The organism is Segniliparus rotundus DSM 44985, assembly GCF_000092825.1.
GTDB classification, from domain to species: Bacteria; Actinomycetota; Actinomycetes; order Mycobacteriales; family Mycobacteriaceae; genus Segniliparus; species Segniliparus rotundus.
On record NC_014168.1, the window covers coordinates 2,932,279 to 2,986,908 of the forward strand.

At 67.0% G+C, this 54,630-nt stretch carries 58 protein-coding genes and 1 pseudogene (2 of these 59 cut by a window edge); 19 read left to right on the plus strand and 40 right to left on the minus strand.

The genetic code is table 11. The features are described 5' to 3' along the window. Positions 1 to 25, minus strand: partial view of a hypothetical protein gene (locus tag SROT_RS14210; RefSeq protein WP_013139712.1) — the beginning only. Its footprint begins 1,133 nt before the window's first position; the window shows 25 of its 1,158 coding nt (coding positions 1-25); it begins with the start codon at positions 23 to 25; its stop codon lies off the left edge, out of view. A gap of 157 nt (positions 26 to 182) precedes the next feature. Here SROT_RS14210 and trmB point away from each other — a divergent pair, with 157 nt between their 5' ends. After that, complete coding sequence (trmB, locus tag SROT_RS14215) at positions 183 to 926, plus strand: tRNA (guanosine(46)-N7)-methyltransferase TrmB (RefSeq protein WP_013139713.1); 744 nt, start codon at positions 183 to 185, stop codon at positions 924 to 926. Further along, on the plus strand, positions 919 to 3,870 hold the full coding sequence (locus SROT_RS14220; RefSeq protein ID WP_013139714.1) for an MMPL family transporter: 2,952 nt from the start codon (positions 919 to 921) through the stop codon (positions 3,868 to 3,870). Before trmB ends, SROT_RS14220 begins: the two co-directional genes overlap by 8 nt. 29 nt (positions 3,871 to 3,899) lie before the next feature. Here the strand turns inward: SROT_RS14220 and SROT_RS14225 are convergent, their stop codons facing one another. Together SROT_RS14225 and SROT_RS14230 are read right to left on the minus strand one after the other, a co-directional pair. Further along, the gene (locus tag SROT_RS14225) at positions 3,900 to 5,303 is read right to left on the minus strand and encodes a nitrate/nitrite transporter (protein WP_013139715.1); all 1,404 of its coding nucleotides are present in this window, start codon (positions 5,301 to 5,303) and stop codon (positions 3,900 to 3,902) included. Between the two features lie 145 nt (positions 5,304 to 5,448). Beyond that, positions 5,449 to 6,753 (minus strand): MFS transporter, encoded by a 1,305-nt coding sequence (locus SROT_RS14230; protein WP_013139716.1) that lies wholly within the window; start codon positions 6,751 to 6,753, stop codon positions 5,449 to 5,451. Positions 6,754 to 6,844: 91 nt separating this feature from the next. On the opposite strand from SROT_RS14230, the gene SROT_RS14235 reads away from it, so the two are divergent. Both SROT_RS14235 and SROT_RS14240 read left to right on the plus strand, forming a co-directional pair. Beyond that, the gene (locus tag SROT_RS14235) at positions 6,845 to 7,552 is read left to right on the plus strand and encodes a FadR/GntR family transcriptional regulator (RefSeq protein ID WP_013139717.1); all 708 of its coding nucleotides are present in this window, start codon (positions 6,845 to 6,847) and stop codon (positions 7,550 to 7,552) included. 51 nt (positions 7,553 to 7,603) lie between these two features. After that, a complete protein-coding gene (locus tag SROT_RS14240; protein ID WP_013139718.1) occupies positions 7,604 to 8,443 on the plus strand; it encodes an LLM class F420-dependent oxidoreductase in 840 nt (279 codons plus the stop codon). Between the two features lie 7 nt (positions 8,444 to 8,450). On the opposite strand, the gene SROT_RS14245 is transcribed toward SROT_RS14240, so the two are convergent. The 3 genes from SROT_RS14245 to SROT_RS14255 all read right to left on the minus strand — a co-directional run bounded on the left by SROT_RS14245 (position 8,451) and on the right by SROT_RS14255 (position 12,032). Beyond that, positions 8,451 to 9,323: a TIGR02569 family protein gene (locus SROT_RS14245; RefSeq protein WP_013139719.1), complete on the minus strand. Its 873-nt coding sequence runs from the start codon at positions 9,321 to 9,323 to the stop codon at positions 8,451 to 8,453. A 205-nt stretch (positions 9,324 to 9,528) separates the two neighbouring features. Further along, on the minus strand, positions 9,529 to 10,824 hold the full coding sequence (gene moeB / locus SROT_RS14250) for a molybdopterin-synthase adenylyltransferase MoeB (protein ID WP_013139720.1): 1,296 nt from the start codon (positions 10,822 to 10,824) through the stop codon (positions 9,529 to 9,531). Between the two features lie 41 nt (positions 10,825 to 10,865). Next, the gene (locus SROT_RS14255; RefSeq protein WP_013139721.1) at positions 10,866 to 12,032 is read right to left on the minus strand and encodes a DUF3152 domain-containing protein; all 1,167 of its coding nucleotides are present in this window, start codon (positions 12,030 to 12,032) and stop codon (positions 10,866 to 10,868) included. A 100-nt stretch (positions 12,033 to 12,132) separates the two neighbouring features. On the opposite strand from SROT_RS14255, the gene SROT_RS14260 reads away from it, so the two are divergent. Next, positions 12,133 to 12,558, plus strand: coding sequence for a hypothetical protein (locus tag SROT_RS14260; RefSeq protein ID WP_013139722.1), 426 nt, complete (start codon positions 12,133 to 12,135; stop codon positions 12,556 to 12,558). Positions 12,559 to 12,573: 15 nt separating this feature from the next. Here the strand turns inward: SROT_RS14260 and SROT_RS16220 are convergent, their stop codons facing one another. The 3 genes from SROT_RS16220 to SROT_RS15835 all read right to left on the minus strand — a co-directional run bounded on the left by SROT_RS16220 (position 12,574) and on the right by SROT_RS15835 (position 16,759). Beyond that, a complete protein-coding gene (locus SROT_RS16220) occupies positions 12,574 to 13,095 on the minus strand; it encodes a TNT antitoxin family protein (RefSeq protein WP_013139723.1) in 522 nt (173 codons plus the stop codon). A 491-nt stretch (positions 13,096 to 13,586) separates the two neighbouring features. Beyond that, entirely contained in the window at positions 13,587 to 14,108 is a 522-nt protein-coding gene (locus SROT_RS16225; RefSeq protein WP_013139724.1) for a TNT antitoxin family protein, read from the minus strand. Positions 14,109 to 14,122: 14 nt separating this feature from the next. Continuing rightward, the gene (locus SROT_RS15835; RefSeq protein WP_013139725.1) at positions 14,123 to 16,759 is read right to left on the minus strand and encodes a glycohydrolase toxin TNT-related protein; all 2,637 of its coding nucleotides are present in this window, start codon (positions 16,757 to 16,759) and stop codon (positions 14,123 to 14,125) included. A gap of 248 nt (positions 16,760 to 17,007) precedes the next feature. Here SROT_RS15835 and sepH point away from each other — a divergent pair, with 248 nt between their 5' ends. Continuing rightward, on the plus strand, positions 17,008 to 17,790 hold the full coding sequence (sepH, locus tag SROT_RS14275; RefSeq protein WP_013139726.1) for a septation protein SepH: 783 nt from the start codon (positions 17,008 to 17,010) through the stop codon (positions 17,788 to 17,790). A gap of 98 nt (positions 17,791 to 17,888) precedes the next feature. Here the strand turns inward: sepH and SROT_RS14280 are convergent, their stop codons facing one another. Continuing rightward, positions 17,889 to 18,257, minus strand: coding sequence for a DUF2537 domain-containing protein (locus SROT_RS14280; protein ID WP_013139727.1), 369 nt, complete (start codon positions 18,255 to 18,257; stop codon positions 17,889 to 17,891). Positions 18,258 to 18,268: 11 nt separating this feature from the next. Further along, complete coding sequence (locus tag SROT_RS14285) at positions 18,269 to 19,687, minus strand: NCS2 family permease (protein WP_013139728.1); 1,419 nt, start codon at positions 19,685 to 19,687, stop codon at positions 18,269 to 18,271. A 33-nt stretch (positions 19,688 to 19,720) separates the two neighbouring features. Here SROT_RS14285 and SROT_RS14290 point away from each other — a divergent pair, with 33 nt between their 5' ends. After that, positions 19,721 to 19,978, plus strand: a complete 258-nt coding sequence (locus tag SROT_RS14290) for a DUF2530 domain-containing protein (protein WP_013139729.1) — start codon at positions 19,721 to 19,723, stop codon at positions 19,976 to 19,978. A gap of 4 nt (positions 19,979 to 19,982) precedes the next feature. Here SROT_RS14290 and SROT_RS14295 read toward each other — a convergent pair whose 3' ends face one another. Genes SROT_RS14295 through SROT_RS17210 form a run of 3 tightly spaced genes read right to left on the minus strand, consistent with a single transcriptional unit; the run spans position 19,983 to position 22,181 of the window. Continuing rightward, positions 19,983 to 20,843 (minus strand): undecaprenyl-diphosphate phosphatase, encoded by an 861-nt coding sequence (locus SROT_RS14295; protein ID WP_013139730.1) that lies wholly within the window; start codon positions 20,841 to 20,843, stop codon positions 19,983 to 19,985. Then, positions 20,831 to 21,394: a phosphatase PAP2 family protein gene (locus SROT_RS14300; RefSeq protein ID WP_013139731.1), complete on the minus strand. Its 564-nt coding sequence runs from the start codon at positions 21,392 to 21,394 to the stop codon at positions 20,831 to 20,833. The genes SROT_RS14295 and SROT_RS14300 overlap by 13 nt, the downstream gene beginning before the upstream one ends. 10 nt (positions 21,395 to 21,404) lie before the next feature. Continuing rightward, positions 21,405 to 22,181, minus strand: coding sequence for a DUF3027 domain-containing protein (locus SROT_RS17210; RefSeq protein ID WP_013139732.1), 777 nt, complete (start codon positions 22,179 to 22,181; stop codon positions 21,405 to 21,407). Between the two features lie 63 nt (positions 22,182 to 22,244). On the opposite strand from SROT_RS17210, the gene SROT_RS14310 reads away from it, so the two are divergent. Then, positions 22,245 to 23,960 (plus strand): MFS transporter, encoded by a 1,716-nt coding sequence (locus SROT_RS14310; protein ID WP_013139733.1) that lies wholly within the window; start codon positions 22,245 to 22,247, stop codon positions 23,958 to 23,960. A 4-nt stretch (positions 23,961 to 23,964) separates the two neighbouring features. Further along, positions 23,965 to 24,507, plus strand: coding sequence for a DUF2771 domain-containing protein (locus SROT_RS14315; protein ID WP_041408113.1), 543 nt, complete (start codon positions 23,965 to 23,967; stop codon positions 24,505 to 24,507). Between the two features lie 34 nt (positions 24,508 to 24,541). On the opposite strand, the gene SROT_RS14320 is transcribed toward SROT_RS14315, so the two are convergent. Then, entirely contained in the window at positions 24,542 to 24,967 is a 426-nt protein-coding gene (locus tag SROT_RS14320; RefSeq protein WP_187288095.1) for a cold-shock protein, read from the minus strand. Positions 24,968 to 25,100: 133 nt separating this feature from the next. On the opposite strand from SROT_RS14320, the gene SROT_RS14325 reads away from it, so the two are divergent. The 4 genes from SROT_RS14325 to SROT_RS17320 all read left to right on the plus strand — a co-directional run bounded on the left by SROT_RS14325 (position 25,101) and on the right by SROT_RS17320 (position 28,310). Further along, a complete protein-coding gene (locus SROT_RS14325; protein WP_013139736.1) occupies positions 25,101 to 25,607 on the plus strand; it encodes a flavin reductase family protein in 507 nt (168 codons plus the stop codon). A gap of 35 nt (positions 25,608 to 25,642) precedes the next feature. Next, positions 25,643 to 26,761 carry a GTP 3',8-cyclase MoaA gene (gene moaA, locus SROT_RS14330; protein WP_041407374.1) on the plus strand — a complete coding sequence of 373 codons (1,119 nt, stop codon included), beginning with the start codon at positions 25,643 to 25,645 and terminating at the stop codon, positions 26,759 to 26,761. 85 nt (positions 26,762 to 26,846) lie between these two features. Next, on the plus strand, positions 26,847 to 27,107 hold the full coding sequence (locus tag SROT_RS14335) for a MoaD/ThiS family protein (RefSeq protein ID WP_013139738.1): 261 nt from the start codon (positions 26,847 to 26,849) through the stop codon (positions 27,105 to 27,107). Positions 27,108 to 27,524: 417 nt separating this feature from the next. Beyond that, on the plus strand, positions 27,525 to 28,310 hold the full coding sequence (locus SROT_RS17320; protein ID WP_013139739.1) for a transglycosylase family protein: 786 nt from the start codon (positions 27,525 to 27,527) through the stop codon (positions 28,308 to 28,310). Positions 28,311 to 28,381: 71 nt separating this feature from the next. Here the strand turns inward: SROT_RS17320 and SROT_RS14345 are convergent, their stop codons facing one another. The 8 genes and pseudogenes from SROT_RS14345 to SROT_RS14380 all read right to left on the minus strand — a co-directional run bounded on the left by SROT_RS14345 (position 28,382) and on the right by SROT_RS14380 (position 33,098). Then, positions 28,382 to 29,188: a transglutaminase-like domain-containing protein gene (locus SROT_RS14345; protein WP_013139740.1), complete on the minus strand. Its 807-nt coding sequence runs from the start codon at positions 29,186 to 29,188 to the stop codon at positions 28,382 to 28,384. 672 nt (positions 29,189 to 29,860) lie between these two features. After that, positions 29,861 to 30,340: pseudogene (locus tag SROT_RS17370) on the minus strand (DoxX family protein); the annotation flags it as partial. Positions 30,341 to 30,562: 222 nt separating this feature from the next. Continuing rightward, on the minus strand, positions 30,563 to 31,117 hold the full coding sequence (locus SROT_RS14355; RefSeq protein ID WP_013139742.1) for a hypothetical protein: 555 nt from the start codon (positions 31,115 to 31,117) through the stop codon (positions 30,563 to 30,565). Beyond that, on the minus strand, positions 31,114 to 31,884 hold the full coding sequence (locus SROT_RS14360; protein WP_013139743.1) for a hypothetical protein: 771 nt from the start codon (positions 31,882 to 31,884) through the stop codon (positions 31,114 to 31,116). The genes SROT_RS14355 and SROT_RS14360 overlap by 4 nt, the downstream gene beginning before the upstream one ends. 5 nt (positions 31,885 to 31,889) lie before the next feature. Next, positions 31,890 to 32,069: a hypothetical protein gene (locus tag SROT_RS14365; protein ID WP_013139744.1), complete on the minus strand. Its 180-nt coding sequence runs from the start codon at positions 32,067 to 32,069 to the stop codon at positions 31,890 to 31,892. Beyond that, positions 32,066 to 32,314: a hypothetical protein gene (locus SROT_RS14370; RefSeq protein WP_013139745.1), complete on the minus strand. Its 249-nt coding sequence runs from the start codon at positions 32,312 to 32,314 to the stop codon at positions 32,066 to 32,068. Before SROT_RS14370 ends, SROT_RS14365 begins: the two co-directional genes overlap by 4 nt. A 26-nt stretch (positions 32,315 to 32,340) precedes the next feature. Then, a complete protein-coding gene (locus SROT_RS14375) occupies positions 32,341 to 32,640 on the minus strand; it encodes a hypothetical protein (RefSeq protein ID WP_013139746.1) in 300 nt (99 codons plus the stop codon). Continuing rightward, positions 32,637 to 33,098, minus strand: a complete 462-nt coding sequence (locus SROT_RS14380; RefSeq protein ID WP_013139747.1) for an Asp23/Gls24 family envelope stress response protein — start codon at positions 33,096 to 33,098, stop codon at positions 32,637 to 32,639. Before SROT_RS14380 ends, SROT_RS14375 begins: the two co-directional genes overlap by 4 nt. 142 nt (positions 33,099 to 33,240) lie before the next feature. On the opposite strand from SROT_RS14380, the gene SROT_RS14385 reads away from it, so the two are divergent. From SROT_RS14385 to SROT_RS14395, 3 genes are all read left to right on the plus strand, one after another. Continuing rightward, the gene (locus SROT_RS14385; protein ID WP_013139748.1) at positions 33,241 to 33,807 is read left to right on the plus strand and encodes an RNA polymerase sigma factor; all 567 of its coding nucleotides are present in this window, start codon (positions 33,241 to 33,243) and stop codon (positions 33,805 to 33,807) included. Between the two features lie 62 nt (positions 33,808 to 33,869). Next, entirely contained in the window at positions 33,870 to 34,385 is a 516-nt protein-coding gene (locus SROT_RS14390) for a hypothetical protein (protein WP_041407376.1), read from the plus strand. 87 nt (positions 34,386 to 34,472) lie between these two features. Continuing rightward, positions 34,473 to 35,261, plus strand: a complete 789-nt coding sequence (locus SROT_RS14395; protein ID WP_148223462.1) for a TPR repeat domain-containing protein — start codon at positions 34,473 to 34,475, stop codon at positions 35,259 to 35,261. A gap of 38 nt (positions 35,262 to 35,299) precedes the next feature. On the opposite strand, the gene SROT_RS14400 is transcribed toward SROT_RS14395, so the two are convergent. The 5 genes from SROT_RS14400 to SROT_RS16835 all read right to left on the minus strand — a co-directional run bounded on the left by SROT_RS14400 (position 35,300) and on the right by SROT_RS16835 (position 37,770). Beyond that, positions 35,300 to 35,980 (minus strand): hypothetical protein, encoded by a 681-nt coding sequence (locus SROT_RS14400; protein WP_013139751.1) that lies wholly within the window; start codon positions 35,978 to 35,980, stop codon positions 35,300 to 35,302. Positions 35,981 to 36,158: 178 nt separating this feature from the next. Further along, positions 36,159 to 36,617, minus strand: a complete 459-nt coding sequence (locus SROT_RS14405; protein WP_013139752.1) for a molybdenum cofactor biosynthesis protein MoaE — start codon at positions 36,615 to 36,617, stop codon at positions 36,159 to 36,161. Beyond that, complete coding sequence (locus SROT_RS14410; RefSeq protein WP_013139753.1) at positions 36,614 to 37,081, minus strand: MogA/MoaB family molybdenum cofactor biosynthesis protein; 468 nt, start codon at positions 37,079 to 37,081, stop codon at positions 36,614 to 36,616. Before SROT_RS14410 ends, SROT_RS14405 begins: the two co-directional genes overlap by 4 nt. Continuing rightward, positions 37,078 to 37,584: a cyclic pyranopterin monophosphate synthase MoaC gene (gene moaC / locus SROT_RS14415; RefSeq protein WP_013139754.1), complete on the minus strand. Its 507-nt coding sequence runs from the start codon at positions 37,582 to 37,584 to the stop codon at positions 37,078 to 37,080. Before moaC ends, SROT_RS14410 begins: the two co-directional genes overlap by 4 nt. 9 nt (positions 37,585 to 37,593) lie before the next feature. Continuing rightward, entirely contained in the window at positions 37,594 to 37,770 is a 177-nt protein-coding gene (locus SROT_RS16835; RefSeq protein ID WP_013139755.1) for a hypothetical protein, read from the minus strand. Between the two features lie 150 nt (positions 37,771 to 37,920). Between SROT_RS16835 and SROT_RS14425 the strand changes: the two genes are divergently transcribed. The 3 genes from SROT_RS14425 to SROT_RS14435 all read left to right on the plus strand — a co-directional run bounded on the left by SROT_RS14425 (position 37,921) and on the right by SROT_RS14435 (position 43,297). Beyond that, positions 37,921 to 39,132, plus strand: coding sequence for a pyridoxal phosphate-dependent aminotransferase (locus tag SROT_RS14425; RefSeq protein WP_013139756.1), 1,212 nt, complete (start codon positions 37,921 to 37,923; stop codon positions 39,130 to 39,132). A 186-nt stretch (positions 39,133 to 39,318) separates the two neighbouring features. Beyond that, on the plus strand, positions 39,319 to 41,586 hold the full coding sequence (gene metE, locus SROT_RS14430; protein WP_013139757.1) for a 5-methyltetrahydropteroyltriglutamate--homocysteine S-methyltransferase: 2,268 nt from the start codon (positions 39,319 to 39,321) through the stop codon (positions 41,584 to 41,586). Positions 41,587 to 41,788: 202 nt separating this feature from the next. Then, entirely contained in the window at positions 41,789 to 43,297 is a 1,509-nt protein-coding gene (locus SROT_RS14435) for a mannitol dehydrogenase family protein (protein ID WP_049773378.1), read from the plus strand. Here the strand turns inward: SROT_RS14435 and SROT_RS16230 are convergent. The 12 genes from SROT_RS16230 to secY all read right to left on the minus strand — a co-directional run. Next, positions 43,188 to 44,141: a carbohydrate kinase family protein gene (locus SROT_RS16230; protein WP_013139759.1), complete on the minus strand. Its 954-nt coding sequence runs from the start codon at positions 44,139 to 44,141 to the stop codon at positions 43,188 to 43,190. The genes SROT_RS14435 and SROT_RS16230 overlap by 110 nt on opposite strands. Continuing rightward, positions 44,138 to 45,565, minus strand: coding sequence for a sugar porter family MFS transporter (locus tag SROT_RS14440; protein ID WP_013139760.1), 1,428 nt, complete (start codon positions 45,563 to 45,565; stop codon positions 44,138 to 44,140). Before SROT_RS14440 ends, SROT_RS16230 begins: the two co-directional genes overlap by 4 nt. A 75-nt stretch (positions 45,566 to 45,640) precedes the next feature. After that, complete coding sequence (locus SROT_RS14445) at positions 45,641 to 46,987, minus strand: glycerophosphodiester phosphodiesterase family protein (protein ID WP_013139761.1); 1,347 nt, start codon at positions 46,985 to 46,987, stop codon at positions 45,641 to 45,643. A 109-nt stretch (positions 46,988 to 47,096) separates the two neighbouring features. Next, complete coding sequence (locus SROT_RS14450; protein ID WP_013139762.1) at positions 47,097 to 47,657, minus strand: hypothetical protein; 561 nt, start codon at positions 47,655 to 47,657, stop codon at positions 47,097 to 47,099. A gap of 9 nt (positions 47,658 to 47,666) precedes the next feature. Beyond that, positions 47,667 to 47,942: a hypothetical protein gene (locus tag SROT_RS14455; protein ID WP_013139763.1), complete on the minus strand. Its 276-nt coding sequence runs from the start codon at positions 47,940 to 47,942 to the stop codon at positions 47,667 to 47,669. Between the two features lie 93 nt (positions 47,943 to 48,035). Then, positions 48,036 to 49,184: a bifunctional 2-methylcitrate synthase/citrate synthase gene (locus SROT_RS14460; RefSeq protein WP_013139764.1), complete on the minus strand. Its 1,149-nt coding sequence runs from the start codon at positions 49,182 to 49,184 to the stop codon at positions 48,036 to 48,038. Continuing rightward, positions 49,184 to 50,686 (minus strand): 2-methylcitrate dehydratase PrpD, encoded by a 1,503-nt coding sequence (gene prpD, locus SROT_RS14465; protein WP_041407383.1) that lies wholly within the window; start codon positions 50,684 to 50,686, stop codon positions 49,184 to 49,186. The genes SROT_RS14460 and prpD overlap by 1 nt, the downstream gene beginning before the upstream one ends. Before the next feature lie 36 nt (positions 50,687 to 50,722). Continuing rightward, the gene (locus SROT_RS14470) at positions 50,723 to 51,487 is read right to left on the minus strand and encodes a sensor domain-containing protein (RefSeq protein WP_013139766.1); all 765 of its coding nucleotides are present in this window, start codon (positions 51,485 to 51,487) and stop codon (positions 50,723 to 50,725) included. Between the two features lies 1 nt (position 51,488). Next, on the minus strand, positions 51,489 to 52,259 hold the full coding sequence (locus SROT_RS14475; protein WP_013139767.1) for a sensor domain-containing protein: 771 nt from the start codon (positions 52,257 to 52,259) through the stop codon (positions 51,489 to 51,491). Positions 52,260 to 52,350: 91 nt separating this feature from the next. Continuing rightward, on the minus strand, positions 52,351 to 53,169 hold the full coding sequence (gene map, locus SROT_RS14480) for a type I methionyl aminopeptidase (protein ID WP_041407386.1): 819 nt from the start codon (positions 53,167 to 53,169) through the stop codon (positions 52,351 to 52,353). Next, positions 53,169 to 53,717: an adenylate kinase gene (locus tag SROT_RS14485; RefSeq protein ID WP_013139769.1), complete on the minus strand. Its 549-nt coding sequence runs from the start codon at positions 53,715 to 53,717 to the stop codon at positions 53,169 to 53,171. The genes map and SROT_RS14485 overlap by 1 nt, the downstream gene beginning before the upstream one ends. Then, positions 53,714 to 54,630, minus strand: the 3' portion of a protein-coding gene (secY, locus tag SROT_RS14490) for a preprotein translocase subunit SecY (protein WP_013139770.1). It continues 397 nt past the right edge of the window; only the last 917 of its 1,314 coding nucleotides appear in the window; the start codon falls outside the window, past its right edge; the stop codon is at positions 53,714 to 53,716. Before secY ends, SROT_RS14485 begins: the two co-directional genes overlap by 4 nt.

The following is a 54,630-nucleotide window of genomic DNA, read 5'->3' on the forward strand; positions in this document are numbered from 1 at the left end:
CCCTGACGCGGAGTCCGTTCGTCATCGCCGCTCCTTGCTCCATTGCATATGCCGCGCCCACCCCAGCTTCGCTGTTTACGCCTGAACGGAACTCTAGCAAAGATCACAGCACGGGCAAAGGCTTTCTGCGCAGCGGCGGCAGGATCGACGCTGCCCGCTGGATCAGGCACACTGGAGAGCCTATGACTGCGCGCACCCCCCGCCGCCCCGTTGCCGTCACCGTCGGCCGCCGAGGCACGCTCTCCCCCGTTCTCCAAGACGCCTGGGACCGGTTGTGGCCCAGGTGGGGCATGCGGATCGTCGAGGGCGGCCCGGACAGCGCGGAGGAGCCTCGGGCGGGCGCGGAGCTCCCCGACCTCGTCGAGTGGTTCGGCCGCGCGGCTCCGCTGGTCCTCGACATCGGTTTCGGGAACGGGGCGGCGACCGCGGCCTTGGCCGAACAGCTGCCCGACCACAATGTGCTGGCCGTCGAACGCTACAAGCCCGGACTCGCCCAGCTGCTCCAACTCCTGGACGGGCGCGGCCTCGACAACGTCCGGCTGCTGCGGGCCGACGCCACGGCGGTGCTCGACCGGCTCCCCCCCGGCTCGCTCGCCATGGCGAGGATCCTTTTCCCCGACCCATGGCCCAAAACCAGGCACCACAAACGGCGGCTGGTCAACCTTTGGACCGTCGCGCAGATTGCCGAACGCCTCTGTGTCGGCGGTGTCCTGCACGTCGCGACCGACGACGCGAACTATGCTGAGGCGATAGCCGGCAGCCTTGCCGACGAGCCGCGCCTCGTGGCCCTGCCCGCTGAACGCTCCGTGCCGAGCCGTCCCACCACGGCTTTTGAGGCTCGGGCTCAGCGAGCTGGCCGAGTGGTGACCGAGTTCGCGGTCAGCCGGCGAACCACGGGCTCCGCACAAGAGCCCGGAAATGATTGAGGAGCACACAGACTTGTTCGGAGCCATCGGAGCCTTCGTCTACCGCGCACGGGTCCCGGTCATCACCGTGATGGTCGCCATCTTCGTCGCGTTGGGCGTCTACGGGATCGACATCGGCGACCACCTGAGCCAAGGCGGTTGGTACGACGACAACAGCGAGTCCGCCCGCGCCTCGCGTCTTTCCGACGAGAAATTCGGCCAAGACACCAAATCCGACGTCATCCTGTTCATCACCGCCACGGACCCCGGCAGCACCGTGGAGAGCCCGGCGATCGCCGACGCGGTTTTCAACCAGCTCGCCGCGATCAAACAAGACCACCCGGACAAGACGGTCGACATCTTCAGCCTCTGGGGGGTGTGGAACCACGCCGCGCCGCAGACCTGGCCGAAGGCGACGCCGGACGGGCACGCCCCCGCCGCCATCCCGCTGCTCAAACAGAGGTTGGAAAGCCCGGACGGCAAACACACCTTTGTGAGCATCGGCATCCAAGGCAAGGACGACACCGAACGGGTCAACAACTACCGCTCCGTTCGTGACGCGTTCACATTCTCCGTCCCCGGCGCGAAGGTCGAGACGACCGGTTTGCTCGCGGTCACCGACGCGATCAACGAGACCATGGGCAAAGACGTCCACCGCATGGAGCTCATCGCCGTCCCGCTCACGGCGCTGATTATGTTCTTCGTCTTCGGCGGCGTCGTCGCGGCGATCCTGCCGGCGATCGTGGGCGGGCTCGCCATCCTCGGCGGCAACGGGCTCATCAAACTGCTCACCGAGTTCACCGAAGTCAGCTCGTTCGCCCAGCCTGTGGTGAGCCTCGTCGGCCTCGGCATCGCGGTGGACTACGGGCTCTTCATGGTGAGCCGGTTCCGAGAAGAGCTCGCCGAGGGCTACCCCATCGACATCGCGGTGCGCAGAACCGTGCAGTCCGCGGGCCGCACGGTCGTCTACTCGGCCCTCCTGGTGGTTGTTTCCATCGCGGGAGTGCTGCTCTTCCCACAGGGCTTCCTGCGTTCGGTGGCCTACGCCTGCGGCGTCTCCATCGCGTTCGCGGCCTTCATCTCGCTGACGGTCCTCCCCGCGATGCTGTCCTTCCTTGGCCACCGGGTGGACGCGCTCAGCCTCGACACGATCCTGCGCTTCTTGCGCCTGAATGTCATCGCCGACCTGCCGCTGATGCGCTACTTCAAGCGCACTCGCAGCCGGGAGCAGGTCATGGACGGGTTCTGGGGCAAACTGTCCGCGTGGGTGATGCGGCACCCGGTCAAACTGATGGTCCCGGTGCTGGCGCTGCTCCTCCTGCTCATCCTCCCCGCGCTCAACATCAAGTTCGCCGGGATCAGCGAGAAGTACCTGCCGCCGGACAACCCGACCCGCTTGGGCCTGCAACATTTCGAGGAAACTTTCCCGAAAGAACGCACCGAGCAGCTGAAAATCATGGTGCTCGGCGGCGACCCGCAGCAGTTGAACCAGGTCGCGAGCAAAGCCAACGAGATCAAAGGGTTCACCGGGCAGTTCTCTTTCCCCGACGCCGCGAACCCCGACCCGAGCCGCCTGACCGACGGCGTCGCCGTCGCGACGAACTCCCTCATCAACAGGGACACCGCGGCCGAAGCCGTCAAGCAGCTGCGGGCGCTGAAGGCCCCCCCTGGCACGACGATCTGGATCTTCGGCACCCCTGCTCTTGAGCAGGACAGCATCGACGCCGTGTTCGCGGGCTTCCCGCTGATGGGATTCTTGCTCATCGTCATCACCACCGTCATGATGTTCTTGGCTTTCGGGTCCGTGGTGCTGCCGGTCAAGGCGGTGATCCTGTCCGTGCTCTCGCTCGGCAGCACGCTCGGCGTGCTCACCTGGATCTTCCAGGAAGGCCACGGCGCGGGCCTGTTGAACTTCACGCCATATCCCCTGATGGCCGTGGTGCTCGCCCTCTTGGTGGCGCTCGTCTACGGCCTGTCCTCGGACTACGAGGTCTTCTTGCTCGCGAGGACTGTCGAGGCCAGGGGCAGAGGTCTGTCCACCGAAGCCGCCACCTGCGAAGGAGCCGCGAGCGGCGGGCGGGTCATCACCGCGGCGGCCTTGGTGCTGCTCGTGGTGGCCTCCGCCTTCGGGTTCTCCGAACTCGTCATGATGAAGTACCTCGCCTTCGGCCTCATCGCGGCGCTGCTCATCGATGTCACCGCCATCCGCATGATCCTCGTCCCCGCGACGATGAAACTGCTCGGCGACGAGAACTGGTGGGCTCCGCGTTGGATGAAACGCTTCCAGGAGCGTCTCGGCCTCGGCGAGATCGCGATGCCGGACGAACGCCACCTCATCCCCGCCGGGGCGGGCGGGGCCGCGCCTGCGCCGGACATCGTGCGCACCCAGCGCCCACAAGGGTGGGCCGAGCCTGGCGCGCCGCAGCAACACCCCGTCCCCGGCCAGCTCGCCGGGTTCGCAGACTCGGCCCCCACCCAGCCGATCTACGTCATTGACGACGAAGGCCCCGTCGACCAGCAGGAGTACTGGTCCACGCACGATGTGCCGCCAGCTCCGCCCAAATCCCGGCGAGCAGCGCCGCCACCGTCGCCGGCCTGGGGCGAGCAGCCGCAAGAGCCGTTGCCCACCCCGTGGGCTCCCGCCCCGAACGAGGCTGCCCCGGCCGCGTGGGACGCGGCTCCGGGCGACTACACCGCCCAACGGGAGGCCAACCAGAAAGCCCGCGCCTACCAGCAAGCGGCTGAGGAGTCCCTGCGGGCCGCCGGGGCGGGCGAGCCACCGGCTCCCGCGCAACCGTCAGCGCCCGCGCGACCGCAGACACCGGCACAGCCCACCGAGCCGGAGAAGCCTCAAGCGGGCAGTGGCGAAGACCCGCGCTTCATGTCCGCGGGCCGCCACCGTCCAGGCACACCGGGCACGCTGAGCCCGTGGGACCTGCTCCGCAAGGCGCGGGGCGGCGAGTAGCCCGCTGCGCCCGCCGCACGGAGCCGAGGTCAATGCCCGGCGCGGACATAGCGGAAGTACGTGAGCACGGCGGACAAGAAGTAAACCGCGCCGAACACGGCGAAGGCCATCGTCGCGGAGTGCGCGGCCGAACCGTACGAGGCGCGCAAAACCAGGTTGATGCCCACACCGCCGAGAGCGCCGATGGCCCCGGCGATGCCCATGAGGGAACTCGACATCGACCGCGCCCAGTCGAGCTGCTCGGCGGGGGTCTTCCCGGCGAGTTCCGTCGACTTGCGCGCGAACACCACTGGGATGAGCTTGTAGACCGAGCCGTTGCCCACCCCGGACAAGACGAACAGAAGAATGAACCCGGCGAAGAAGAGCGCCCAGCTGCCCTGCGCTCCTAAAGTTCCTGGCGCCCCCGAAACGCCCGACGCTCCCGCAACGCTCTGCGCGATCACCAGACCGGACGCGGCCAGCATCGCCACGAACACGCCGACGGTGATTTTTCCGCCGCCGATCCGATCCGCGAAGAGGCCCCCCAACGGGCGGGAGAGCGACCCGAGCAGAGGACCGAGGAAGGTCAGCTCCGCCGCGTGCAGCGCGGCCTGCGCGGCGCTTTGCCCTTGGCCGGCGAACTTCAGGCTGAGCACCTGGCCGAAGGCGAAGCTGTAGCCGATGAACGACCCGAACGTCCCGATGTACAGCAGCGAAATCAGCCAGGCGTCGAGGTGGCGCATCGAGGCGAAGAGGTCGGCGAAGCCTTCCTGTTTGCGCGGCAAATTGTCCATCCACAGCGCGGCTCCGGTTGCGGCCAGGGCGATGAGGACCAAGTACACCGCGCACATCACCGGCGCGTGGCCGACGCCGAGGGTCGAGATGACCAAGAGGCCGATGAGTTGGATGACCGGCACGCCGATGTTCCCGCCGCCCGCGTTCAGACCCAACGCCCAGCCTTTGCGCCGTTTGGGGTAGAAGGCGTTGATATTGGCCATGGACGAGGCGAAGTTGCCGCCGCCGATCCCAGCGAAGGCGGCGACGAGCAAAAGCTCGCCGAAGCTCGGCTTGGCGAGCATCGCCCACAGGGCGAGGAGGGTCGGAATGACGAGGAGCAGCGCGGAGACCACCGTCCAATTCCGGCCGCCGAACCGAGCCGGGGCCAGGGTGTAGGGCACTCGCAACACGGCCCCGACCAAGGTGGGCATTGCGGTGAGGAGGAATTTCTGCGCGGGGTTGACATGGTATTCGGGGCCCATGAAAAGAACCATGACCGCCCAGATCGACCAGATCGAGAAACCGACGTGCTCGCAAATGACCGACCACAGGAGGTTGCGCGCGGCGATCTTCTTGCCCGCCGCCTCCCAGAGGACTTCGTCTTCCGGGTCCCAGTCGCGGAGGATGTCTGCGTGTTTCGCGGACGGCTCCGCGAGAGGTTCGAGCGTTGCGGTCATCGGGCGGTTCCTCTGCGTCGTTGATGTGGCTGCGCCCACGATGTCTGTCGTGCGCGACCGCCGGAACGCCTTCACGCTACGAACAGGATGTTGCGCTGTCAGTTTCGCCGGATCACCGAACTGTCAAAGGAATCTCACAAGCGGCTCACGCCTCGGATGCGCCGGGGCGCGCCTGGCTCTTGGGCGCAAGGCCGATCTCGTCCTCGATGTAGCCGCCCTGGCAGACGAACCAGCCGCCGCACATGCCGATCACGGTCGCGGCCGCGAGGAAGGCGAATGACGCGCCCCATGCCCCGGTCTGTTCGTAGAGGACGCCGAACAGGAACGGGCCGCTGATCGCGAGCATGTAGCCCACGCCCTGCGCGAAACCCGAGAGCGCTGCCGCGTGCTCGCTGGTGCGGGTCAGCATGCCGATGAGCGCGAGGTTCATCGCGAACGTGATCGGGCCGAGCCCGAGGAAGACCGTCCAGAGCGCCGGGGCGGCGCCCGGAGCCCAGAAAAGCCCGGCGAAGCCGACGAGGTGGCAGAGCCCGCCGGCGACAACGAAAACGAAGGGGGCGCGCACCCGCGGGAGCAACGGAACGACGATCAGAGGCCCGGCCACGCCGACCACGGAATACAGGGCGATCATGAGCCCGCCCTGCTCGGCGGGCAGCCCGACCGCGGCGAGGCGTTTCGGCAGCCACGTCAGCACGGCATAGCAGTCCAGGCTTGTCACGCCGAAGAGGACCGCCATGCCCCATGCGAGCTTGGACCGGGCGAGAGCCGCGAACGGCACGCGCGCGGTTTCGCCGCGCGCGGCCGGCTCGACCACGTCGTTTCTGCGAGCGGCAAGCACCGCCAACAGCGGGACCGCGAGGAATCCGGCGAGGGCCCAGAGGCCGAGGGAAAGCCGCCAGCCGTAGCTCTGCTGCAACTGGACCGCGATGACCGGCGGCGCCACGGCGCCGAACTGCACGGCAAAGGAGTACCAGGTGCTCACCGCGGCGATGCGTTTCGGGAAATATCGTTTCACCAGCGGCGGCGTGACGATGTTGCCGACGCCCATGCCCGCGAGGGCGAGGGCGTACCAGCACAACTCGTCCCACGCGCCAGCGGCGAAACCTCGGCCGACCAGGCCGAGGAACGTGAGCACCGCGCCGCCCAAGGCGACGCGCTCCAGATCAAACCTGTGCGCGAAGAGCGGCGTGATGAAGCCCGCGAGCCCGAACATCGCCACCGGGGCCAGGCCGAAAACACCCGTCATCGTGTTGGAGAAGCCAAGTTGGCGCTGCAGCTCGCCCAAGAGGGGCGTCAACGAGGTGACCGCCATGCGCAGGGTGAGCGCGGAGGAGACGACGGCGAGGAAGGCGATCGCCTGGCCGCGGCGCGGGCGGACAGGACCGGGGACGTGCTCTACTATGATGTCCGTCTCATACTCCTGCTGTCGCCGGACATCGTGCGTCACCATGAGTGACAATCATAGGATGATTCGCTGAAGAACTCGACCGGGTTTGATCCGGATCACCATCCCGGCCGCCGAAACAGACGAGGAGAAACCCGTGCGCACAGTGGCGCGATCTGGATTGATCGACCAGATCATCACATCGCTCAGTGACGAAATTCATAGCGGCCGCTGGAAGGTCGGCGACAAGATCCCCAACGAGACCGAGCTGACCGAATTGACGGGAGCCTCCCGCAACACTGTCCGCGAAGCCGTGCAGGCATTGGTCCACGCGGGGATGTTGGAGCGCCGCCAAGGCTCCGGCACCTTCGTCATCAGCAGCTCCGACTTCGGCTCCGCTTTAGACCGCTGCTTCTCGCGCGCCGAGCTCTTCGACATCATCGAACTCCGCCTCGCCCTGGAGACGACCGCCGCTCGCCTCGCCGCGCGCAGGCGCACGCCGGAGGACGTCGCCCAACTCTGCGCCCTTTTGGACGAGCATCGCGCGGCCATTGCATCCGGCGACCACGAAGCCGAGACACAGGCGATCGTCGCGCTGCGCCGAGGAATCGTCGCAGCGGGGCACAACAAGGTGTACATCCAAGTCTACGATTCACTGCTGCCGACCCTCATCGCGCAGACCATCCAGTGGCTCAAAAAGGCCACCCCCGAATTCCTCGCCGTCGTGCAGTCTTTCCACTCTCGCTACCAAGCCCTCGTCGGCGCCATCGCCGAGGGGGACGACGAGACTTCGTTCCAGATCATGAGCGATATCCTCACCACCCTGTTGGAGCACGAACAGGCGCAGCTGTCCGCCGCGCGCTAAAACGGCGCTAGAGTGAGCCATCCCCTCCATCGAGCACCCGAGGAGCACCCTTTGTCACGACCCGTGCGCATCAGCGTTCAGATCCCCGCCAGCTACAATCCCGATTACCGAGTCCAACGGGAGCGAGTGAAACGAGTCGAGGACACCGGTGCGGACGCCATCTTCGGTTACGACCACTTCCATGTCCCGCAGTACACCGGCTACGACCCCAAATCGGGGCCGATCCTCGCCGCGACGCAGGAAGACGTGCCGAATTTCGAGCCGATGACCACGCTCGCCGCCTGGGCGGAGCAGACCAGCCGCGCTGAAATCGGCCTCCTTGTGACCGGAATCGGGTACCGGAACCCCGACTTGCTCGCCGACATCGCCCGGACCATCGACCACATCAGCGGCGGCAGGCACATCCTCGGGCTCGGCTCAGGCTGGTACAAGAAGGACTACGACACCTACGGGTACGAGTTCGGCACCGCCGGGTCCCGGCTCGCGGATCTCGAAGCGGGCCTCGCGCGGATCACTGCGCGCTTCGCCCAGCTCAACCCCCGGCCGACACGAAAAATACCGATCCTGATCGGCGGCGGCGGCGAGAAGAAGACGCTTCGCCTCGTCGCGCAGCACGCCGACATCTGGCACTCGTTCGGAGACATCCCCACGCTCACGCGCAAAAGGGCGATCCTGGCGGAGCACGCCGAGGCTGTGGGACGCGACGTGCGGGAGATCGAAATCTCACAGGAGTGGCCCGGCGCGCAAACCGCAGAAGCATATGTCGAGGCCGGGGCCACCTTCTTCAATGTGCGCGCGCACAACGCCTTCGACCGCTACGCCTTCGACCCGGACGACGATTACAGCTGGCTCCGTGAGATCGTCGCCTGGCGGGACAGGATGAACGGCTGAAGGCAGTTCACAGGAAGCCGCGCACCACGTCCACAGCCCGCCCCAGCCGCCCCGCAGTGGGCTCGGTGGCCTTCGGGTGCAGCAGGTGCACCGCCAAACGGAACAACAGCGCGCGGAGCATCAGCTGCGGGAAATCGGCCAGATGCGCCCACCGGCCCGGCAAAGCGGGGTCCGCGTCGCCCCACACCAGCGCGTCGACCACCACAAGCGCGGTTCCCCAGTTGGCGGGGCGCCAGTACGGCACGAGGTCCGTCAAGCCGGGGTCGGCGGAACCATGGAAAACGACTGTCTCAAGGAAATCGCCATGCACCACTTGGCACGGCAGATGCAACGGCTCGCGCAACGGGGTCAGCGCCCGGAACATGCCCAAAACCTGCTCTTGGTGCTCGGCCAGGACGGTCTCCCCCGGCCAGTTCGCGACACCGGAAAGATAACGGGAAGGGTCCGGCTCCCAGGCCGCGCGGTCCGCGACCAAATACACGTCCGGCTCGGCGAGCAGCGCGGGCAACGGGCCGATGAGGAACCGGGGGCGGGCCAGCCCGGACATCGCTTGCTGCAAACGGATCGACCCGGCCACGAGTTCGTCGAACCGGGGCTGCGCGCTGCCCTCGACGTAGGTGTCCGCGCGCCAGCCGGAGATGATGTAGCGCCCGTCGCTGGAGCGCACCGGGCGCGCCACGCGGAACCCCGCTGGCGCGAGCGTCTCACGGACCCTGGCCGACCATCCCGCGCGCGCGGGATCGCCCGCCGTGGAGAGCACCACGCCGCCATAGCGGAAAGCTCCCGCGCCCAGCTGCGCCGGGGCGCCGGACTCAAGGCCGAAGGCCGAAACCACATGGGCGGGCGGCGGGACTGTGTCGAGCTCGACGGCGGTGCTCATGGGGCCACCCAGCTCATGCGACTGTTCATCACTTGCCACCTTCCGAAACACATGCTTTTCTGATCGCGCGCTTCTTCGACGACAGCGCTGTCCCGACATGCCGCCCTCCTCAACAGGGCAGTACGCGCGCTTCTTCGACCGTACTCCCGCACACCTCGCCGCTGGCGCAGGACACGGGGACGTTAGCAAACTGTCATTGTGGCGCTCAGCCCGATTGGGCGGCCCGCCACGCGATGAGGCCGCCTTTCAGATCGAACACATCCTTGAAACCGGCGTCCACGAGCAGCTTCGCCGCGTGCGCGGACCTCGGCCCGAGCCCGCAGTACACAACAACCATGCGGTCATCGGGGATCTCGCCGGATTGGGCCGCCGACGCGATCCGCGCGAGCGGGATGTGTTTGGCCCCCGCGATGTGCCCGCCCGCCCATTCCGCGTCCTCGCGGACGTCGACCAGGGCGGGGGGGCTTTCGCTGGAAAGCAGCTCGGCCAACTCGCGAGGCCGCACCGACCGGGGCTCGGCGAGCCGCGAGGACCGCGCAGCAGCGCTGAACGTTTCCCCGGGGCCCCGGTCGGGGCCTTGCCCAGGGAAAACTTCAGGCCGCTCCCCCAAACCCTCTCCATCAGCCCTGAACTTTTCCCCGGGGCCCCGGTCGGGGCCTTGCCCAGGGAAAACTTCAGGCCGCTCCCCCAAACCCTCTCCATCAGCCCTGAACTTTTCCCCGGGGCCCCGGTCAGGGTCGCGCCGCACAGCGACCGTCCGAGTGCGACCGGTGAGCGCGTCATACAGAACAAGGGTGCCGAGCAGCGGCTCGCCGATCCCCGTGATGAGCTTGACAGCCTCGGCGGCCATGAGCGAACCCACCACGCCGCACACCACGCCCAGCACGCCGCCTTCGGCGCAGTTCGGCACCGAGCCTTCGGCGGGCGGCTCAGGGTAAAGGTCTCGGTAATCGATCCCCCGGCCGCCTGGAGCCGCCTCCCAGAACACCGACACTTGGCCTGAGAAGCGGTGCAGAGAGCCCCACACATACGGCTTGCCCGTCTGCGCGGCCGAGTCGTTCACCAGGTAACGAGTGGCGAAATTGTCCGAACCGTCCACCACAAGATCGTATTGGCGGAACAACGAAGCCGCGTTCGCCGAAGTCAGCCGTTCCCGAATCGGGCAGACCCGCGTCTGCGGCGCCAACGCCGCAATCCGGTCCTCGGCGCTCTGGGTCTTCGCCCGCCCAACGTCCGCGCTCCCGTGCAGAATCTGGCGCCCGAGATTGGAAAGCTCCACCTCGTCGAAATCCACCACCCCCAGCGTGCCGACACCGGCGGCTGCCAGGTACAGCAACACCGGCGATCCGAGTCCTCCAGCACCAACGACCAGCACTTTCGCATTCTTCAACCGCAACTGGCCGTCCTCGCCAAGCTCGGGAAGGATCGTCTGCCGCGAAAAACGCTCCTGCTCGGCGGCGGTCAGCTCGGCGGCGGGCGGCACCAATGGCGGCAACGGCATCCCACCAGAATAATCGTCCAGCGGCCCTGCGCTCCCTGTCGCTACGGGTACGGCCAAGCGTTGGGCTTGCAAACCTTCCCGTCCGGGGGCACAACCCCCGCGGGGTCCAGGTCAGCGATGTCGTTGTTCGCCACCCCGAAGGACTGCTGCATCATGATCGGGGCGAGCGCGCCGTCGATGTAGCAAGGCTGGTGGTTCGGGTGGCCGATGGCGTGGCCGACCTCATGGTTCACCATGTACTTGCGGTACTCGATCCGGTCGCCGCTGAAAGCCACCGCGCCCCGGACCCAGCGCGCGTAATTGAGCACCACACGGCGGTCCTGCGGCTTGTAGCAGGAAGTTTCCAGCTGAATGTCGTAGCCGCACTCCTGGCGGGTGGTCTCCGGGGACGTGAGGGAAATCCGGAAAAAACCAACGGCGCCCTCGCCGCTGTGCTGCTTGTCGTCCTCATCGGCGGCCGACTCCGCGGAGCGGATGTCATCAGCCGACGAGACCCGCTGGAACGAGTACGTGTCGCCCTCGCTGCCGGGGATCTGGTCGGTCCCCCCGATCCAACTGTGCGGATCGCGCAGGGTGCTGTCCACGCCCGACGAGAACGCGTCCGTGCCCATGAGCGGGGAAAGGTCGATGCCGTCCTCCACTTCGACTGTGTAGCGGAAGAACTTCTTCGAGCCAGCGGGCCCGTAGCGGTCGCTCGGCCCGTTCAGAACGGACCAGGTTCCTTGGCCAGCCTGCGTGAACGAAATGCCTTCCGGCAAAGCTCCGCTCTTCTTCGTCCGATCCGAGAGCGTGTTCCCAATCGGGATGCCGATGCCTTTGCCCCGCTCTCCCAAGGCGTGGGAGTCGCGCTGACGAGTGGACGAAGCAGCCTCTGCCTTCTGCGCGCCATGGTGGCGCCACCCGTCCACCGCGAGCAAGGACGTAATCACAACGAGCACCGGAACCATGTACACCCGCCAGCCGTACAGCCGCATCACGCGGCCGAACCACCCCTGCTTGCGTCGCTGTTGGCGGTTCCTGCGGGAGCCCCGGTCCCCTCGCGTCTCCAAGCCCACCGGATCAATGCGCGCCCTCAGCGGGGCCTTGACCAGAGGCTTCTGCTGCGGCGGGAACTGCTGATGATCGTAAGGGACAGGCTCGCTCCCCCAGCCCCCCACAGGGGAGGGCCGGTACTCCGGGGAACCGGTCCAGGTCATGCGCTCCAGCATCTCATACTTTGTTCCCTCACCAGTACTATAGTGACCGCGTGGTCCAGGTTGACGCGGTTCGCGCGAGCCGCGTCACGCCCACTGCGAACAGGAGGCCCGCTTGCCCGGTCGTGACGCCGAAACCCCAGCAGACCGTCCGTTCGACGCGACCACAAGCCCTGAGGGCGGCGAGCCTGGGCGCGAACTCGACATTCTAGCCGAGCAACCTGAGCCTTTTGAGGTTGTCGACGCCGAAGCGGTGGACGAGGCTCCCGTGCGCCCCGACGCCGCTGACAGGCCCGGAGCCTCCCCTCGGGCGCGCGACAACGCGACGGTCCCCGACGGCTACACCCCTGACGGCACACCCACGTTGTCCTACGTGCGACAACGCATCGCCGCAAGCCTTGCCGGACAGGAGGTCTTCGACCAGTCAGCGCCAGCGGCCAACGAAGAAGCCCGCCAAGCGGCACTGCACCACGCCGCAGCCGAAAAGCTCAAAAGCCTCCGCGAAAGCCTCGGACAGCCGAACACAGCCGACGAGGGATGACGAAACTGGCGAAATTCACCGGCTATAAAGTTCAAACAAAGGCCCGCCCTGCGGATTCAGGAAAGATGCCTTGATCTCTTGGACTGAAGAATTCAGCAAATGCGAAAGTTGCACGAATCGCATCACGTCAAGGATCCCGGCCTCGCCTCTTGCAAGAATATTTTGATGGGGGCCAATGAGTTCCAGCGCTTCCCCGCGCCGACTCAGACTATAGCCGGGAGAAATATCCTGTTCATTTTTTGGGAAACTCAGCCTGGGCAACTCCGCCTTGTTCCGAACATCTTTGCCGAACTCGCCCCAAAAATACCGGGCCACAGTATCGGTTGCCGCAGCTAGAAATTCCACATGGCGTTCCCCGTCGCGACTCGTCTTCGCCACCTCGAACCAACCATGGGGTGCGGTCTTGATTCCATATCGAGTTTCACCTTCCGGCACCGACCAGAACACCGCTTCGCCAGATCCATCCGAAGGGGTGAAATCCCAAGAGGTGCGGCGTGCCCATTCGATTAAATCCGGATCGAAGACAATAGTTCCCATCACAAGATCTCCAATTCCTCAAGTTTTCCGACCGACACAGGTACGCCATGCTCGTCACGCCCCCATCGACCATCAGGATCTCAAATCAGTTCCTGATTGCGCCCATTTTCGATAGCTCTCCGAGAATGGTCGATCGCGAACCCATGCTCATCCAAGGGATCTCCATAATCTTGCCCATGGGCCCGAAACTTGTGCGGGCCGCTAGCGTCGAGCCCTCACTCCCAGCCATTGCCATTCCGTTCATGGCCGCGAACTTGGATCCTCATGGTAGTCGAGGCTTGCGTCATGGCTGTTCATCCCATGGTTGCCCACATCCTGAACATCATGTTGTTGATCATGTTCCAGACTGTAGTGGACATCAGGCGACTCCTTGATGGCACTCCCACATTGTTCTATATGCGACAACCCATAGTACCACTGCGCCGCATCTAAAAACCCAAAGCCTCCGCGAAAGCCTCGGGGGCAGACACATCCGACGAGGAATGAGGGCATCAGCGAAGCGAGAACAGGGGCTTCCCGTCTGGCGAGAGAAAAGAGGCTTGCAGAGCTTCTAGCGGAACTGAAAGATACCTGGATACCTTCACGAGTTTCCCTATGTCTGTTATATCGTCGCCAGTCTTGGCGATCGGATTCTGCTGCGGATCCAAGAGAATGCGCTCCTCGGGAGAATCCCCCTCAATCAACTTATAACCTGGAGCAATATCTTCCAACTTAAACGGAAGCTTCAAGTCGCCGAGATCTCTCACTCCGCGAATATCGATAGCGAAAAAACCCCATAAGTATCTCTCAAGAACCTGCATAGAAGCCGACGAAATCAGGAATTGTCGTTCGTGCTCGGCACGATCTGCTCGAGAAAGAAAAACCCAACCGTCTTCCCGTGCTTTAATGTAGAGCCTGATCTCACCGCCCGTATTCCAGAAGATAGCTTCGCCAGAATCGTTGCATGGCGTCAAAGACCAGTTTCCAAGTTTTGCCCACTCTGTCAGCTCTGCCGATATCTCTAAAACTGCCATCGCTACCTCTAACCTTATCTCAGAACTTCTGATTCTAGCAGATCCTCAATACTGGCTTCTCCGCCGTCGCTTTTTCTGACCAGCATTTGCACCCCTCCACCATTCCGGCCAAAGGCAGGAGCTATCCGAGCAATCTCCACTGTCCACTTTGGAGGGAGGTCGCCAGTCAGCTCGTACTTATGATAGGACTCATTGAGAGAAGCAACTGGAAGGCTGCGTTTTTCAAAAGAGTCGGGCGCTCCGTCATGCATAACCCCGAGATACTTTCCTGTAGTTGGCCCAATTCGATCAACATCTGAACCATAATCACGAATCACAGCGCGCATACTGTCGTACTGAACCCTTGACCCAGGGGCGGCACCCGCGTTTTCAGGATACGCTTGCCAGTGTTGTCCTTGAGGGCCAAGTTTATTGAAACGCTCATCGTATTCTGACTTTGTGTACGGAGTCCCATCTGGGTGATGCCCATAAGGCTCATGCTTGTCCGCCACTAATTTGGCTGTCTCCGGATTATGGCGAGGATGCGAATCGGATTCCCAGTGGTGTTTCAGCGGAACCCCATGCGGAGTCTCTTCCGGATGAGGAGCATCATCCGGAAGACGGTGCCAGCCATCACCGCTTTGCTCATGGCTATGCACAGGATCCTCGCGGTGGCCAAGGTGCGCTTCATGACGCTCGCCAGTCTGATGTGAACCAGCCGCGTGCTTGTGGTCGTCATGATGCCCAGCGCCCGGCGTTTGCCCAGACGGAACGTGCTTGTCGTCGTGATGCTGATGCCCTGCCGTGGCGTGCTTGTCATCGTGATAGGCGCCAGCGGGCTTGGCCTCGACATGCTTCTGCTCCGCGTGCTTTTGGTCATGGTGGGCACCTGCGGCGCTCGGTCCGCTCGGGGTTTTCGCCTCGGTGTGCGCAGGCTTGCCGCTGTGCTCAGAGGCAGCCGAAGAGCCTGGGGGCTTGGCCTCGGTGTGCGCGGATTTGGCCGGATCGTGTCCGGTCGAGCCAGACGGGGAGAGATGCGGAGCGCGGCCGCCGCCTGCGCCGCTGCCGCTCGGATCGCGGGAGGCTCCTGTTCCTGGGCCAGCGGAGCCTGGGCCAGCCGGGCCTGAGCCAGTGGAACCCGGGCCGGGGTGGTGCTGTGCGCCGTGCGGGCCTTGGCCGCCGGACGTCGTCGCGGTCGTCCCATGAGACCCCGCGCCTTGGCCGCCGGGCGTGCTGCCGTGATCGCGGACTGGCTGCGGTCCTGAAGCTGCGCCGCTTTGGCGCTCTGCCACAGGCGCGGCGCCCATCGAGTGCGTCCCAGCAGAAGCCGCCCCTGCGCCACCGAGATGCGTTCCGGCTGACAATCCGGCGCCCGAATGGTGCTGAGGGCCCGTGCTGGCATGGCTCGCCGCGCCAGCGCCGCCCTGTGCGGACGTGCTTGCACCAACGCGATGGCCCGCGCCAGCGGCGCGATCGGACTTGCCTTGGCTCGCCATTGCGGCGAATTGGCGGGGGTCTGCGGGTTTGCCGTCGACATGGGGCAAGGGCTTCGCGGCCCCGGCGGAACCTTTGTACCCGCCGCCTGGGCCATGCTGCCAGGCGGAATCGCCTGGCTGAGGCTTCGATCCGCCCTGATGCCAGGGCGCGGGGGAGCCGCCGCCTTGGGGAGCCTGCGGGGAGGCGCGGCCGCCGCCCTGCTCGTGAGAGCCGCCCGCGCCTTGCTCATGTCCGCCGCGGGGCGATGTGAGGCCGGGCTTTTTGCCTTTGATCTGGTTGACCGCCCCTGCGATCTCGCCGACGCTGTTCGCGGTCTGACCCATTTTGTCGTCCACACCGTCTGCGAACTCAGAAGCCTTGTTGATCGGCTCGGAGATCGCCTCGACGCCTTTGCTCAAAGCGGTGAGCGCTGGCACGTCGACGCCCATCGCGCCCAGGATGTCATGGATCTGGTCGATGCCGTCCTTCACGTCCGCCAAGACCTGCTTGGCGTTGTTGAGCGCGCTCTTCACCTGCTGGAACAGGGCGTACGCCTCTTGGATGAAGGCCGCGATGCGGATGGCGGACTCGATGACGAACTCAGCGGTGGTGGCCACGTCCACAAAGGGGATCCAGCTGGTCGCGAGCGCCATCATGGCGCGCTCCATGATCTTCGCGAACAGTTCGGCGATCCACTGCTTGATTTTGTCGCGGACCTTCACCATCAGATCCGTGGCCTTCTCGATCAGCCAGCCCACGCCTTGGCATGCTTTGGACACCGCGCGGATCAGCTCCTGCAAGGCCGCATGCCGGGCCAAGAACTCGACCGAAGCTGCTGTGTCGTCCCCGCTGCTCGCCCAGTTCGCGGCGACGCCGGCCGCGACCGACAGCATGTCGCCGTGCTGACCCAGGAGCTCGCCCGGGATCTGCGACTTCCAGAGGTCGGCCTGGGCGCGCGCGGCCCCCTCGTTCACCGTCACCACGTCCAAGCAATGCTTCACCGGGGGGATGTGTGCCTCGATCAGATTGAGAACAAGGCCGGAAAGGATCTGGAAGGGGTCGATCGTCCCCATGTCCATCGCGTCGACGCCGACCTCGGCCTCCGGGTCGGTGGATTTGGCCTTGTCGCCTTTCGCGTCAATGTCGTTCGCCGACTGCTGCGCTTTCGCTTTGATGCCGCCATGGCCGTGGCCCATGAACTGCTCCTCACCAACCGTCCCGTCCGAGAACTGGACGGCGTTTCCGCCGGACCGGGCCGACGCTTTCCCTAAGTATGACGCGCCCAACGCGCGCGCGGTTCCATCGAGTTTGGATTGCTGTGCTCGGCCAGCGTGTCTGCGGAACCCAGCGTGTCTGCGGAACATTGGATCACGGGGGCGTTACTCTGTCGAGACGAGCCCGTAAGCGGGTTCGCCACGAGACGAACGACACCTGAGGAGGCGATATGCGCGCGTTACGGGTGGTCGGCCTCGAACCAGGCGGGGAGAATGTGCTGCTCGAAGACCCGCACGACGGGGAGCAGTTCTCGGTGCCGGTGGACGCGACGTTGCGCGCGGCGGCGAACGGGGACCGCCCGAAGCTCGGGCAGCTGCACATGGAGGCAGAAGGCGCGTTGTCGCCGCGGGAGATCCAGGCCCGCATCCGCGCCGGAGCCACTGTCGAGCACGTCGCGGCGAACTCGGACGTCTCCGTGGAGCGCGTCCGCCGTTTCGCGGGCCCTGTGCTGTTGGAGCGCTCCCGCGTCGCCGGGCTCGCCGCATCGGCGTACCCGGCCCGGTCGGAACAATCCCACACGCTCGGACAGCTGGTCTCGGCCCGGCTGACCAGTCTGGGCCACGACCCGGAGGCCGCTGTGTGGGACGCGTGGCGGCGGGACGGGGCGTGGCTGGTGCAGCTGCGGTGGAAAGTCGGCCGTTCGCACAACACCGCGCATTGGCAGTTCTTCCCAGGACCGCACGGCGGGACCGTGACCGCGCTCGACGAGCACGCGGCCGCGATCATCGAGCCGGAAAAAGCACGCGCGCTGCGCGCTGTGGCTCCGCAGAAGCCAACACCGCCGAAGAACGAGGAGCCCCGCGCCCCACACGAGCAAGCGGCAACGCCGGAGCCCGAGGCCCCGAAGCTTGAGCATCCCCCCACGGACAACCATCCGGCGGGGAAAAAAGGCCGCAAACCCGCGCTGCCGTCCTGGGACGAAGTGCTCTTGGGCGTCCGTTCCGGTTCCTGACGCCCTTCTGAGCGCCCCCTCCTGAAGCAGTCAGGGCCGCGGCAATCAGCACCGGCGCGCGAGTTCCAGAACGCAGCAGACCGCCAGCCGAGAACCGCTCACATCGCGTCGAGCGCAGCCAGGACGATCACCAGCGCCCAACCGACGAACGCGCCCGCCCAGCTGCCCCACACCAACCAGCGCAGCACCGGAACGCGCCGCCACACCTGCATCGCGGGCATCACCCCCGCGGTCACGCCGATGTTCACGACGAGGGCGAGGGCGATCCCGATGGGGAAAGCGAGTTGCAACGCGAGAAGCCCCCGGGTCACCGCGACGACCACAACGGCGGTGACCGCCGCGGAGTAGATCGCGAGGGCGAAACCGACCGGGACCACGTCAGGTTCGATCAGCTCCCCCTCGAAGCCGTCCGGAGCAGCGTGATCGTGCGAGGCGGACGGCTCGTGCGGCGTTTGCTCTGCAACCATACTGGACCTCATCATAGGGCCAGGAGCTGTTGGATGGGGCCCGCTGCGAAGTTCACCAAAAACGCCACTGCGACCACCATGAGCAAGGGATGCACTTCCCGCAGCTTCCCCGCACCGGCGCGGGTCAACACCCAGGCAATGCACCCGACCCCGATCCCGTCCGCGATGGAGTACGTGAACGGCATCGTCACAATCGTCAAAAACGCGGGCAGCGCCACTTCGAACTTCGTGAAGTCGATCTCCCGCACGTTCCCGATCATCATCGCGCCGACGACGACCAGCGCAGGGGTGGCCGCCTCGACGGGCACCACCTTGTACAGCGGGGTGAGGAACATGGCCAACAAGAACAGGGACCCGGTGACGATGTTGGCCAGGCCCGTGCGCGCGCCTTCGCCGATGCCGGTCGCGGACTCCACGAACACGGTGTTCGACGAGGAGGAACCGAGACCTCCCGCGACCGCGCCGAACCCCTCCGCGGTGAGCGCGCGGCCAAGGTTCGGCAACGTGCCGTCCGGGCGCATGAGCCCCGCCTGTTTGCCCAGCCCGGCCATCGTGCCCATCGCGTCGAAGAAATTCGCGAGCAGCAAGGTGAACACCAGAAGCACCGCCGCGAGGACGCTCATATGGTGGAACACGCCCAGGACGCTGCATTGGCCCAATAGGGACAGGTCCGGCACGGAGAACGCGGCCTTCGGCGGAGCCGGAACGGTCAAACCCCAGCCTTTGGGCCCCGGTCCGAGCTTCGCCACCGCCTGCGCGAGCAACGAGACAAGGGTCATCACGGCGATGGCGATGGCGATGGCTCCGCGCACCTTGCGCGTCACGAGCACTGCCATCAACCCCAATCCGACAGCGAAGATCAAGGTCGGCAGGCTGGCGATGGACCCGCCGATGCCCAGGCCCACCGGGACGGAGGTCTGCGCCGAGTCGGGGACCCGACGGACAAAACCCGCGTCCACGAGGCCGATGAGCGTGATGAAACAGCCGATTCCCGCCGTGATCGCGGCGCGCAGCTCTGGCGGTATCGCATGGAACACCGCCGTGCGCAGACCAGTCGCCCCGAGCAGCACAATGAGCAGGCCTTCGATGACCACGAGGCCCATGGCTTCCGGCCAACTGACCTTCACGACCACGCTCGTCGCGAGGAGCGCGTTGATGCCCAGCCCTGTCGCGAACGCGAACGGGTAATTCGCAACAAGCCCAAAGAGCACGCACATCACGCCCGCGACGAATGCTGTCACCGCCGCGACCTGGTCGATGTGGAGGGAGTGCCCCAGAACGTCCGGCTTGCCCCCGAGGATGAGCGGGTTGAGGACGACGATGTAGCTCATCGCGACGAAGGTGACCGCGCCGCCGCGCAGCTCGGTCGCGAGAGTGGAACCTCGCGCGGTGATCCCGAAGAAACGGTCGAGTGCTGCGGGCGTGCTCATGCGCTGACCTTAACCGCAGAGTAGGGTCGTCGCATGGCAAAGGAGGAAATCGAGCGCGCGTGTCCGGCGGCCCTCCCGGCGGCTCTGCGCGATCCGACCCCGTTCGTCGGCGCGCTGAGCGTTGCGTGGCTCGTCGGGCTGGCCGTTTCGCTCGCCACGGGGCATTGGGCGGGCTGGGGCCAGACCTGTCTCGCCGGACTGGTCGTTGGCGCGCTCGGTTTCGCGCTGTTCCTCAGCCAACGCCGCGCGGCGCGGCGCGGCGACCGCACCGCGCAACGCGGGCTGCGATGAGCGCCTAAACAAAACGGGCCACGGAGCAACCGCCCGCGACGAGGCAGTACACAGCGAACGGCACGAGCGTGTGGGTGTGGAAATACCGGGTCAAGAACCTGACGGAAAGGTACGCGGCAAGAGCGGCGGCCACGGAGCCCGCGAGCGCTTGCGCCAAGATCGGCCGCCCCTGGGGGCCTGCGAGCTCGGGCAGCTTGAGCACACCTGCGGCGAGGATCACCGGGGTCGCGAGCAGGAACGCGAATTTGGCCGCGTCCTCGTGGCTGAGCCCGCGGAGAAGACCGCCCACCATGGTGACCCCGGAGCGGCTGATCCCCGCCAACAGCGCGAAAGACTGGGCGAAGCCGACGCCTGCGGCTCCCGCCGCGCCGACCTGGTCGATCTGGCGGCTCGGGGCCGCGGCCCGCCTGCGCAGCACTTCGCCCCCGGCCAAAACCAGGCCGTTGATCGTGAGGAAAACCCCGGCTGCCAGTGGTTTCGCGAACAACACCCGCAACGGGTGCTCGAAAGCCAAGCCCAGGACGCCGACCGGGACGCACGCGATGACCAAAAGCCAGGCCAGGCGCTGCTCGGCGGTCTCCACCGTGCGTGTGCGCGCCGAGACCGCCAGCGCCTGGACAACGGCGAGGTAGTCGCGCCAATAGAACACCAACAACGCCAACGCGGTCGCCACATGCAAAGCCACCACGAACGCCAAGTACGGCGCGCCTTTGCCGGAGCCGCCCTCAGTGACCAGGGCGTTCCATGAGCCGCCGAGCCAGGCGGGCACCAGGACCGAGTGCCCGAGGCTGGAGATCGGGAACAGCTCGGTCACCCCCTGCAAGATTCCGATCGCCACGGCTTGGCCATAGGTCAACGCAGACATGGAGCCTCCTCAGGCGGGCAGAACCTCCACAAGACAACACCGCCGGCCAACGCCACGAGTGTGCCGATCGCCCAACCGGCGAGCACATCCGTCAGCCAATGCACCCCCAGGTACAGCCGCGAAACCCCGATGAACAGCGAGAACAACGCCCCCAAGACGATGGCTGGCCACACCCGGATTTGTTGGACACGTCGCACTGCGAGCACCAAGATCGCTGTGGCCAGCGCGGCAGAGAGCAGCGCGTGCCCGGAGGGGAAGGAATACCCCGGCCCGTCGACAAGCCACTCGCCGCGCGGTGGGCGATCACGTTTGACCAGCAGCTTGGCCGAGAACAACACGACGCAGCCGACGGTCGTGGTCATCGCGAGATACATGGCATGCCGCAGCTCGCGCGCGCGCCACACCAAGCCAGCGGCGAACAGCATGGTCAACGCGACCACGGTCGTGGTGCTGCCGAACAGGCTGATCGTTTTTTCGACCACGTCGAGCCAGCTCACACGGTGTGCCACGAACCAGTCATGCGCCCAAAGGTCGACAGCTGGCGCGCTCACCTGGCGGCCCTCATTCGATCTCGACGCCCTCGACCAGTTCGGCCACCCCTTCGGCCAGGTGGGGCTTGGGCGGGATGGCGGCTTCCGGCTCCACGACGACGTCGCTGTGCGCGCCGCAGCCGTAATTCGCGTCCACCACACGGCCATCCGCCGAGTATTCGTTCGCGCACACGCCGAACGAGACCGACAGGGAGCCTTGCAGCGGCACATAGAAACCGCAGTGCGAGCAGCGCTTCGGCGCGACCACGGCCATCGGGGCCGAAGGGCCGAAGAGGCCGTCGTGCCAGCGCTGGGCGGCCTGCGCCCTGCCCAAGATGCTGAGCGTCCTCGACCGGCCAGTGTCGATCGGGCTCATCAGCTCGTCCAAGTCCTCGTCCCCGGAACTCGCGTGGGCGGGCACCAACCGCGAGTCGTCCTGGGGGGTGGGCAGCAGGTCGCCGACCCCGAGGTCTCCTGCTCGCACACGACGCTCCCACGGGACCCACTCCGGCGCGGTGAGCGCGTCCGGACCAGGCAGGAGCGCGAATTCGCTGATCGTGATCTCGTCTTGCCCCTCGCAGCCAGCGACCACCACCGACCAGCGCCAACCGCGGTAACCCGGCAGAAGAGACTCGAAGAGATGGGTGACCGAGGTCGACCCCTCCCGCAAGCTGCCCAAATAGGCGCCCACCGCTGGCTCCTCGGAGCCGAACTGCGCTTTGAGCGCGTCGGCCGCCGCGTCCGCCGCCTGTTCCAGACGCGCCAAGAGCTCCTCGTCGGCCGGAGCGTCCACCATAGTCACAAGCATTGAGCCATAATAACGTGAGACAGTGTTTTCCGAGCAAAGACGGCAAGGGACGAGGCGGTGGCAATGGCAGAGCCGAACGGGTCGGACCGTCGCCTGAAGCCGCACCCCGGGCAAGCGCGGTACCCGCTGCCGCCCGACCGGGGCCTGTCCGCGTACCAACAGGGCGCCGCGCCGCTCGAACAAGGCTACGAGGCCCCGCCCGTGCTGCCGGATCCGCCCGATGCCTCATCAGCGAGCCGAATCATGCAAGGCGGGGTTTTCCGGCAGCCCCAGCAGGAGCAGCCCGCCGCCCCTGGCCTCGTTGAGGCCCGCCCGCTGCACCGGCGGGTGGCCGCGAAGAGCAAAGACCTCACGTCGAAAGGCATCGCGCAGTTCCGCCGGGCCGCGAACGCGGACGGGGCCGACCAGTCCGGGCTCGCCGCGCTGACCTACCCGGTGATCCTCAACAGCGCCTGCGACGCGGCGATGGCCGTCGCGCTGGCTTCAACGCTCTTCTTCGCGGCCGCGAAAGCGGAAAGCCAGACACGTGTGCTGCTGTACCTGGTCGTGAACATCGCCCCGTTCGCGGTGATCGCTCCGCTCATCGGCCCGTTCCTGGACCGCATCCAGCAGGGCCGCCGCGCCGCGCTCGCGGCCTCGTTCGTCGGCCGGGCCTTGCTCGCCCTCATCATCGCCTCGAATTGCGTCTGGGACGGGCCGAGCGGCCACCTGCGCTACGACCCGTTCGTGCTGTATCCGTGCGCGCTCGGGATGATGGTGCTCAGCAAGTCGTTCGTGCTGCTCAAGGCCGCGGTCACGCCTCGAGTGCTGCCCAGCGAGATCGATCTGGTCCGAACGAACGCGCGGCTGAACATGTTCGCGCTGCTGGGCGGGTCCGTCGCCGGGGGCGCGGCGGCGGTCGTCGTGGAATTCGTCGCCAGCAAGCTTTTCCACCAGCCCGGCGGGATGCTGCTCATCATTGTGTTCGGCGGGTTCGGGGCCTGGTTGTGCCTGCGCATCCCCGGCTGGGTGGAGATCACTGAGGGCGAGGTGCCCGCGACGCTGCGCTATCACGAGGAGCATTCGGGGCGCGGGAGGGGCTGGCGGGACACGCTGCGCGGCTTCGGGAAGGCCAAGACCCCGTTCGGGCGCGGGGTCATCACCGGGCTGTGGGGGGCGGGGACGATCCGATGGATGGTCGGCTACTTGTTCCTCTATGTGGCGTTCTTCTCAAAAGCGCACCATGCGGACGGGATCACATCGCTGCTCACGCTCGGGGCCATCGGCGGGGCTGCGGGGGTCGGCACGTTCGTCGGGACGGCGATGGGCACCCGGAACACGTTCGGCAAACACGAGCGGGTCATCCTCGGCCTGCTCGGCGCCGTCGTCTTGATGAGCGTGATCACAGCGCTCACCCACACCATCCTGACGGCGGCGATCTCCGGCTTCGTCGTCGGCTTCGCCGCCTGCCTGTCCAAAACAGCGTTGGACGCCTCGATCATGGACGACCTGCCCGAGGAGTCGCAGGCGAGCGGCTTCGGCCGATCCGAGACCGTGCTCCAGCTCAGCTGGGTGATGGGAGCGGCGACGGGGCTTTTGGCCCCGACCGATCTGCGGTGGGGGTTCCTGATCGCCTCGGCCGTGTTGGCAGTCGGAGCCGCGCAGACCTACGCGAGCCACATCGGGAAGTCGCTGGTGCCGAACCTCGGGGGCAAACGGCCAGAGCATGCCGGCTCCGGAGGCACAGCACGGCATGCCGGCTCCGGAGGCGCGGCGCCGAACTCGGGCCGCGTACGCTGATCGCGTGTTCAAGAAACCAGCGTTCATCCTCGGCGCCGTCGCCGCCATCGCGGTCGTCACCGCTGTCGTCTCGACCACGTTGGCATTGCGCGCGCCCAAGGAGGCCCCTGCCGTCTCGGTGTGGGTCTCGTCTGGGACGTACACAACGGTGGAGCCGTTGCAGTACTGCGACATCGATCTGAAGAATTGCGTCGCCGAACTCGGCTCGACGCAGCCCGCGCACATCGCGGTCGGCCCGAACGACCGGGTGCTCGTCTCGGTGCCGAAAGAGGTCGCCAAGGGCTGGCTTTTGGACCTGGTCTGGTACCGGGAGACCCCGAAGGGCGCCGAAGTGGACCATCCGCAGCCGCAAACCTTCCTGAAAAAGGACGACGCGGCGTACGCAGTCTGGATCGAGCCGAGGGGCGACGGTTGGCGGCTGCGCTCCCTGTCCATCGTGACCCCTTCGCAGGTGCTCGACCCGGAGAAGGACGATGTCCTCTGGGCTGGGACCTGGCTGGTGTGCACGGACGACTGCCAGCTTGAGAAGGTGCGGGTCGGCGGGTAGCGCCGACCGTCGCGGCGAGGAGACGAACGGGCGCTTAGCCCTCGAGCTCCTTCGCGACCGCGCGCAGCACTTCCGCGACCCGGCGGCCGTTCGCCCGGTCCGGGCTCTTGCCGCGACGCAGATCAGGCTGCACCTTCGCCTCAAGAACTTTGATCATGTCTTCGATCATCCCGTGCAACTCTTCGGGGGAATGCTTGGGCAGCGAGCGTTCGGCGCGGTCGGAACGGCCCCGGCCCCGGCCGTCTTCCACCACGGAAGGGGTGGAGAGCACACGGATCGACAGGGCCTGCGGGCCTCGGCGGCCATCGGCCATGCCGAATTCGACGACCTGGCCGGGTTTGAGCTCGTCGACCCCAGCGGGCAGCGCCGAAGAGCCGACGTAGACGTCATCGCCGTCCTCTTGCGTCAAAAAGCCGAAGCCTTTGTCAGCGCTATACCACTTGACCTTCCCCGTGGGCACAGTCATCACCATTCTCTTCCAGGTCCCTGAGGGCGAACATGAAGAGCGCCGACGGGACGACCGAAAACTTGCCGGGCCAGTCTAGATCTTCCGCACGGAAAAGAGAAACGCGAAATCCGGCTAGGCTGAACGCATGGTTCTGCACCTTGCCGACCTCAGCGACGATCTGGCCAACCCTCGGGCGCTGCGCGACGCCTACGGCTCCTTCCCCAGCGGCGTGGTCGCCGTGTGCCGTCTGTTGGACGGGGAGCCTGTGGGTCTCGCCGCGAGTTCGTTCGTCTCTGTGTCCATTGACCCGCCGCTGGTCTCGGTGTGCGTGCGCAACGAATCGCAGACGTGGCCGCAGGTCCAGAGCGCGCCGAGCATCGGCGTGAGCGTGCTGGCCGGGCATCAGCACACGCACGGCCGGGCTTTGGCCGGGCCTGCCGAAAGCCGGTTCGCCGACGTGCATTGGCACGCCTCGCCCACGGGGGCGGTGTTTTTGGCGAACGCCGCCGCCTGGCTGGAGTGCGTGGTCGATCAGGAGATCCCGGCGGGCGATCACCATATCGTTGTGCTGCGAATCCGCGCCTTGGCCGTCGACGTCGGCGCTGAGCCGTTGGTGTTCCACGCGTCGCGGTTCCGTTCCTTGCACGCGTGACATGCGCGGCCAGTGCGGGCACGTACCCTGGAGGAATGGCCGTGGTCGCATTAGGCTTCCCAGGATCGAAACCCAGAGACGGTGACGCCCGGTTCGACGGCATGCCCCGAACCGGGCCGATGCTCGACCGTTTCGGGCGCCGCGCGACGGATCTGAGGATTTCGCTCACGGATCGCTGCAACCTGCGTTGCACGTATTGCATGCCCGAGGAGGGCATGCAATGGCTGCCCGGCGAAGATCTGCTCACTGTGGAGGAGATCGTCCGCCTCGTGCGCATCGCGGTGACAAAATTGCACGTCGCCGAGGTTCGGTTCACCGGGGGCGAGCCGTTGCTGCACAAGGATCTGCCCACGATCCTGCGGTTGTGCTCGGCCTTGCGGCCCCGCGCCGAACTTTCCATCACCACGAACGGCCTGGGTTTGCGCCAGAAGGCGCAGATGCTCGCCGACTGCGGCCTTGACCGGCTGAACGTGTCTTTGGACGCGGCCGACCCGGTCTCGTACGCGGAGTCCACCCGGCGGGACAGGTTCCACGATGTGCTCGCCGGATTGGCCGCCGCGTCGGCAGCTGGCCTTCGTCCGATCAAGGTGAACGCCGTCCTCACGCGTCGGGCGAGGCCCTCGGGGCAGGGCGGCGCGGACAGCAAGGATTGGCGGGCGGTCGCGGTCGAGCTGCTCGAACTCTGTCTCGCTCAGGGCTTCGAACTGCGGTTCATCGAGCAGATGCCGCTCGACGCAGGGCGTTCTTGGTCACGCGCCGAGATGATCCGCGCCGATGAGATAGTGGACGCGTTGGGCCGTCACCGCAGTTTGACGCCGGATCGCGCGCCGAGGGGCAGCGCTCCGGCGAGCCGGTGGCTTGTGGACGGGGGACCGGCTCGCGTGGGGGTGATCGCGTCGGTGACCAAGCCGTTCTGCGCCGACTGCGACCGGACCCGGGTCACCGCGGACGGGCAGGTCCGCAACTGCTTGTTCGCCGCCGAGGAGACCGACCTGCGCGCTGTGCTGCGTTCCTCAGAGCTCGCGGAGCAGGACGGGGACGCTGCTGTGGAGTTGCTTTGGCGCCAAGCCACATGGATGAAGCGGGCCGGGCATGGGATGGATGAGCCTTGGTTTGAGCAACCGGAGCGGCCCATGAGCGCGATAGGCGGTTGACAAGCATGAGCACGCGGTCCGGCCTCCCCGGCAACCGCCGCAGCGCGACCACACCAACACCCAGCGCGATAGGCGGTCGACAAGCATGAGCACGGGCGAAACGGTCACTGTGCGCTTTTTCGCCGCCGCGGAGGAGGCGGCGGGCGTTGACGAGGCGGCGCGGCCCCTTGCGGAGGGCGAGACGCTGCGCGATGTCATCGACGGGCTTGTCCGCGCCGCGCCTGCGCTCGCTGGCGTGCTGTGCACCTGCTCTTATCTGCGCAATGGCGTCGCTGTCCGCGATGCGCGCCTGCCGCTCGAACCGGGCGATGTCGTCGATGTTCTTCCGCCTTTCTCCGGCGGTTAAGGCCGCGTCGGGGTTTCCCGCTCGGGCCCCTCGGCTTTTGGTGGTTTCGCACAAAAAACTCTCTTAGATTTCGTCCTCGATCACTATGGCCTTCGTCACAGTCTCTTTTTGGTAACAAAATGGGCGAGTTCCCGAAGCGCGGAGATGACCAGGATGGATGGCCCGATTTTTTGAAAGTTAGCAAATCCGAAACTTTTCGCAGAACTCTAAGAGATCTCTAATGAGACGTGTTTTGGGCACAGCAAACCATTAAGGTCAGCTCAGGCCGGACTCTTCCGGCACACCCGGTTTCACGGTGAGACCCTGGAAGAAAACAGCACAACGATGCTCCTCCGAGCCCTTGGGTTCTGAGCCATTGGGTCTTCGGAATCGAACTCCCCACATCCCCTGACGGGGGAAGGAAAGGAAAATCACCATATGAGCGGACGCCACCGCAAACAGAGCGACACCGGCAGTATCGCCGGCAAAGCGGCCCTTTCGGGTATCGCGCTGACCGGGGCTGGCATGTGGTTCGCCAGCTCCGCCGACGCCGCGACCGACGACCAGTGGGACCGCGTCGCCTCCTGCGAGTCAGGCAACAACTGGCACATCAACACGGGCAACGGATACCAGGGCGGCCTGCAGTTCTCCTCGGGGACCTGGCTCGCCCACGGCGGCGGCAAATACGCCCCGGCCGCGAACCTCGCCACCCGTGAGCAGCAAATCGCCATCGCCGAGCACGTGCTCGCCACCCAAGGCCGAGGCGCCTGGCCGGTCTGCGGCCGCGGCCTCGGATCAGCCACGTTCCGCGAGGCGCCCGTGCCGAACAAGAGCCAGCCGGACGCCGTCGCCGTCGCCGACGTCGAGAAAGACGGCATTTCCGACCACGTCGCCCCGGCCCTGGCCAAAGCGACCTCGGGCGCGATTCAGGCGGCAGGCTTCGTGGAGATCGCCCCCGAGCTGGAGATCAGCCAAGCCAACGACCTCCGCGCCCCCGCCCCGGACACCGACCCGGCCGACGAGCCGGATGCCCCGGAGCAGGAAGCGCCCGAGCAGGAAGCGCCAGTGGCGGACATCGACGCCGACGCTCCCGAAGCGCAAGACCTGGACGCCGCGGACGCGGCTCAGAGCGACGAAGCCGCCCCGGCGGACACGCAAGCCGTGGAAGCCGACGCGCTCGGCGACTTCGTGCTCGCGGCGAAATACATGGGCTACAACGTCTAAGCCGACGACACAACGAGAGGGGCCCGCGCCAGTTGGCGCGGGCCCCTCTCGTTGTCGGCTGCCCGCCGCCGCTAGGTGATGCTGACGAGTTGCGTGAGATCGTCGCCCGGCAGCTCGCCCTCGACGACGGCTGTGACGACCGACTCGTTCAAGACGATCGCGCCCCGATGGTTGTCGAGGAACGCGGTGTCCGCCGCGTCGCGTCCCGTGGCGACGCGCACAAGCGTGGAGCGCGGCGCGAGGCAGGTCGCGTCCACCACTCGCCACACGCCATTGACGAGCGCTTCGGCCACAGCGTGGAAATCCATCGGGTCGCAGCCCGGCGCGTACACGGCGACCAGGCGCGCGGGAACATTCAGCGCGCGCAGCATCGCCACGACCAGGTGCGCGTAGTCCCGGCACACGCCCCTGCCCGCGAGCAGGGTGTCGGCCGCGCCGTCAATGGCGTCGCTGCTGCCCGGCACGTAGCGCAAACGTGCGCCGACCCACGCCGCGACCCTCGCCAACAGGGCCTCGGAATCAAGGGAGTCGCCGAACTCGGCGGCGGCGAACCCGCAGAACTTGTCGCTCTCCGCGTAACGGCTTGGGCGCAGGAACACCGACGCGTCCGACTCAAGCACGGCAGCGGGGGCCGTGTTGCCTTTGATGGTCGCGTCATAGGAGACCAAGAGTTTGCCCGGCGCGGCGGGGAAGGTGTGAATGCGGTTGCCGTGCTCGGTCAGGATCTGTTTGGCCTGGATGTTTTTGCCGTTCAGCGTGAACGACAATGATTCTTCCACCTGAGCGCCAGGGTGCGGGGCGACAGCGATTTGGCATTCAAGGACCGTGCTGTCGACGACGTCGACGTCGAGTCGGGCTGAGACAATGCGAGTGACCAAGCGATCCTCCTAGGACGGGCTCTTCATGGGGTTGGACTTGGCCGCGGGAGCGCCGAGCCAATGGGAAATATGGCAGAAGGGAAAGGGATGTGACCGGGGAGCGTTGTCGCGCAGCGCCTCTTCGGGCAGAAGCTCCGCGCGACAACGCCCCTGCGGGCGGGCGCCCCGCAGGCCTCAGAAGAGCTTGCGCAACTTCGGTTTCTGCTCCACGGCGAGAGTTTCGATCTGCTCCTTGCCTTTGGCGGCGGCCCTTGCGAACTCGTCCGCCCGTTTCGCGGCGCTGTCGGCGAGCTCTTCCGCGCGCTGCGACGCGATCTCGGTGAGCTCGGCGCCTCGCTGGCGAGCGTTTTCCATGATGACTGGCGCTTGCTTCTGCAGTTTCTTCTGCGCTTTCTGCGCCTTCTTGCCCCACTGTGCCGCCGTGTCTTCCAACGCCTCGGACACCTCGGCCCATCGCTCGCTGGCGTTCTCCATGACCACCGGGACCTTCTTCTCCGCCTGCTCGCGCAGCTTCACTGCCTGCTTCTGCAGTTTCTTCTGCGCTTTCTCCGCTTTCTTGCCCCACTCTGCCACTGCGTCCTCTCCGGCTGAAGACACCTCGGCCCATCGCCCCGCGGCGCTGTCGGCGATCTCGTGCGCGCGGTCTGCCAGCAGGGACGAGGGCTGCGAGCCGCCAGGGATCGCGGCGGCCACGGCAGCAGCCGCGTCCTTCGCGGCTCGCCGCGCGCGCCAAGACAGGCCCGGACGCCCCTCGGTGTCGATCGCGGCGATGACAAGGCCGCCCAAAAGCGAGACGTTCTTCCAGAAATGAGCCTTTTGCAGCGCTTTGAGCTCAGGATCTTGCTCGAGCCAGAAGGCGTGGCTCGCGAGGGTCGCGGGCGCCACTGTGCCCGCGAGCACCAGCGACGACACACGGGGAAGTGTGCCGGTCGCGAGGGCAAGACCGGCCACGAGCTGCACCGCCCCGTTGACGCGGGCATAGGTCTGAGGATCGCGCGGCAAACGCTGGGCCAACGGCTCAGGCAGCGCCCCTAATGCTTTGTCCACCAACGGCTTGGCCGCTGGCGCGGGGCTGGGGCGGCGCGCCGCCTCCGAACCGGCGATGATGAAAAACGACCCGAGCAGGGGGCGGGCGATACGCCGTGTCAACATGAAAAACCTCCAAATAATGCGCGTTGCGCTGTTGTTTTCGTCGGCACTGCGCTCACAGCGCTGACATCTCTGGTGTTCGGCCCTTCCGATCCGCGCGGGCAGCGCGCCCGCGATTGTGGAGCGCCGCCACGCGCCCCACACCGACCAGGCTAGACCTAGGAGCGGGAAGGCTTTCAGGGCCCGTCCGAACGCGGCGCTTTCCAGGAGCCCCGCGCTCTTGGCCTAGAGCAAGGCCGTGTCGGTGTGATCGGGGCCGATGTATTTGACGACGAACTGCACATCGACGTCGGGGCCCGCCGCGGCGTGCGCGTCGGCTCGGCACCGGCGGGCGAGGCGAGCGATATCCGCAGGCGAGGTGTGCGGGGGCAGCTCGGCGACAATGCGTATCACCGGGGCGCGGCCCTCGACGCGAATGACGGCCCGAGCACTGTGGACTTGTGGATGACGGGCCACATCGGCGGCGGCAGCAGCGGCGATCCGGTCCAGGGCGATCGGGCCGCGCGCAGCCGCGCCGAGGCGCGAAGCCGTCGGCCGCACATGGGCCAGCACAACCCACAGCCCGAACAGAAGCAGAGCGAAACCGACGCAGGCGAGCGCCGCGGACCACCACGGCCACTGGGGAGCTCGGGCGATCGCATGAGGGTCGATCCTGTCGGAGGCTTGGCGCGCGATGGGGACCAGGGCGCGGTCGCCGATCAGCCAGAGCGCGCCGACGAGCAGCACCAACCCGGTCAACGCGGTGAGCAGCCGGTCGGCCAGGCGCACGGAGGAAGTCATAGAACGGGCCTTTCTCGCAGCGATTCCTCGTCGGCGGCGTCGCGGCGCTGTTGGTCGTGCCAGTGGCCCACAGCGGCGCGGGGAAGCCAAATCCCTTCGCCGACGAGGACATGGGTGCGCGGACGCGGGATGAACGCCACGACCACGAGCACAAGTCCCACCGCCCCGGCCGCGACTGCGGCTGGCCACGTCCACCATGTCCAATGCGCGCCGCTGACGCTCCGCGCGGCAGCTTCCACCAGCCTCGGTCCTTGAAGCCACCCCGCGCCGAGCGCGGCTTCCCGCAGCAGCAACACCCCTGCGGCGATCAAGACCAAAGCGAGCAGCAGGGCGACGACAGAGGCGGCGGCCAGACCGCGGGGGCCGCGCCTGGGCTCGGGCTCGCCGCCGGGATCAGCGGGCACGTCCATGTAGGCCTGGGCGACTTGCGCCGGAGTGCGTTCGTTGTGCAGTCGGTCGATCCGCACCCGGACCTGGTCGGGCCGCTCGCCCAGGGAACGCTGGAGCTCGCTGGTCACCGCGTGGCTCACGGCGGCGACGACCTGCTCGCCGTTCACGGGCCAGCTCGCCGCGACGCGCACGTCCACGATGCTGCGCCCCCGGTGGACCTCTGTGCTGGCAGACGGAAGCGTGTGTCGGGGCAGAGCGCCCCGGTGCGCGGCCACTTCCGGAACCGAAAGCGCGGCGTACTCGATCAACCGCTGACGAGCACGGGCGCGCACGAGGGTGACGCCCCTGACCGGCTGCGTGGGTGCTTGCTGCGCCATCGCCATCAGCTCCGGCGGCGGCCGAGAGCGGTCAGGTCGATCGCGCCGTCGAGATGAGCCCCGACCAGCGCCCCTGCTCCGGCGAGCACAACCGACAGCAGGAAGCCGACCAGGCCGCCGACGACAATCGCGATGGTCAGCAACAGCCCGCCGAAGAACCCTGCTAACGCGTATTTCCCATTCATTGCACTATCTCCTTGAACGCTCTTGAAAGCTGTTGTGTCATGTGCCGCCAACGCCGACGGCTCGACCTCGCGACCACGGCTGCCCTGCCGCGCCATGTCCGCCGCGCGCGGACCGGGGCGCCCTGAGGGGTTTCGCGCTCCTCGAAGGCCGCCAGCGCGGCGATGAGCATCTCGGCGGAACCGCCCGCGTCCGGATGGAACCGGCGCACGGCGTCCCGCCGGGCGCGGCGAGCGCGCGCATCCATTCGAACTCCGCTCACTGGGCCTGGGCTCACTGGGCCTGGGCCGCATCCCGCGCCACCACGTCGCCCACAACGACGTCGACCGGCACCCCGGCCACGTCGCTGGCGACGCGGCGCACGTCGTCCGCCAGGGCGAGCAATCCCTCGCGCAATTCGAGGACCACGTGGACCTGGCCGCTTTTCGGCCCCAGCCGCACCCCCCGGACTGTCCGTCCGGGCAGGTGCGTGGCCGGGCCTGCGACATCGCCGGAATAGAGGCCGACGACGCCGTCGATGGCGGTGATCGCGGCGATCAGGCGGTCCACCTTTTCCGCGACGGGCTGGCTCATTGCACCCTCGGCTCCCCGGAAGCGGGCTGCTCGTCGTCATCGCTGAAATGCACGTCGTGGACCGTGATGTTGACTTCGGTGACCTCGAGCCCCGTCATGTTCTCCACCGACGAGATGACATTGCGGCGGATGCCGTCGGCCAGGTCATGGATGGCGATCCCGTACTCGGCAACGATCTCGATGTCGATAGCGGCCTGCCGCTCGCCGACCTCCACGCTGACGCCCTGGGTCAAGCTGGCAGCGCCCGGCAGCGCCTCGCGCAGCTTGCCGACCACACGGGCCGCTTGGCCCCCCAAGTCGTAGACGCCGTCCACCTCGCGAGTGGCGATGCCCGCGATCTTGGACACCACGACGTCGGCAATCGTCGTGACGCCGTGATCGGAGAGTTGCTCCACATTTTTGCCGGTTCGCTCAGCAGCATTGGCCACGCTCGTCCCTCGGGACTCTGTTGTCGTCATCAGCTTCTCCTTTACGTAGTTGCAAACGGCCGGAATCTGTACGGCACAATGTTGTGTCGGAGCCCGGCGCACGCCGCGCACGGATTTGAGAGAGAGAACACAAATCTGCCCCACGCGTTGCGTGAAGAGACGAGAGAACCCCATGCCGCTCCCGCAAGCCCGGCTCCTAGCCTCGCTGTCTGACGAGCTGCTCGCCCGCCGGGCCCAGCACGGCGACGGCGAAGCGTTCGACGCGCTGGTCGCGCGGCACGCCAGAGCGCTCTTGCGGTTCGTCCAAAGCACCTACCCGGACCGCTCCGGCTGCGAGGACATCGTCCAAGAAACTTTCATCGCCGCCTGGAAAGCGTTGCCCACGTTCGGCTTCCGGTCCCAGTTCCGCACCTGGCTGTACTCGCTCGCTTCTCGGAAAACGATTGACGCGCTGCGCAAACGCGGCGCAGGCTCCGACCTCGGCGCGATCCCTGAAACCCCCGACGTCCGCCCTGGCCCTGGCCAGCAGGTGCTCAACGGCGAATTCCTGGCTGCGCTCAGAAGCCAGTTGTCCCGCCTCCCGTACCCAGCCCGCGCCGCCTGGTGGCTGCGCGAGGTGCACGAGCTGCCTTTGGCGGAGATCGCCGCGATTCTGCGCACCACCGAAGGCTCGGTGCGCGGCCACCTGCAGCGCACGCGCAAACACCTCGCCGAAGCCCTTCGGGAGTTCCGCCCATGAGCCCCCCGCCCCGTCCCGAACACTTGCACGTCCCCGCCGCGCGGCGTAAGACTAGAGAACCGATGAGAGCCCGAGCCGGAGATCGCCACGACTCCGCCGCAGAAGCGACGGAGTGGATCGCCGATGCCACCAGACGGTTCGCGGGCCTCACCGCAGACACATCGCCCGAAAGCTCCGACGTGGAACTGCCCGCGCTGCGACAGCTGCGAAGCACCATCGGGCAGCTGGTCTCAGCGCTTCCCAGACCAGTGAGGCCGGTCAACACCAGCAGGCCGGGCGTCGCCTTCAGCCATGTGGCCTTGCGGAAAACGCTCACCTTCGCCCTCGCCGAACCGGCCTCTGCGGCATCGGCGGCAGTGGCCGACATCGCCATAGAACTGCACGACGCGACACCCACATCAGTGCACATCGACCTTGTCGCCGTCGGCGCGGACGCCCGCGAGCGCACCTACCTCTCCGACGGCGACGCGCTGCGCGAGCGGGCTGCCGCCGCCTTCTTGGAAACACTCGGCACGCCAGCGCCGCCGATCACCCTCACCTGGGACGACCTCGTCGAACTGGACGACCCGCTTCGCTAACGCGGATCGCGCGTCCGCGAAACCGGGCGTGCGCCGCGCCGGGAACACCATGGGACGCTGACGAGAAGGACCGGCCACTGTGAGACGATGAGCCGCATGCCGGTTCGCTACGAGAAGCCCGAGGGATGGGTCCATCGTGGCGGGGACAATGAGTTCTGGCTGTTGACGGGCCCGTTGCAGGCGGCGCTGCGCCCGCCGGGCGTCATCGTCGTCGCCCCTGTCTTAGAGCAGCGGCGCAACGGCCGGATCGAGGCGGAGCGGTTGGACAACTGGTCCCGCATCGCCCGGATCGCCGACCAACAGGGCGAGCCTCCGTACGGGGGCTCGGTCATCAACGGCGCGCTTTTGGAGCGCGCGGCGGACCTGTTGCGCGCCATCGCCGCCAACCCAGCCTTGTCCGTGACTGTGTCGCGCAAGCCGACGGCGAGGGCAACCATCGCGGCTGTGTTGCAGGAAATGCTCGCCGCGGCGGGCCGCGACCGGGTTTGGGCCCACGACCTCATCGCCGGACCCGACGGCAGGGCTTTCCTGCGCGACCTGTGCGCCTTCGGGTGGACCGACGACGGCGAGGCCGCCGCAGCGCTGTTCTCCCATGTCGTCTCCTGCGCGGACGACGAGATCGAGCGGATGCAGAACCGCATGGTCCAAGAGAACGACCCTGGCGCAGCCGTGCGCTGGTCGGACAAAAAGCCCGGCGCCCCGTTTCTCCTCCATGAGACCCGCCGCAGCGTCGAGATCGCCCGCGCCATCGCGGAAGCCCTCGACCCCCTCGCCGACGAGCAGCTCGACCAGATCCCCCCGGTCCTCGCTCGCGAACTCGCCCGCGCCGTCCTGCGCGACCGCCGCGAAACCGACAAACGGCTCAAGCATCCCTGAACAGGCGGGAACCGGGCGAGGCGTGAGCGTTGAGCGGCTCATCCGGCAAGATATATGGCCAACCTGTCGCGGACATGCTCATAGGTGCCGTCCGCAGCATCGGAGTCGGGAGCGACCCGGTCAGGGGAAAGCCGGTCCCAAAGATAGAGCCCACGGACAATCACCAGGTACGAAGCTTCAGCCAAGGTGAAGAGGATCTCGCGCTCGGTGCTCTCCTCGACCGAGCACAGCAGGCCAGGATATGCCGACGTCTCGCGCGTGCGCACAATCCAGGACGGGGCGCCGCCCCCGGCAACGTCCGTGTCGTTGATAACTTCGGTGGCTCCCCCCTTTCGCCCGAAGGCTGTCGCCCTCGCGGCACCTCGCCCCGAGTCGAAGAGAGCTCGCAGCGCAGCCGGATCCCTCGCGGTGAGAACAAGGACCACCACCTGCGACGAGGAGCCGTCGTCCGAAACCTTGTGCTGCTCGAGCTCGCCGTACTGGTTGACGAACGACGAATCCCAGCCACCGCCCTGATCCAACCCCAACGACACGCCGACCAACCGGTTCACAGGCACCATCACCGGATCTGATGCCTTCGCCAACTGAGGAGACCGGGGAGGCTCGGACACAGGCAATAAGCAGTCAACCAGAACACCCCCGTCGTCCCCGTCCGCCCGCGCGAAGCCCGCAACCGGCAACCCAGCCGCCGCCGCGCACACCGCCACAACCAACACCATCCAACGCCTCACTGATCCCACCGCCGCACACATAGTCCTCACCTGGCTCATTCTCTCCCACCCCCTCCACAACGAGCCGAACGGCCACCGCAACCCCTACGCCCCGGCGACCCACTCCGCCGAACCGTCCGCACAGCACGAACTGCTTCGCTCCCGCCCCAGCGCCACGACCCCACCCCTACGCCCCGGCGACCCACTCCGCCGAGCCGTCCGCGAAGTGCTGCCGCTTCCACACGGGGATCTGCCGTTTGATCTCGTCCACCAAGATCTGGCAGACGCCGAACGCCTCGGCGCGATGGTCGGCGGCCACCGCGACGACCAATGCCGCCTCGCCGATGCGAAGCAGCGCCACCCGATGGCTCGCCGCCACCGCCCGAACACCCGCGCGGCCCGCCACGACCTCGGCCACAACCTCGGCGAGACGCTGCTGGGCGGTCGGATGGCTGCGGTATTCGAGGGCCAACACCTCCCGGCCTGCGTCGTGGTCGCGCACATTCCCGCTGAACCCGACGACCGCGCCCGCATGCCCGTCCGCCGCCTGCGCCACCAGGGCCTCGTGCGCCGACAGGGAGAGAGGCTCCTGACCGACCCAGGTCCGCGCGATCCTGGCGCCCGGACGGTGCTCTGCCGTGGTCAATGGTCGGCCCCTGCCAGTTGCTCAAGCGCGTGACCGAGCACCCCGCCCAGCACCGCGAGGCCGTCGCGGACGCCCCCGGCCGAGCCCGGCAGATTCACCACCAGGGTCCGCCCCGCCACTCCGGCCACGCCTCGGGAAAGCACGGCTGTGGGAACTTTCTGCGCCCCCGCGCCGCGAATGGCCGCCGCGAGACCAGGGATCTCGTAATCCAGCAGCGCCTTGGTGGCCTCGGGAGTCCGGTCGGTCGGGGAGATCCCCGTGCCCCCCGTGGTGATGACAACATCGGGCCCCGCCGCCACAGCCAGGCGCAACGCCTCGGCGAACGCCGCCCCGTCGGAAGCCACCTCGACAGCCACGTCGAAACCGCGCTCCTGGAGCCACCCGGCGATCACGGGCCCCGTTGTGTCCGCATACGCCCCTGCGGCCGCGCGAGTCGAGGCGACAAGGACCCTGGCGCGAGTCACACCGACCAATCCCCGCTCGCGCCGCCCTCTTTGCGCACAACGCGCACTTCGCCGAGCCACGAGGCGGGATCGACGGCCTTGACCATGTCGTGCAGGGTCAGCCCGGCGACTGCCACGGCGGTCAGCGCCTCCATCTCCACGCCGGTCCGATCCGTGGTCTCGGCGACCGCCTCGATGCCCACGCCGGAACCACCGAGCTCGAACGAGACCGCCACCTTGGTGAGCGCGATCTGATGGCAGAGCGGAATAAGCTCGGAAGTCCTTTTCGCGGCCATGATCCCCGCGACCCTCGCGACAGCAAAAGCGTCGCCCTTCTTCGCGTGCGGATCGGCCAAGGCTGACAGCGCGTCTTTGTTCGCGTGGAAGGTCGCGGTCGCGGTCGCGCGCCGCCTGCTCGGCTCTTTGCCGGACACGTCCACCATCCGCGCCGCCCCGGATTCGTCGAGGTGGGTGAGCTTGGGCGCCCCTCCCGAGCGTTGGGCAGTCGGGGAAAGGTCGGCCACGGGATCAGCTCAGCCGTTGATCTGCGTGGACGGATGCACGTACGGCAGCGACTCGCCCGGCAGGGGGAACTCGGTCTCGCCGAACGGGGACAAGGCCCCGCTCCAATCGGTCGCCAGCTCGGTGACCGGGTGGTCGCGCTGCGGCCAGCCTGGGTCGACGTAACGCTCTTTCTCGCTTTTTCCCATGCGGTCATTGTGCCAGAACGGCGCCGGGCGCGCGGAGCGCGGACCAGTTTCTGGCCAGTCGTTCACGACTGGCTTCCCGCTCGCGGGCCTCCTGGCCGGGCCGCGCGCGCTAGACTGCAAACTCTTCGCTTCTCACCCAGGACCATCACGATGCCAACACCCAGCGCCACCACCCGCCGAGGCCTCAGCGAGCGCCTCGCGCCGTTCAGCTCGACCATCTTCGTCTCGATGACCGAGCTGGCCAAGAAAACCGAGTCGATCAACCTCGGCCAAGGTTTCCCGGACACTGACGGGCCGCCGGCCATGCTGGAAGCCGCGCAGAAAGCCATCGCGGACGGCGTGAACCAGTACTCTCCTGGCCGCGGCTACCTGCCGCTGCGCCAAGCGATCGCGAACGACCGGGCCACGCGCTACGGGACGGTGTACGACCCGGACACGGAAATCCTGATCACTGTCGGGGCCACCGAAGCCCTGACCTGCGCCATCCTCGCTCTGATTGAGCCAGGGGAAGAAGTCGTCGCGCTCGAGCCCTGCTACGACAGCTACGCGCCCGCGGTCGCCATGGCCCACGGCGCGCTGGCCCGCGTGCCATTGGAGCCGAGCGGGGGGAAGTTCGTCTTCGACCCGCGGCGCCTCGCCGCCGCCATCACCCCCCGCACCCGGATCATCCTGCTCAACACCCCGCACAACCCCACTGGCACAGTGCTCAGCCGCGACGAGCTCGCCGAGATCGCCCGCCTCGCGGTCCAGCACGACCTCATCGTCCTGACTGACGAGGTGTACGAGCATCTGATCTTCGACGGGCGCGGGCATCTGCCCATCGCCTCGCTGCCCGGCATGGCCGAGCGCACGCTGAGCTGCTCCGGGGCGGGCAAAACCTTCAACGCGACCGGGTGGAAGACCGGGTGGGTCTGCGGACCCGCCGATCTCGTGAGCGCGGTGCTCGCCGTCAAGCAGTACGTCACATTCGTCGGAGCGGCCCCGCTGCAGCCCGCCGTCGCGCTCGCGCTGCGCACCCAGGACGGCTGGATCAAGGGACTGCGCGCCATGTTGCTGGAGAACCGCGACCGGCTCGCGGCGGGTCTGAGCGAATCGGGCTTCACGGTGTATCCGGCGACGGGGACGTACTTCCTCACCGCGGACGCGGCTCCGCTCGCCGCCACCTCGGCGAAGGGATGGGACTGCGCGGACGGCGCCGAGTTCTGCCGCCGCCTCGCGCACGAGGTCGGGGTCGCCGCCATCCCGTACGCCGGTTTGTCCGAACGGCGCGACCTGTACGGCAGCCTCGTGCGCTTCGCGTTCTGCAAACGCCCGGAGGTGCTGGACGAGGCGCTCGCCCGGTTGGCCCGTCTGCGAAGCTGACCGCCCGCATCGCCGCCGCGTATTTTTCAGTCCGCATATTTTTCAGTACAATGTCGTATGGCCACGGGAGCCCCCAAGCGCCAGACGACGCGCGCGCGAAGCCGTCCGGTTTCGCGCCGTCCATGACCGCTGTTGTGTTCTCACTGGGCTTCCCGGCCCAGGCGGAGAACGTTTAAGGAGAATTCCATGACCCCAACGCCATTCAGCGCCACTGTGCTCGGCTCCCCTCGCATCGGCCCCAACCGCGAGTTGAAGAAAGCCGTCGAGTCGTACTGGGCCAAGAAATCCAGCGCCGAGGACTTGGCCGCCGTCGCCAAGGGCCTGCGCGCCGACACCCTGACGAAGCTGAAGAACGCGGGCTTTGACTCCGTGCCGGTGAACACCTTCTCGTACTACGACCAGATGCTCGACGCGGCGGTGCTGCTCGGCGCGCTGCCGGAGCGGGTCAAGGGCGTCGCGAACGACCTCGACCGCTACTTCGCCGCAGCTCGGGGCAACCAAGACGTCGCGCCGCTCGAAATGACCAAGTGGTTCGACACGAACTACCACTACATCGTTCCGGAGATCTCCCCGTCCACGAAGTTCGCCCTCGACCCGAGCAAGATCTTCGCCGAGCTGGAAGAGGCCAAAGAGCTCGGCGTCCCGGCCCGCCCGGTCGTGATCGGCCCGGTCACCTTCCTCCTGCTGTCCAAGCCGGTGAACGGCCAAGGCCCGCTCCTGGAGCGGATCGGCGAGCTCATCCCGCTCTACAAGGACCTCCTTTCGCAGCTGAAAGCCAAGGGCGTCGAGTGGGTGCAGTTGGACGAGCCGGTGCTCGTGACGGACAAAGGGCAGGCCGTCCTCGACGCCGCCGTCTCCGCGTACCAACAGCTGACCTCCGCGGCCGACCGGCCGTCGGTCTTGCTCGCGACCTACTTCTCCGGCTTGGGCTCCGCGCTGGAGAAAATTCTTTCCAGCGGCGTCGACGGCGTCGCCGTCGATCTGGTCTACGGTTCGGCGGACCACCTCGCCGGTGTGCATTTCCAGGGCAAGCTGCTGGTGGCCGGCGTGGTCGACGGGCGCAACATCTGGCGCACCGACCTCGACAAGGCGTTGACCGTGCTCGAGGGCCTCAAGAACAAAGGCGTGCAGGTCGCTGTCTCCTCCTCAAGCTCGCTCTTGCACGTGCCGTACTCGCTCAAGCCGGAAACGCACCTCGATGACACGCTGCGCTCCTGGCTGGCTTTCGGCGACGAGAAGATCGCCGAGGTCGCGACCCTGGCCAAGGGCCTGAAACAAGGCCGCTCGGCCATCGCCGACGAGCTTGACGCGAGCGCGAAAGCGCAGAGCGCCCGGCGCACCGACCCGCGTCTGAACGACAAGGCGCTGCGCGACGAGATCGCCAAGCTCCGCGAGACCGCGGGCCAACGCGGCCCCGCCGACCAGCGCATCGCGCAGCAGAACGCGGCGCTCGGCATCCCGAAGCTGCCGACCACCACAATCGGCTCCTTCCCCCAGACGCGGGAGATCCGCGTCGCCCGCCAGAAGTTCACCAAGGGCGAGATCACTGCCGAGCAGTACGAGCAGCACATGCGCGACGAGGTCGCCGCTGTCATCAAGCTCCAGGAGGAGCTGGGCCTCGACGTGCTGGTGCACGGCGAGCCGGAGCGCAACGACATGGTGCAGTACTTCGCCGAGCAGCTCGAAGGCTTCTTCGCGACGTCGAACGGCTGGGTGCAGTCCTACGGATCGCGCTGCGTCCGCCCGCCGGTGCTCTTCGGCGATGTGAAGCGCCCGAACCCGATGACGGTGCAATGGAGCAAGTACGCGCAGTCCCTCACCGACAAGCCGGTCAAAGGCATGCTCACGGGTCCGGTCACCATCCTGGCCTGGTCTTTCGTCCGTGACGACCAGCCGCTCGGCGACACCGCGTACCAGGTGGCGCTCGCGATCCGCGAAGAGACTGTCGACCTGCAGAACGCCGGGATCAAGGTCATCCAGGTGGACGAGCCCGCGCTGCGCGAGACTCTGCCGCTCAAGAAAGCCGAACAAGACGCGTACCTGGATTGGGCCGTGGGCTCGTTCAAGTTCTCGACCTCCGGCGTCGAGGACTCGACCCAGATCCACACCCACCTGTGCTACTCGGAGTTCGGCGAGGTCATCGGCGCGATCGCCGACCTCGACGCGGACGTCACCTCCATCGAGGCCGCCCGCTCGCACATGGAGGTGCTGGACGACCTGAACGCCGCCGGTTTCAAAAACGGCGTCGGCCCGGGCGTCTACGACATCCACTCGCCGCGCGTGCCCTCGGTCGACGAGATCGTCGTCTCGCTCAAAGAGGCCCTCGCCGCCGTGCCGGTCGACCGTTTGTGGGTCAACCCGGACTGCGGCCTGAAGACCCGAGGCGAGAGCGAGACGAAGGCGTCGCTGGTCAACCTGGTGGAGGCCACCAAGCAGGTGCGCGCCACACTCTGACGCGAAGCGTCAGCGAGTCCCGGCCGCAGATGCGGCCGGGACTCGCTGACGCTTCAGGTCCGGCTCCAGAGGTCGCGGACCGCGCGTGAGGCCGTGGACGACATCCGCCCTCAGGACGGTCCTGCCCTAGGATGGACTGCGGCGCTGTTGCAGCGCTCAGCACAAGCCGGGCCCGCACATGAAGCTAGCCAAGAAACCGCACATGAAGCTCAGCCAAGAAACTCTGTCCCACTTGACGGTGCCCACCCCCTCGTACGACAGGAGCAAGCTCACCGCGGGCATCGCCCATTTCGGGGTCGGGGGCTTCCACCGGGCGCACCAGGCGATGTACCTGGACCGATTGTTCGAACTCGGCCTCGCGCACGATTGGGCGATCTGCGGCGTCGGCGTCCTGCCCGGGGATCTGCGCATACGGCGGGCGCTCGCCGAGCAGGACTACCTCTACACCCTGGTGACCGCGCATACGGACGGCGCACGACAGGCGCGAGTGATCGGCTCGATGGTCGACTACCGGTACGCGCCCGAGGACCCCGAAGGGGTGATCGAGCTGCTGGCCGACCCGGCCATCCGGATCATTTCGCTCACGATCACCGAGGGCTCGTACAACATTCGGGACTCCGATGGCGAGTTCAACGCCGACAACCCGGACATCCAGCGCGATCTGGCGGGGACCGGACCGCCGAGGACGGTGTTCGGCCTGGTGGCCTCGGCCTTCGAACGGCGCCGGCAACGCGGGCTCGGCTCCCCGGCGATCCTTTCCTGCGACAACATCGCTGGCAACGGCGACACCGCGCGGCGCGCCTTCACCGCGTACGCGCAGCTGCACGACCCGTCCTTGGCGCAATGGATCCGCGAGAACACCACCTTCCCGAGTTCCATGGTGGATCGGATCACGCCGGCGACGACGCCCGAGGCCATCCGGCAGATCGAGCGCGACTTCCACGTCAGCGACCTGTGGCCGGTCGTCGCCGAACCCTTCGCCCAATGGGTGGTCGAAGACGATTTCGCGGCGGGACGGCCCCCGCTGGAAGCGATCCTCCCCTTCGGGGAGGCCACTGTGCAACTGGTCCAGGACGTGGCTCCGTACGAGCTGATGAAGCTGCGCCTGCTCAACGCCGGACACCAAGCCCTGTGCTACTTCGCCTCCCTCGCCGGGCACCGCCTCGTGCATGAGGCGGCCCGCGATCCGCTGTGCGCCGGCTTCGTGCGCCGCTACCTGGAGGAGGCGACCCCCACCTTGCTCCCAGTTCCGGGAGTCGACCTCGGCCAATACAAGCGCGATCTCATGGAGCGCTTCGCGAATCCGCACATAGCGGACACGGTGGCGCGCCTGGCCGCAGAAGCTTCAGACCGCATCCCGAAGTTCGTGCTGCCCGCCGCGCGGGACAATCTGCGCGCTGGCCGTCCGGCGGACCTCGCCGCCGCGCTCGTCGCCAGCTGGGCGCGCTACGCCGAGGGGACGGACGAGGCGGGAGCGCCCATCGACGTGGCGGACCGGTTGGCGAGCGAGCTCGGGGACCGAGCCAAGGCGTGGCGGGAGGATCCCCTTGCCTTCCTCGCCTTCCGGGACGTGTTCGGCGACCTCGTCGACGAGCCCCGGTTCACCAGGCCCTATCTGCGAACGCTGGAGCGGCTGCACCGCGACGGGGCTCGGGCGGCACTGCGAGCTCTCGTCCCCACGGCGGATCGGCTCCAGGCCGCGACACCGTGATGGCCGACGCCCGCGCCACCAGGTCGAGCGCGCGGCGCCAATCCTCCTCCTGGAGCGCCCGCACCGCCCGCGGGGAGAGCGCGTCCGCGCGGTCGAGCCAGTGCAACAGGGCGGCATGTGCGGTGTCCCCCGCTCCGATCGTGTCGGCGACCTCGACCTGGGGGGCTTTGACGTGGACGCTCGTCTCAGCGGTGAACACCGAGAGGCCAGAGCCCCCCTGGGTGAGCAGGACAGCCCCGACCCCTGCTGCGAGCCAGCTGTCGGGCGTCCCGCCCAGCCACTCCGCGTCGTCCTCGGACACCTTCAAAACATCCACCGATCCCAGCCAGGATTGGAACCGCGCCCGATAGCCGTCCGGGTCGGCGATGGCGCACGGGCGGATGTTCGGGTCGAGCATCGTGAGCCTGCCCGCCGCGCGTGCCCGCGCGAGCAACCGTTCGTAGACCGACGCTCCCGGCTCGTAGACCAGGGACAAGGTGCCGAACGAGACTGCCGCCACTGTGTCGGGCAGTGGGCCGGGGGCGCTCACGAGCCTGTCCGCCGTGCCGTCCGCGTAGAAGATGTACCGCGCGGCTCCCGCGTCGTCGAGCGCGGTCAACGCCAGCGTTGTCGGCTCCGGGCCGCGCTGCGCGACGGAAAGGCCCACCCCCGCGTCCCGCAATCTGGAGATGAGCAGCTCCCCGTACGGGTCCGTCGAGAGGCGGGACAGAAAGAGCACCTCGCTGCCCAGCCTGCCGAGGGCGACCGCGACGTTGAACGGGCCTCCGCCCGGAAGCGGCGCAAGCAAACCGTTCTCAGCAGGAACGAGGTCGATCAACGCCTCGCCGCACACGAGGACGCTCATTGCGCGAAATCTCCCGGACTGAACCGGCGAGCGCGCAAATGCCGCTCGATGTCCTCCAAGCTGTGCCCGGTCAGCTCGGGCATCTTCCAGAACACGAAAACCCAGGCGGCCACGTTGAAGAGACCGTACAACCACATGGTCGGGCCGACCCCGACGGCGTTGATGATCGACAACAACGTCAGGGTGACCCCCACATTGGTGCCCCACAGGACCGCCGCTTGCACGCTGGTCCCCGCCGCGCGCACGGAGAGCGGGTAGATCTCCGCGCCGGTCAGCCAACCCATGAGCTGGAGCCCGCCGGAGTTGAACAGCATGAAGACGATGAGGCAGGCGACGATGAACGGCATGTCGTCGCGGCCGCTGTGCCCGGTGACGAAGAGCGCGCCCAAAACGAAAAGGCTGATCGCGGCTCCTGGGATCATGAACAGGGCCAACCGCCTGCGCCCGACGACATCCACGACCATGAGCCCGACAACCATCATGATGAGATACGTCAAACCCAACCCGACGCTGACGTCCAGCGCGGTCGAGGCCGGGAACCCGGTGTCGGTCAAGATCGTCGGCGTGTAATACACGATCATCTCGATCCCGCTGAGCTGGGTGGACATTGCGATCCCGCAACCGACCAGCAACGCGGGCCGCACCCACGGCTGCCGAAGCCCGCGCCATCCGCTTTCGTGCGCCGCCGCCTGGGACTCAGCGTCCCGCACAGCGACAATGCTGGCCAATTCCGGCTCGATATCGGCGTTCGGGCCCCGTAGGCGGCGAAGGACCTCGCGTGCCACGTCATCAGGAGCCATCTGCGCGATCAGCCACCTCGGGCTCTCCGGCAGCTTGAGCACCAAGAGCAGCATGAGCGCGGCGGGGCACGCCGCGTATCCGATCGCCGACCGCCAGCCCACCCGTTCGCTCGCGCCGATGACGGTCGAAACGACGATGCCGATCCCGATGCCGACCTGGAACATCAGCACCAATCTGCCGCGGTGGCGCGACGGGGCGAGCTCTGCGATGTACATCGGCACCGTCTGGGTCGCTCCGCCGACCGCGAAGCCGAGCACGACCCTGGCCGCCGACAGCGACCACGGCCCAGGGGCGAGCGCGGACGCGACGGACCCGACGGCGAACACCACCGAGAGCGCCATCACCGTCTTGCGCCGCCCCTTGAGCTCGCTGAGCCTGCTGCAGCACAGCGCCCCGATGATCGCGCCGACCAGGATCGAAGCCGCGATCACTTCCGTCATGACGGCTCCGGTGCGGAATTGCTCGCGGATGTGGAGCAGAGCGCCCGAAATGACACCCGTGTCGTAGCCGTACAGGAGTGACGAGATCAGCGACACGAGGGCCGCGACGAACAGAACCGGCGTGAACTGCGCCGAGCCCTCCTGGGCGATGGGCGTGCTCGAATCGGCTTCGGACAATGTCATGCGCTAGGCCCAATCCTCTTTAGCTCTGTGATACATAACACTGTAACATGCGGGGGCGGCGGGCCGAGACGCGCCCTAGCGGCCGAGCTCTTTCAGATACGCCTGGCGCGCGGACACCGCCGTGTTCGTGAAGTCGGTGAACACCCCGTCCACCCCGAGCCGGAAGAATTGCGCGTACTCAGCCTTCGGGTCGCCCTGATAATTGCTGGCGAGGTACCTGCGCTCGTCGCGGAAAGTGTAGACATGCACGAAGAGCCCCGCTTTGTGCGCGTCGGCGACCACAGAGTCCGGCTGGCCCGCCGCTGCCTGGGCAGTGGAGGGCCGGAACGCCGGATCTGCCGGGTAGGGGCGGATTGTGAGCGGCACAAGCTGCGGCTTCCACGGCCCGATCCCATCGGCGTACGTTCTGACTTCGGCGAGCCCCTCCGGTGTGAGCAGCGCGGAGAACCAGCGCGCGTCCCCCGCCAGGGTCCAGTCGTAGGGGCGGCTGTTGGTGATGTCGTCGTAGACCACCTCGCCTGTGCGAAAGTCCACGTCGTGCCCGCCCACGAGCTGCACAGCCTTGGTTTTCAGGCCGTGCTCGCGCAAGTATTTCAGACTCGACGGCTCGAAGCTCTGCGCGAACACCGGCGCGTCCCTGTTGTTGAGCCCGTTCTTTTCCAAAATGTTCAGGTACGCGTCCTCCAGCGGGCGGCTGCCGGTCGCGCCGCAGCCGTTGGCGATCGCTTGCTCGTTGTTCCAGGTCGGGTTTTTCGTCTCGGGGTAGATCGCGATCTGTCTGCCGGTGGCGGCGCTTTTCGCCTTGGCGATGTCGATGATCTGCTGGAACGTGAGGATCGGGTATTTCCCGTTGTGCTCGCTCGGCCGCTCGTCTTTGGCGTCGTACGTGGAGCCGTGGAACCATCGCTGCAGCTCGGCCGCCGTGAAATCGCTGACCGACCAGCCTCCGACATGGTCCTCGCCGTCGACGACGAGGGATTTCAGCACCGATTTGGGATCGTCCGGGTCGCTCTGGTCCACGAGGTAGGTTTTCGGACTCCCCTGCGCCGCAGGAGCAGGGCGCGCGACGCCAGGGGTGGTCCGCTTGCGCGCGGCGACTTCCGGATTCGTCTTGGCGACTTCCACGACATCGGTGTTGTCCGACATCCAGGGGTTGTGCCGAGCGATAAGGACGCAGTCCTTGGTGAGGTGCAGATCCTCTTCGAGCGCGTCCGCGCCGAGATCCGCCGCCAGCTCGTACGCGGGCCGCGTCTCTTCCGGGCGCAGCCCAGGCAGACCTCGGTGGGCGATGACGAGAGGTTTGGAACCGTCGAGCGTCGCGAAAGGTTTCGGCTGCCCTGCGGCAGGCCCGCCGCAGGCGGACATCGCGGCGACCGACACGAGGAGGGCGAGCGGCCAGGCCGCGATCTGCTGCGTGCTCATGCGGGAATAGTGGCCCCGAGGGATGAACGCCAGGCAAACACCACCGCGGCGGACGCCCGCGTGTCCGCTCGCCGGGTCCTGAACGGGCTTCGGCCGACCTCGCGACCCCTCAGGCGCCGCAGTAGCCTGGGTCGGCTTTCGGCCCGCAGTAGTAACCGTCGCCCTGCGTGCCGTTGATCGCGATTTGCAGGGCGTCGCGCACCGGGTTCAAGGTGAGCGTGCCGGTGCTGCCCCGCGGCACGTCGAGCGTGGTCTCCTGGACGGTGAAGTCCGCGATGACGACGTCCACGGCCTCGCGCACCGCAGTGATTTTGATCTGGGTGACAGCGCCCGGTTTGATCTCGTCGCCGTCCAACGTGTCACAGGGCCCGCTCACCCCAGGATCGCCGCATTTCTGATAGGTCCGCGCCACAACTTTGCCGGTGCCGTCCGCGCCGACGACGAGGGAGCGGCCATGCCCTCTCCAGTGGCCGACAAAGGTGGCCACTGTGGCGCTGGCGCTCGTGGAGGCGGTGGCCTTCGGCGAAGCCTGTCCGGCGGCCTTCGGGGAAGCCGAGCTGGTCGCGACCGGGGTGAGCCGCGTCGGGGTCGCCGGATGGGCTTCGCGGCCTTGGCCGCATCCAACGAGGACGAAAGCCAGCGCCGACAGGACCAGCAAGGGGCGTCGCATATCGGGCTCCTACAGGGCCGCGGGAGCCTGGCGGCCCAGACCAGGACGCTCGGACTGCCGGTAGGCGGTCGGAATCTTGTCGCAGGCTTCGGGGCCGTTGAGGTGGTCAGATCCTGGCGGGCACATCGTCACGCACTGGTTGTATTGCGGGTACCAGAACTGGTTGTTGGGGCAGGGGTACGCCCCGCCGTCGTCGCCGCCAGTGTCCGGGTCGGCGAGGGCGAGGGCAGGCCCCGAAACCAACGCGGCACCGGCGAACAGGGCGGCAAGTGCGATTTTCGGCATGTCTTAGCTCCTTCGTCGCGGTACGGCTGCAGATGCAGGAAGCACTGTACCCGCCCTCTCTGACACACATCCGGCAGAAAGGGCTCTGCCGTGTCAGTCTTTTGGTTTGACCACGGGCCGCTGCGGGACGCCAGTGTACGAGGAAAGCGGTCGCACCAGGGAGTTCGCCGCATATTGCTCGATAACATGCGCGGTCCAGCCAGCGATCCGGCTCATCACGAAGAGCGGTGTGAAAAACTCCACGTCAAAGCCGAGCAGCGCGTACAGCGGACCGGAAGGGAAGTCCAGGTTCGGCTTGATGCCTTTGGACTCGGCGACCGCCGCTTCCATCTCCTCGTAGATGGCGAGGTAGCGTTTGCCCTCGTCACTCGTGGCGATCGCTTTGAAGGCGGCGAAAGCGCACGGCACTCGGGAATCGCCGTCTTTGTAGACCCGGTGGCCGAAGCCCATGATCTTCTCTTTGTTCGCGAACCGGGCGTTCACCCAGTCCCGCGCCTTGGCCGGGTCGCCGATCTCGTTCATGTGGTGCATGACCGCTTCGTTCGCACCGCCGTGCAGGGGCCCCTTCAACGCGCCGATAGCTCCGGCGATCGCGCTGTAGATGTCCGAGAGGGTCGAGGCGATGACCCTGGCGGTGAACGTGGAGGCGTTGAAGCTGTGCTCGGCGTAGAGGATCATCGTGGTCTCGAACGCCCGGACATGCTCCGGGCTCGGTTTGCGGCCGAAGCACATCCACAAGAAGTTCTCGCTATACCCCAAATCCGGGTTCGGCGGCAACGGCAAACGACCGTGGCGGCGGCGCAGATCGGCCGCGACCAGGGACGGCGTCACCGCGAACAGCTGCAACGCGCGGGCGAGGTTGACGTGCTCCGAAGGGACGAACGGGTCGTTCGTGGACAGATTGGTCGCGCCGAAAAAGCTCACCGCCGTGCGCACCACATCCATCGGGTGGCTTTTGGTCGGCAGTTTGGCGATGGTCTGCAAAAGGCTGGGGTCCACCGTGCGAAAAGCACGTTCGGCCAGCTGGAACTGCTCAAGCTCCTTGGGCTTGGGCAGTTCGCCGTGCCACAGCAAGAACACGACCTCCTCGAAGGAGCAGTTCTGGACGAGATCGTCGGCCCCATACCCCCGATACGTCAACGTGTTGGTCTCTTGGACCACTTTCGACACCGCCGACACGTCGGCGACAACGCCGATGAGGCCTTTGCGGATCTCGGGCTTCACGTCTGCCTCGCTCACCATCAGAACACTCCTTTCGGCACCTGCGGCGCTCGCCGGACTGCCTCCTCGGTCACGATAAGGTTCAGATCGCCCAGCTCGCCCGCCGACAGCTCGGGCAGGCGCTGCACGACCGAGAGGAAGCGGTTCTGCTCCGACTCGTCGATCACGCCCTCCGCGAGGGTGCGGAACTTCTCGATGTAGTCGGCGCGGGCGAAAGGCTTCGCGCCGAGAGTGTGCGCGTCCGCGACGGCGAGTTCGTCCACCAGCTTCGAGCCGTCCTTGAGGCGGATCTCGGCGCGGGCGCCGAACGCGAGCTCGTTCGGGTCGGTGGCGTGGTAGCGGCGGGTCCATTCCGGGTCTTCCGCGGTGGAGATCTTGTTCCAGAGCGCCACCGTGTCCGGGCGGGCGGCGCGTTCCGGCGCGTAGGAGCGCTCGTGGTGCCAGGAGCCGTCTTGCAACGCCACCGCGAAGATATACATCACCGAGTGGTCGAGGGTCTCCCGGCTCGCGGCAGGGTCGAACTTCTGCGGGTCGTTCGAGCCGGTGCCGATGACGTAATGCGTGTGATGGCTGGTGTGCAAGACGACGGACTCGATGTCGCCCGTGTCCGCGATCTGCGAGCGCAGCTTGAACGCGAGGTCGATGACCGCCTGGCTCTGGTACTCGGCGGAGTGCGCCTTGGTGTAGCTGTCCAAGATCGCCCGCTTCGGCTCGCCTGGGCCCGGCAGCGGGACGTGGTATTCGGCTTCCGGCCCGTCGAGGAGCCACGCGATCACGCCGTCCTCGCCCTCCCAGATCGGCGCGGGGGCGCCTTCGCCGCGCATCGCCCGGTCCACGGCCTCCACGGCGACCTTGCCCGCGAGGGCGGGCGCGTAGGCCTTCCAGCTGGAGATTTGGCCTTTGCGGGACTGCCGGGTGGCCGTCGTGGTGTGCAAGGCCTGGCCCACAGCCTGATAGATGACGTTCGGGTCGAGCCCGAGGAGGGTTCCGATGCCCGCGGCCGCGGACGGGCCGAGGTGCGCCACATGGTCGATCTTGTGCTTGTGCAAGCAGATCGCTTTCACGAGGTCGATTTGGATCTCGTACCCGGTCGCGACGCCCCGGATCAACGCCGCGCCGGAGCGCCCGGCGTGCTGGGCCACGGCGACGATCGGCGGGATGTTGTCGCCGGGGTGCGAGTACTCGGCGGCGAGGAAGGTGTCATGGAAGTCGAGTTCGCGAACCGCGACGCCGTTCGCCCAAGCCGCCCATTCCGGGCTGAACCGGCCCTGGACGCCAAAGACGCCGGAACCTGGCTGATACGGGTGGGCGATGGCTTGTGCGCGTGCGCTCGACACCGGGCGACGAGAAAAAGAGGCGGCGCTCACAGAGGCGTTGTCGATGATCCGGTTGATGATCATCTCGGCGACTTCGGCGTCCACCGGGACCGGATCGGCGGCGACTTGGGCTACTTTCCAAGCGAGGTGCTGTTCAAGCGGGAACTCGTCTGCCGAACGGCGCGGGCGCACAGTGATTTTCTCCACGTTTTGCGATACTACAGCTTGGGCGAGGTAAACGTGTTATGGGATCCTGCCAGACGCTTTGGACAACGCGCTCGACAAGAGTTCCCCAACGGCGGCTTCGGGCGACGAGACCCCGCACTCAATGTCTTGTAGGACAACGTTTTTCACCAAACGGGCCTCGAGCACGCACTTCTGGGCCTCCCCCCACTCCGCCTGATGCTGGCTCCATCGGACTGTGCCGGCAGATCGTTCTGCGACTGTGACGTCGTACGCGGTTTTCCCCGCGCCGCCCGGCGCGATGTCGACCGCCGTGCGGTTCCCGCAGGACCCGACGCCGTCCGCGAGCGCCGCGAAGACCTCGCTGGCCGCCCCCTCGCCCGGATACACGGCGGCCACCTGCACGAAGTCGTCTTTGCGGCGCTGCTCCTGCGGCAGCGCGGGATCGCCGACAGTCACCGATTCCACGGCGCGGAATGAAGCGAACCCGTCGCCTGCGACCAGTTCGCTCTGCAATCCGCGCAAGGCGGGCTGGCATTGCTTCGGATCGACTTCGCCTTCGGCGGGCAACGGCGAACGCGTGTCCTTCAGGTCTGCGCCGCCGCGGTATTTCGCGAAACCGGTCAGAGCATTGAGCTCGTCAAGACTGAGCACGATCTGATCCGCCGAGATCGCGGCAGGGGCCGAGGAGGTCGGCAACGTGGCGGTCATCGTGCTCAGCGCCGAAGGCACACCTTCCGGCTGGACCGGTGCGCGCTGGCCAGCCTCCTCGTGCGCGCAACCCGCGAACAGCAGGGCCAGCACAGTCAACGCGACGCGACGCACGTCAGACCGCTCTCGAAGCCAGCATGGCCGCCGCTTTCGCCGCCAAGTCCCCCGCCTCGTCCCCGCACTCGACCACTTCGAACACGAGGTTCTTGATCCTGCGCACCTCGAACACGCACGCGCCGCCCGCTTGGCCCTGCTGTTGCTCGGTCCAGCGCAACGCGCCGTCCTCGGACTCCTCCGACCGGATGTCGTAGGTGATCGGCTGGCTGGCTTCGTCCTGCCGCTCGTCCACGCTCTTCCCGTCGCAGGACCCGAGCGCGTCAGCCACTTTTTGGAACACAGTTTTCGCCGGGGCGACGTCCGGGTACACGGCGGCGGCTTGCTCGAACACGCCGCCCGACGCGTCAGCGGCGGGGAAGACGACGAACTGGAACGCGCTGAACGCTGTTCCAGAGACCGCCTTGGTCCGCAAGGCGGACAGCACCGGCAGGCATTCCTGCGGCTGCGCTGTCCCCTTCGCGTCCGCAGGAGCGGACAGCGGCGCGTCGCCGCTCTTGTACAGTCCTTTCCCCGCGAGCCTGTTGACTTCGTCCAGACTCAGCGGGACGCGCCCGACCGCCGTCGCGGGCAACACAGCGGCCTGCGCGGGCGAAGAAGAAACCAACGGCGGCCCCTCGATCGGCTCGGCAGTCGGCTGCGGCAACGGCGGCAGCACCCGTCGCCCCGCGTCGCAGCCCGCGAACACGAGGGCGAGCGACAGGACTGCCAGGCATGGCCCGAAGCGCCGTCCTGGTGTTCTCGCCGCCACCCGGCATAGCGTCCTCAGCATCCGGCACAGCTCCTCATGATGTCGTTTCCGGCTCTCTCCCCGAGCTTACTGCGCCCCACGCGGCGGGCTGGGCGCTGCCGCGCTCTTCGCCCTAGAGCAGAGGCTTCTCGTCAGGACGCAGCGTGAGCACCCTCGGCCCGTCCTGCCCCACCGCGACGGTGTGCTCCCAGTGCGCCGCGCGAGCCCCGTCTTTGGTGACCGCGGTCCACCCGTCCGGCAACGTCAACGTTTTGCGCCCGCCGAGCGCGACCATCGGCTCGATGGCCAACGTCGAGCCCACGGCGAGCAACGGGCCTTTGCCGGGTTTGCCCTCGTTCGGCAGGAACGGGTCCAGATGCATCTGGTCCCCGATCCCGTGGCCGCCGAAGTTGGCGACAATCGAGAATTGGCGGCCGTATTTGGTTCTGGACTCGGCCACAGACCGCTCGATCGCGTGCGAGACGTCCGTGAGCCGGTTCCCCGGGCGCATCGCGCCGATCCCCGCCCACAACGCCTCGCACGTCGCGGCCGAAAGATCCTCGTCCTCCTGGCTGATCTCGCCGATCCCGAAGGTGATCGCCGAATCGCCGTGCCACCCGGCGAGGATCGCGCCGCAGTCGACGGAGACGAGATCGCCCTCGGCGAGGATGAACGTCTTGGACGGAATGCCGTGGACCACGGCGTCGTTCACCGAGATGCACGTTGAGGCCGGGAAGTCGTGGTAGCCGAGGAAAGACGGGATTGCGTTGTTCCCCCGGATCACGTCTTCGGCGACCTTGTCGAGTTTCGCCGTGCTCACGCCCGGAGCCGCGGCGGCCCGCACCGCGACCAGCGCGCGGGCGACAACCGCGCCCGCAGCCGCCATAAGCTCGACCTCGTCAACACTGCGAACAGGGACGAGGCGGTCTTTGCGAGCCTTCTTGCGAAGCACTAGCGCCCGAGCGCCTTCAAAGCCCGCGCCTGCACCTCGTCCACGGTCCCGACCGCGTTGATGGCGACGACCAACGACTCGTAGTACTGCAGAAGCGGCTCGGTCTCTTTGCGGTGGATCTCAAGACGGGCTTTGATGATCTCGTCCGTGTCGTCCTGACGGCCCCGCGCGCGCATCCGTTCGACCACGACCTCTTCCGGAATCTCAAAGGAAAGCACTGTGTCGAGCTGCTGGCCGAGCTCCGCGAGGATGGCCGTGAGGGCCTCGGCCTGGTCGAGCGTGCGCGGGTAGCCGTCGAGCACGAAGCCGTCCTTCGCGTCCGGCTGCGCCAGCCGGTCTTTGACCATGGCGTTCGTCACCGAACTGGGCACGAGGTTGCCGGCGTCGAGGTATTTCTTCGCCTCTTGGCCGAGCGGGGTGTTCTCGCCGATGTTCGCGCGGAACAGGTCGCCGGTGGAAACGTGCGGCACGCCGAGGGCCTTCGACAAGAGCGCGGACTGGGTTCCCTTGCCGGCTCCCGGGTAGCCGAACATGATCACTCGCGTCATTTCAAGAATCCTTCGTAGTTTCGTTGCATGAGCTGGCTCTCGATTTGTTTCACCGTGTCGAGACCAACATTCACGAGGATCAGCACGGCCGTCCCGCCGAACGGGAGGTTGGGGGCCCCGCCGCTATTGCCGATCTGCATGAACAGGTTCGGCAAGATGGCGATGACGCCGAGATAGATGGACCCGGGAAGAGTGATGCGGGTCAAAACGAAGTTCAAGTACTCGGCGGTGGGGGCGCCTGGGCGGATGCCAGGGATGAACCCGCCGTATTTCTTCATCTCCTCGGCCCGCTCCTGGGGGTTGAAGGTGATCGCCACATAGAAGAAGGTGAAGAAGAGGATCAGGAAGAAGTAGACCGCGATGTGCACATAGCTGGACGGGTTCACCAAGTTGTTCTGGATCCACCGCTGCCATCCGCTCGTCCCACGGCTCGAGAGCAACTCGATGATCAAGTTCGGGATGTAGAGCAGCGAGGACGCGAAGATGACCGGGATGACACCAGCCTGGTTGACCTTGAGCGGCAGGTATGTGGACGATCCGCCGTACATTTTGCGGCCCACCATGCGTTTGGCGTACTGGACCGGGATGCGGCGTTGGCCTTGCTCGATGAAGATGACGCTCGCCATGATGATCACGGCGGCCACGCAGACGAGGGCGAACACGAGCCCGCCTCGGGTCTGGAGGATCTGTTTTCCTTCGGCGGGAATGCGGGCCGCGATGCCCGCGAAGATCAGCAACGACATGCCGTTGCCGATGCCGCGCTCGGAGATGATCTCGCCGAACCACATCACCAGCGTCGCCCCCGCGGTCATCACGAGCACGATCACGATGAGCTGGAAGATCTCGTGCCCGTCGAGAATGTCGCGGGTGCAGCTGCGCAGCAACTGGTGGCGGCTCGCCAACGCGACGATAG

Bases quoted from the DNA above. Each gene is read 5' to 3' on its own strand.
- trmB (WP_013139713.1), top strand. From the start codon at position 183: ATGACTGCGCGCACCCCCCGCCGCCCCGTTGCCGTCACCGTCGGCCGC.
- SROT_RS14220 (WP_013139714.1), top strand. From the start codon at position 919: ATGATTGAGGAGCACACAGACTTGTTCGGAGCCATCGGAGCCTTCGTC.
- SROT_RS14225 (WP_013139715.1), bottom strand. From the start codon at position 5,303: ATGACCGCAACGCTCGAACCTCTCGCGGAGCCGTCCGCGAAACACGCA.
- SROT_RS14230 (WP_013139716.1), bottom strand. From the start codon at position 6,753: ATGGTGACGCACGATGTCCGGCGACAGCAGGAGTATGAGACGGACATC.
- SROT_RS14245 (WP_013139719.1), bottom strand. From the start codon at position 9,323: ATGAGCACCGCCGTCGAGCTCGACACAGTCCCGCCGCCCGCCCATGTG.
- moeB (WP_013139720.1), bottom strand. From the start codon at position 10,824: ATGCCGTTGCCGCCATTGGTGCCGCCCGCCGCCGAGCTGACCGCCGCC.
- SROT_RS14255 (WP_013139721.1), bottom strand. From the start codon at position 12,032: ATGCTGGAGCGCATGACCTGGACCGGTTCCCCGGAGTACCGGCCCTCC.
- SROT_RS16220 (WP_013139723.1), bottom strand. From the start codon at position 13,095: ATGGGAACTATTGTCTTCGATCCGGATTTAATCGAATGGGCACGCCGC.
- SROT_RS16225 (WP_013139724.1), bottom strand. From the start codon at position 14,108: ATGGCAGTTTTAGAGATATCGGCAGAGCTGACAGAGTGGGCAAAACTT.
- SROT_RS15835 (WP_013139725.1), bottom strand. From the start codon at position 16,759: ATGGGCCACGGCCATGGCGGCATCAAAGCGAAAGCGCAGCAGTCGGCG.
- sepH (WP_013139726.1), top strand. From the start codon at position 17,008: ATGCGCGCGTTACGGGTGGTCGGCCTCGAACCAGGCGGGGAGAATGTG.
- SROT_RS14280 (WP_013139727.1), bottom strand. From the start codon at position 18,257: ATGGTTGCAGAGCAAACGCCGCACGAGCCGTCCGCCTCGCACGATCAC.
- SROT_RS14285 (WP_013139728.1), bottom strand. From the start codon at position 19,687: ATGAGCACGCCCGCAGCACTCGACCGTTTCTTCGGGATCACCGCGCGA.
- SROT_RS14290 (WP_013139729.1), top strand. From the start codon at position 19,721: ATGGCAAAGGAGGAAATCGAGCGCGCGTGTCCGGCGGCCCTCCCGGCG.
- SROT_RS14295 (WP_013139730.1), bottom strand. From the start codon at position 20,843: ATGTCTGCGTTGACCTATGGCCAAGCCGTGGCGATCGGAATCTTGCAG.
- SROT_RS17210 (WP_013139732.1), bottom strand. From the start codon at position 22,181: ATGCTTGTGACTATGGTGGACGCTCCGGCCGACGAGGAGCTCTTGGCG.
- SROT_RS14310 (WP_013139733.1), top strand. From the start codon at position 22,245: ATGGCAGAGCCGAACGGGTCGGACCGTCGCCTGAAGCCGCACCCCGGG.
- SROT_RS14325 (WP_013139736.1), top strand. From the start codon at position 25,101: ATGGTTCTGCACCTTGCCGACCTCAGCGACGATCTGGCCAACCCTCGG.
- moaA (WP_041407374.1), top strand. From the start codon at position 25,643: ATGGCCGTGGTCGCATTAGGCTTCCCAGGATCGAAACCCAGAGACGGT.
- SROT_RS14335 (WP_013139738.1), top strand. From the start codon at position 26,847: ATGAGCACGGGCGAAACGGTCACTGTGCGCTTTTTCGCCGCCGCGGAG.
- SROT_RS17320 (WP_013139739.1), top strand. From the start codon at position 27,525: ATGAGCGGACGCCACCGCAAACAGAGCGACACCGGCAGTATCGCCGGC.
- SROT_RS14355 (WP_013139742.1), bottom strand. From the start codon at position 31,117: ATGACTTCCTCCGTGCGCCTGGCCGACCGGCTGCTCACCGCGTTGACC.
- SROT_RS14360 (WP_013139743.1), bottom strand. From the start codon at position 31,884: ATGGCGCAGCAAGCACCCACGCAGCCGGTCAGGGGCGTCACCCTCGTG.
- SROT_RS14365 (WP_013139744.1), bottom strand. From the start codon at position 32,069: ATGAATGGGAAATACGCGTTAGCAGGGTTCTTCGGCGGGCTGTTGCTG.
- SROT_RS14370 (WP_013139745.1), bottom strand. From the start codon at position 32,314: ATGGATGCGCGCGCTCGCCGCGCCCGGCGGGACGCCGTGCGCCGGTTC.
- SROT_RS14375 (WP_013139746.1), bottom strand. From the start codon at position 32,640: ATGAGCCAGCCCGTCGCGGAAAAGGTGGACCGCCTGATCGCCGCGATC.
- SROT_RS14380 (WP_013139747.1), bottom strand. From the start codon at position 33,098: ATGACGACAACAGAGTCCCGAGGGACGAGCGTGGCCAATGCTGCTGAG.
- SROT_RS14385 (WP_013139748.1), top strand. From the start codon at position 33,241: ATGCCGCTCCCGCAAGCCCGGCTCCTAGCCTCGCTGTCTGACGAGCTG.
- SROT_RS14390 (WP_041407376.1), top strand. From the start codon at position 33,870: ATGAGAGCCCGAGCCGGAGATCGCCACGACTCCGCCGCAGAAGCGACG.
- SROT_RS14395 (WP_148223462.1), top strand. From the start codon at position 34,473: ATGAGCCGCATGCCGGTTCGCTACGAGAAGCCCGAGGGATGGGTCCAT.
- SROT_RS14400 (WP_013139751.1), bottom strand. From the start codon at position 35,980: ATGGTGTTGGTTGTGGCGGTGTGCGCGGCGGCGGCTGGGTTGCCGGTT.
- SROT_RS16835 (WP_013139755.1), bottom strand. From the start codon at position 37,770: ATGGGAAAAAGCGAGAAAGAGCGTTACGTCGACCCAGGCTGGCCGCAG.
- SROT_RS14425 (WP_013139756.1), top strand. From the start codon at position 37,921: ATGCCAACACCCAGCGCCACCACCCGCCGAGGCCTCAGCGAGCGCCTC.
- metE (WP_013139757.1), top strand. From the start codon at position 39,319: ATGACCCCAACGCCATTCAGCGCCACTGTGCTCGGCTCCCCTCGCATC.
- SROT_RS14435 (WP_049773378.1), top strand. From the start codon at position 41,789: ATGAAGCTCAGCCAAGAAACTCTGTCCCACTTGACGGTGCCCACCCCC.
- SROT_RS16230 (WP_013139759.1), bottom strand. From the start codon at position 44,141: ATGAGCGTCCTCGTGTGCGGCGAGGCGTTGATCGACCTCGTTCCTGCT.
- SROT_RS14440 (WP_013139760.1), bottom strand. From the start codon at position 45,565: ATGACATTGTCCGAAGCCGATTCGAGCACGCCCATCGCCCAGGAGGGC.
- SROT_RS14445 (WP_013139761.1), bottom strand. From the start codon at position 46,987: ATGAGCACGCAGCAGATCGCGGCCTGGCCGCTCGCCCTCCTCGTGTCG.
- SROT_RS14450 (WP_013139762.1), bottom strand. From the start codon at position 47,657: ATGCGACGCCCCTTGCTGGTCCTGTCGGCGCTGGCTTTCGTCCTCGTT.
- SROT_RS14455 (WP_013139763.1), bottom strand. From the start codon at position 47,942: ATGCCGAAAATCGCACTTGCCGCCCTGTTCGCCGGTGCCGCGTTGGTT.
- SROT_RS14460 (WP_013139764.1), bottom strand. From the start codon at position 49,184: ATGGTGAGCGAGGCAGACGTGAAGCCCGAGATCCGCAAAGGCCTCATC.
- SROT_RS14475 (WP_013139767.1), bottom strand. From the start codon at position 52,259: ATGCTGAGGACGCTATGCCGGGTGGCGGCGAGAACACCAGGACGGCGC.
- SROT_RS14485 (WP_013139769.1), bottom strand. From the start codon at position 53,717: ATGACGCGAGTGATCATGTTCGGCTACCCGGGAGCCGGCAAGGGAACC.